Below are 50427 nucleotides of genomic sequence, written 5' to 3'. Positions count from 1 at the left end.
TAAACTCCACTACTGTATTTTGCAGCTATAACTTTTTTACTACCTATCTCTAGCATTACATCTTGTTTGCTCATAGCGGCGATACTTTCTATCTGTACCATTTGCCTTACTATGGCCTGGAATATTATTGTAGATGCTGATACCTGTACTATCTATAGCAATTTCAATATCTTCCATATCGTTCTTATCAACTCTGCGCAGTCGTTGATTTTGATATTAAGCTTTTTAAACCTTCTTGAAGCCTGCGAATAGCTGATAATTTGCAAAATTTTCCCTATTTGCTCAAGATATTTCTCTATAAATCCCACTGTTTGCCTAAGACCAATCCTGAATAGATAGGTTATTATGTGAATTAGAATCACTACTTTTGTCGCTGTAGACATTGTTGCCACCTGCTACTTTTGGACTATTTTCGTACCAATTTTCAATGGCATCGTTGATATAATGAAAAACATTTCCCCTTTCTTGAAGAAATTTGTTATATTCATTGCAGTTACTGACTTTCATTCTTATTGGCATATTTTTCCTTTGTCGGCTAAATATCTATTTATAACAAATTCCATCAGTAACTGCCTGTTCTTTCCTTGAGTGGTGCAACAAAGCCATTCCAGTGTCAAGCACTGATCTTCAATCTCCGTACATCTCTGCGTCACGCACTGAAATGACACCCTGAAGCTTTAGCTATAAATATTAAGCAAGCAAAAAAAGGCAAAAGAAGCCTCATGGAGATAGTTGCTCCACTCTTTTTACTTGATGCTGCTCAAGCAGGTCACTTGGATGTAGTAAAATACTTAGTAGAAATAGCAAACGCAGGTGTTAATTATGTAGTTAGTACTCTTAGTCTACCTCATTTTGACTATGAAAAAAAACTGCTCTTGGAAAAACTGCTCTAATGTTTGCTGCTAAAAGTAGTCATTTTGTATAGTTTTATCCAACTCAGACGTAGTTTAACCTAAAATCCATTACTAATTAATTTATCCTTTGCAGTTGTAATAAGGTCTATAAACTACTGCAAATCCAATTTCTATTTGATCTTACATTCTTATTGTAATAACCTCTATGGATCACACAGCATTAGTCGTGTATCTTAACAGATACTTTTGTACATGGATCAGCTTTATGTGTATCAATTCTGTCTACTTCAAGTTTCCAGCAAAACTACTTTTTAATGTATTGCTTTCAATCAAGTTCTTTGTTAAGCTCACTGTTAGTGGATGTTCAATTATCTTAACATAAAAATCAAGGCAGCTTTAGGTATAAATACGAGTAACTCGTATAAGTAAAGAGGCTATAAGAAGTTTCTTACCATTCTATTCAAACGGGTTTTAAACTTTTGAAATGTCATGACATTGTTGATACGTTTGTCAAGAAACGACAGGGTATCTGCAAAATCTTCTGAATAATCATTGATAAAAAAAAGTATCGTACTTAAGTACACTCCAGCTAATATTGCTCTTTTTGTATAGTAGTTAAAATCTGTTGATTGATCATGAATGCCATACCAAATCGCGCTAACAGTTCTGTACAAGAGTTTACTAGAAAAATATGTATTTTGGGGTAATATAGAGAATGATAAAACATTTTTTAAAAACTCTCTGTAATTTTGTAACTTAGCATAGTTTGAAAGGCGTATTTGGACAGCTAACTTTATCCGCTCTCTTACCTTCATATCTTCTAAATTGGAATTCCAAAGTTCAGTTTCCATTGAGCTATTTAAGTCCTCTGCTATGTACTCCAAAGCACTATATATTCCATTCTGAAATTTACAAAAACTATTGGCTAGGTTAAGGTTCGTGCACACTTTCAATAAGGTTGCATCACTTATTCCTTCAAATGGAATAACCTTAATCAGCTCATCTACTATTAACTTTTGTTCCATACAATATTATACTAAACATCACATATAATTGTACCTGAGATTTGCAAACATTCTGCAAAATGCTTCACCGCGCTCTTCAAAATTTTTCCACTGATCAAAAGAAGAACATGCAGGAGAAAGTAATATCGCTACTTCTTCTTTGCTATTTATGGCCTCTTCAAAAGCCAGTTTAAATGCGTTTTCTAGATTATAGCACTTCATATAATCTATTTTGTTCTCCATAATGTTTGCAAAAACTTCAGTTGATTCTCCAATAAGAAAAGCTTTTCTAATCTTGGTGAAATGCTTGCTTAATGATTCTATTCCGCCTTTTTTGCTTTTTCCGCCAACAATCCAATATATGTTTTTATAAGATAAAATTGCCTTTTCGGTCGATTCTGCATTGGTTGCTTTGCTATCGTTGATAAAAAGTACATTATGTATTTTGCCAAGAAATTCATTTCTGTGTCTTAGCCCTGGAAAGGATTTGATTTCATTGACAATAGTGCTGCTATCTACTCCAAGTAACTTGCACACAGCGTGTGCAGCTACTATATTTTCTACATTGGATACTAGGTTTATTTTCACGTCGCTTACTGATAAGCTATGATTCTCTAGTTTCCCAGTGCCTAGGCACTGGGATGACAAAGAGGGTGACATCGAAGCTGAGATTGGAATTTTGTTCCCAGTGAATTTATTGAATACATCAGAGGTAATTTTGTTATCACATCCTATCACGGCAATCTTGCTACCGTTTATCAATTTTAGTTTAGTTGCTATATAGTTATTCATACTTCCATGTCTATCTATGTGGTCTGGTGTGATGTTAAGCAATACAGAAATATCCACATTAATTTCATTCATTAGCTCCAATTGAAAAGAGGAGAATTCAATTACATAAATTTCTGCATCTCTTTCTAAATCCAAAATAGGCATACCTAAATTCCCACCGATAGCTACTTTTTTCCCTGTGGATTTTAATATGTGCCCTATTAGTGATGTGGTAGTTGATTTGCCATTTGTTCCTGTAATGCCTATAACCTTCTGATTTGTAGTTTTAGTTTCAAGAAATAGCTCAATGTCTGATTTTATTTTGCAGTCAAAGCTTCTTGCAAGTTTTACTACCCAATGCGTTGGTATTGGCACTCCAGGGCTCAAAATTAGTGTGCTTATCTCATGCCAATTATACTCATTGGGATGAGTAAAGTTACACTCTTTATATATCTTTTTTGCATTTGCTATTTGCTCTTTATTATCATCCCATGCATATATTTTTGCACTGCTTTTTGTTAGAGCATTAATAACGGACAAACCAGTTTTACCAAGGCCGAAAACCGCAACACTTTGATTTTTGTATTTGTTTAGTTGCACTTCTAGATAACTTATGCGAACCATTTTATAAAGATATAATACAAATTATAATGACTTCTTCCATAGTTTTTGGCAGTGCTTAACTTTATTGTCACAACCTTAGCCAATAGAAAACTCCTTGACACATTTTGCCAACTCCCTTGCCATGATATGTATAACAATGTTACAAAAAATAATATCATAGAATTCAAGAAGATAATTCCTAGAGGGTTACTCATCTATAAAAGGCCGAATTTTGTTAGCTATTTAGATGTAAAAGGTAAGCTAAATTTTTATAAGGAAAAAACAATAATTAACTAAAAGAGAGCGCTGGACGAAGCAACTTAATTAGTTTGCTATTTCAACCACCATAACTCAATCAACAAATTTTGGAAAAAAACACCGTGTTTTGAGAACCTTATTTATCGACATATAAAATTTTTCTTGCCTCTTTTCAAAGAAAAAAATATCTTAAATTAAGAATATTGATAATTCTTTATAGGGGGTATTATGCACGTAGGAAATTCTAATAGTCAGCAGGTAAGTCAGAATTTGCTGTCTTTTTCAGCTAATTCCTCTGATGAGGAGTACTGTGATGCTAGTGATAAGGTTGAGAGATCTTCTATATCTTGTGAAAGTGATTCTGACCTGGAGTCTATTCCTACTGTATCACATTTTAAGCAGCATACTTGGAAAGACGGCAAATCTAAAAAAGTTGGCCAAAGTAGCTTTAATGAAAATAAGGGAACAAGGAAGTCATTTGGTGAAAATGGATATATAGAGGGACAATGGAAGAACAATCATTTGATAGAACTAGATTCGTGTCAATTTACTCATCCACATAATAATAAAACAGTTTATATTAGGAAGCAAAGTCCAGGTTATTTATTTACTTTTGATCAGGAAAACTTTATTGCAAGAGTAAGCTTCAACAAGATTGAAGAGTTAGATTTTGCTGGCATCCTATAGATATAAAACGAAATTTTCTTGAAAAGCTTAAAATTACTAAAATTATAGAAGATGAATTATTAAATAACAGGGATAAAGCTTATGAACAATTTAAACAGTTTTTGCAGGATAGAAGTGGTAAAACTGCAGATAATCTTGAGTATGCAGAGGATCTTTTTCAGTTTTCTAAAAGATTAGAAGATTGGAGAAAGTTCTCTAGTAATATATCGATATTAGATGATGTAGTTAATAATCAGAACATTTCACGCGAGACAAATAGTAGTAGTCAACAATTGCTTAATAGAGAAAGAGCTCTGAATATAAGAAAGAAAGAGTTTTCTCGAGTTGATCAATTTTATACAAGGGATTTGCTGACAGGATTACAACAAATCTGTAAAGATGGAATAAATAATCACGGAAGTATCTTATATGACAAATATCTTTGGTCTATTTCTGTAATGGCTCCATCTGTTATGGTAGATCATTTATCTGACTTGCATGATAAATCGGTATTTTATATCAGTAATAAAGATATGGAGTTGTTTGCAGATCTTGTTGATATGATGAGTGAGCAACCTTTCCTGGATCTTGTAGGTGATTCATGGAATGCTTTATTTAAAAGGATAAAGGAAATGAGGGGAGAAGCACTAGGGAAACTTGCTTCTTCACAAAGTTTTACACCTTTAACTCATCCTATGTATTTTTATCTTTGTAAGAGCTTTCAGGAGCTAATTTTAGAGATTAGTAGTAAAACAGATATTTCTGTTAATGATCTACTGAAAAAAGACGGTCAAGGAAAATGGGGCTTAATACAAACTATAAATTGGCCATTAACTTCCTCTCTAAACCGCTCTCTCGAACAGCAATATCACTTTATCTTTACACTAATGAAACATTTTGAGCCCGGTTATTATTCTGACAAAAAAGAATTTGAATACAAACTTAAATCGTTACAGGACCCTGGTGATGAAACGTGGTTGCAACGTATAAAAAACTCTGTTTCCAATTTATTTGGCAATAATGAGTTATCATCCATATCTCAAGAGCGCTTAGCATGGATATATATTATTGACAGTGCAATTACTAATCTGCTTTCCGAAAAAGAATTAAAGTTATTTGAACCTCTCATACAAGGCTATATGGATTTTATTAAAAACACAGAAGGTGATCATTATGAGTCATTTCGAATAGCAACACATAATGTTATAAGATTTATAGCACAAACAAGTCCTTATCTTTCAAAAGAGATTTCAGTAATTGATCAAACTATTCTAACAAACAAATAGAATCTATTAAGAAGGCGTTTTTAGATAAACAATCTGGTGATTTTAGAGATTTGGTAGATGTATATAATGAGTATTGGAAGAATAGGGAATCTATTTTAGAAAAAATTCCTGATAAATTTCCTTATGGGAAGTTCAAGCAAGACATGGAAGAAATACGTCAAACATTACTTAATATTGCAAGTACTGTACTTGATCAAAAAGCAAAATCACAAGAGTTAATTAAGTACTTTAGATCATTTAATGAGTTTTTAGAGGATTTAAATAGTATAGAATTCAGTTGGTTTATTAAAGGAACTAATAATGACTTAACTGAAGTAGAAGTAGCCAATAAAGATAAAAATTCATATAAGGTTTTAGATCCTGAAAATTTCATCAAAAAATATAAGGATAATATCCCTAATCACTACTTAATTGAAATCACTCAAGATCTATTAAATAGTGTAAGTAATTTACTTGAGCAAAAAAAATGGTCTGATGACGATAATTTGAGTGCAGCAAGTGAGTTACTGTCAGCAATTAAGAAATCTTTTCTTTATCTAAAGGAGCAACCTAACTACGTGTCTTTCGATATATTCAAAGAAGAAAGTACAAAGCCGTTTATTTCTGTAGTAGAGAATAGCATATCTTATGAGGATTTTAAAAAACGAATTGGTATCATAGGGGAATCTTTTTGGTATTTAAGAAAACAAGATGAGATTGATATAGACAAAGCTTTAGAGCTATATAGAAAAGAAAACAGCAACAGCACAGTAGAAGCACTAAGAGATTGCTATAATAGATACTTAGAAAAATTTAATTCTTATATACAAGAGACTTCCGGCAAAAGCTATCAAGATAAGATCGATTTTATTACTAAAGAAGTAAAGAAGCAATCTAAAGAAATTAAAATCCATGAGTGGGATTTAACATTCAAGAAAGAAACTTTACCTGATCTTCTTGCTGGGCTAGCGGCTATGTGGTCTATACAAGAATCAAAAGATATTGCAAGTACAGGAAAAAGTTTAAAGCCACATTGTATTCAAATATTGTGCATTTTGCGGTTATTAAGTGTTGATAAAGACTCTAAAAGTGTTGATAAGCATCTTGCGCAAGTCTTGACAGGACAAGGCAAATCGCTCGTATTAGGGTTGCTATCTTCACTATTAGCATTGATGGGTCATAAGGTAAGGACTGTTTGTTACAGTGAATACTTAGCAACTCGAGATCAACAAGATTTTGACAGCTTTTTTAGGAAATTTGGTATTCGTCACAAGATAACTTATGGTACATTTGAAGAGATGGCAAATGAAGTGATAAAGCTTGAGGTAAATGGCAAGAAGCAAGGGTTGCGAGAATTAGTTGAAGGCCGTATTTTAAATCATAGCGTGGAGCAATCTGGACAGATAAAGCAAGAGGATATCAGTAATACTACTCTTTTAATAGATGAAGTGGATGTTTTCTTTTCTGATCAATTCTATGGGAATACTTATGGTGCATGTAATACTATAAGAATTCCAGCATTAGATAGTATTCAGGAAAAAATATGGGAAATGGCCAGCAAAAATTATGAAAAAAGTACTATTTTGAAAGAGGTAGAAGAATTCATTAAGAAAAAGATAGGAGAAAGAAATCAAGATTTTAAAGAATTTAATAAATTTTTATTTAAACCTGGAAAATACTATCTTTTGAAAGAAAAAGATAATGTGGTTATTAAAAAAGAATATACTAATCTGTCTCTCTATCAAGAACATCTAGAGGAAATGATTGATGCTGCAATACGTGTTACAAAAGGAAGTGATCAAGACTGGTACATTAACAACTATAAAATTAACGATAAAGGAATCATAAGTTATAGAAGAGACGATGGATTTTATTCCACTTTCACTTATTGCAGCTATTACAACGTATTTAATTACTTTAGGTTAAAGAAAAAAGACTTTGATTGTAAAAATTATGGGTATTTGAATATAGACTGTGGCAAAGTGTCTTATGCAGAATTGCCTGAGAAATATCCTCTTATCTTAGGAGTGAGTGGTACCTTGACTACACTAAATGACCATGAAAAAAAAGCAGTAAGAGAATCTTATAACATCAATGAAAATTCCATCATGCCATCATTTTTTGGTGATTCTCATTTGCAATTTGATTCAAGTCGAGATTTTATATCCCAAGACTCAGAAGAAGAATGGCTCAGTAAAATTTTTAATCGTGCAAACTCTAAGGTTGGTTCAGGACAATCAGTGTTAATATTTTTTGATACAGATGTAGAAATAAGAAAGTTTAAAGAAAAATTCTTCGGTAAATTTGATCGCTTACACATATTAACAGAAAATACGGAAGAGCATACCAAAGAAAAGTACATCGATGAGGCAGGTATTGCAAAAACAATAACGCTAGCAACAAGAGGTATGGGTCGTGGTGTTGATTTTAAGTCTAGTGTTGCTGTAGAAAATAGCGGCGGGGTGCATGTTATACAGACATCCTTTTCACTTGATATAAAAGAAGAAACACAGATTAAGGGTAGAACTGCACGTAAAGATAATAAGGGTAGTTATGAGTTGATACTCTGTAAAGAACATTTGGTAAATGCTGGGTTTCTAAAAGAAGAAGAAAAAGAAATTACTATAAATTATGAAAGCTTGAATAAATCCAGAGAACAAAAAGTAAAAGAAAAAGGCTCAAACAATGAAAAAAGAATTAGAGAGTCAGAAAGTAATCATAAGACAACGATGGATTTTCTTGAATCTTTTTTTCAAAAAGAATGTAGCACTAATATAGATCAGCCATCTGTGGAACCAGCAGTAAGTAGACAACAAAATAGGTAGGAGTTATGTATGTTTAATGTTCAAAATCAACAGATTAGTGACAGTGGAAGAAATGTAAGCTCTGTTTTGAATATTGAGCAAGCTATTCAGTATTTAAATTCTTTGGGGAGTTGGGTAGGAAATGAGCCTTGGCTAGCAAACGTGTCAGAAGAATTAAATAAACGGTATAGAGAGCTAAGGAAGGACATAAGAGAAAATACTAATTCTTGGTCTTATTCACAGTATTATGAGCGTTTAGCTTACCACTATTATAACCTTGCGTGCTACTATAATGATGAGCTGTTTAATAAATATAAGGTTAACTTAGAAAGCGTAAAACAATGTTTAGAAAAATGTTTAGAGAAGCTTGCTGAAGTTTCTGGAGAAGGCTATTCAGACAGGACAAAAGAATTAAAGAATGATGCTAAAAAGTTTTTGACAAAAGTAAAGAAAATACATGAGCAGCAAGAAGATCTGCTGACAAAATATAGCACTTTTAATAAATTCAAAAAGTACACAAAATTATGTATTGTTTTAGGTAGTATAAATCAGGTTCCTTTGCAACAATGCTCTGCTGAGAATAGACAGCGGATTCAAAATATTCAGCTGTTAAAAGTCATTAATATGCTAGAAGATGCAATTACTGTACCTGAGTACAAAAATACTTTCATTACTGCAGAGCAGTCTGACTATTTAGGTCAAGTGTATCAATTGGCTGGCCAACCTGCACTGAGTATACGATATAAGAGAACTAGTGACAATCTCAAAAAAACTGTAAATGCAACGAAGGAACATAGTGATAAGAAACAGGAGATAAAAGATATTATTAGCAAAGAAGTTAAAGAGTATAGAAGTAATTTAGTACAAGTTAAAGATTATATAGAAGAAAGGCTTCATAGATCGCTTAGCACTATTGACAATGCTTATATTGAGAGAAAATATATAAAATATTGCGCAAGGCTTTGGCTACAAGAAACAACAAATTTACTAAAAGAACTGACTGAAAGTAAAAGCCGTACTGTTATTCAAGAAATTTTTAATTCACTAGATGACATACAGGGTTTTAGCCAGATTCCTAATCCTTTAAACCAACTTGAGTATTACACCCTTTTAATGGAGCACTATAAATTGGTTAGGAAAGAAGATGAAAAAGTTTTCATAAGTCGGTTTAAAAAAGAGTGCTTGGAACAAATAGTTGCCTATAGTGATTCTGCTGAAAAAGAATTAGTTTTTCTAGAAACTTTTGTTGACTTTTTAAGTTCCTCTAAAAATCTTCAATCAATTATTGTTGAACTAGAATTAGAAGACTTTTGTCGTGGTGATTTATCGTTTGATAAGTTGATCAATAATATTATGAAGCTTGAAGTAGATACTTATGGTGAAAATCTTATAGTTTTGAAAAAAGTGACAGAAGGCTTAAAGGAGAAAGAAGATCTTTTTTTAATAGACAAGTTTAAGGAAGTTATAGGTGCTTATATAAAACCAGTAGAAGTACAAGAAAGAAGAATAGATGGTCGATTAGTTGTTGAAGTAACAGGTAAGAACATTGTTGTCAGTGAAATTTTATGGCAATTAGAAAATACACTTTCAGAGAATTCAAATATAGAGGAAGTACGCTTTGTTGGCGCTGATGTTATACATATTGATGCAGATTTTAAAAATAAAGTTTGGTACGGAAAGAATGTAGTTGTTTTAACCAAAACAATAAAAGTACATGATAAAGTAACCTGGAATGTATCTGGGAAAGATAACAATCATACCTATTCTGATAATGCAGGTACTGGAAAAGATGGTCATGGTAAACAAGGGACAGATGGTTATCCTGGGGAAAGTGGTGGCAATGTCTTGATTCTAGTAGAGAAAATAGAAAATCCGGAAAATTTTACCATTATTTCAAATGGTGGTAAGGGTAGTAAAGGACAAGATGGTGGAAATGGAAGAGATGGTAAGGATGGAGTAGGTATTACGAAGGCAGAATTTAAAGAAAAATTTCCTCCGGCTGCTAAATTTACCCACGTGGGCAGAGCAAATAATATATTAAAAACTGTTAATAACATTAAAAAAGATTCACAAGTCATAATATCTGAGTGGTATGAAAGCAAACGGGACGCATTCCCTTTTAAACGTGATGTGACTTTTAATGAAGAAATTATTGAAGAAGTTATAAAAGATTCTAAAGAAACAAAAGAACGTCATGGTAGAAGTTATGGAAGGGGGGGCACAGAGAAATGCCCTTTTGAGGGAAATATTTTCATAAATGCAATGACGAATCAAGAAAACGAGATTATCTTTTCTTTTGAACGTGGAGGTAAGACTACAAATTGCCAAGCTTTTCTGCTTTACAAAGGATCATTAGGGCAACCTGGAGGACATGGTGGAGAATATGGATTAGGTGGTCAAGGTGGATATGCTGGAGGAATAACAGTAAAAAACCCAGAAAGCAGCCAGGAATTCAATACTATAAGAGAAGTTAAGCAAGGGAAAGAAGGAGAAAAAGGACAGGGAGGCTTATATGGTAATCATGGAGAAAATGGCTGGGATATGGGTTATATGGACTATTCGGTTTCAGAGTTTTTTACAGAAGAATGGCCTAAATTTCCTGGTGTAAAAGAAAAAAGTAAAGTTGAGTTAAAATACTATAGTGATAATTCATCAAAACGTATACGATGTCCCTATAAAGAACGTAAAGGTGAAGGGGATATATATGCTGAACTGGAACCTTCTAAGATTGAGCATAAAAAGCAAAAAAGGTATGAAGAAAGGAAGAGTACTAGACAGAATAGTGAGCGACAACATCACGCACAAGCTGTAAGGAAAAAAAACATTTCACAAAGCAGCATTTTAGCTAATTATTCTCATCATCTTAGTTCTATGGAAAAAAATACACTGCAGAACTTACGATCTGATTTAGAAAATACTAAACAACAAGCCTTACAAGCGATCACTGAAAATCAAGAACAGCAGGAAAAGCAAACTACAGAATTAGGAATTAGGCGTCATTCTTCTTACCAGAGTAAAAGTAAGCATCATAATAATGTCTTTATTACAACATCTAGTATCACTTACAGAGAGACTATTGATGTTGAAAGTTTTATTGATAAGCTAAAAAAAGAACCATTGCTGCTAGACAATTGGTTTCAGTTAAAAAAGGCAGAACTTAATTTATCTCAGCTTAGTCAGTTATTTTTAGTTTTTGAAACCTTAAAAGGTAGCCCTCCTGAAACGAGTAGCTTACAAAATAATACAGAGCTACAAGACATAGAGAAGCTTTTGATTGATAAGTATAGACTTGCTACATTGCAAGAAATTGTAAAGCAATTACCACCTTATCAGGAGGTTACAAATAATGTAGAATTAACACCTGAAAATGCAGCAAGATATCTCATTGAAGCAAAAGGAAATGATAACAATATTTCTCACCATATTTTAGGAACTCTGAATCAATATCTTTATAAAAATAGTACAGAACAACATGAGAAAATTTCTAAATTCGGTAAAGAAGAATTACAGAATACAGAGAATAAAGCTTTAAAATACTCAATTAGAGCGTTTGTTTTAGAAGTAGGAAAATTAGAAGAGGAACATACAGATGTTAAAAAATATTATAACAAACATAAAAAATTTCTAAAAGATCAAGAACATAGTTTGAATATATTCTTTGAGGCGTTTAAAAGAGAGCTATCCCAGCCAAGACATGCAGAAGTATTTGGTTTATGGATTGAAAGTATTAAAGATAAATCTCTAAGAAGTAAGCTAGAAGAAAAAATACAAAAAGACGATTTTTTGAAGGCTCTTTATAATCGTTTTAATAATCAACTTAGACAAGAATATGATTGGAAAGAGTGTTGCAAAGATCAAGCTGTTCTTCAGAAATACGATGATTATATTCAAGAAAAAGGCTTATTATCAGAAAGCTATAGGGAATTATTAGCCTACATTTTCGATGTTAATATTAGATTATACGCTGAAAATCAAGATAATAAATTGTTTCTGCAAGGTGATCACAATCCTTCATCTAAGCAAATTATCCACATATTATGTAGAGATAATGAATTTATACAATTAAATATAGATGGAAACTACTTAAAGTTAGAGCAAGAGCGTAAGAAAAAAGATAATTTTTACGCAAGGATTCTTATAGAAATTGAACCATTTAAACAAAAACAAGAATTTGATAATTACTTAAAGAATAAAGCTTTTTTATCTAATAACAGTCCTTCAGAAGATGAACAATATTTTAATGAAGAGGAAGATATAGAAAAAATTATAGAATACTTTCCTGAAGGGGAAAAACAACAGTTAAAAGAGCGATTGAACAAAATTACATCTCAATATATTGGGCAGCAAGGAATTTTGCATAACATGTTGAAAAGCTTTTCTAGCGAAGGAAGACATGTATCCTCTCAAGAATTATATTGTTTAGTGAACTCAATTCTAACTTCTGTTATTGAAGATAAAAAAGAATTGAATATCTTTTGTTGGATAGTTGCAGCTTATCCTCAAAAGAGTTGGATAGATGAATTGATGTTATTACAACTCGAAGATTATTTCAAAAAAACATTAATAGAGAAACCTGAATGGAGAAAGTACTTATCGAAAATAGAAAGTAAGGACGTTTTACTGTTATTTAAAGTAAAGTTGGATCAACATAAATCAAGCAATCCTATTTCTGCTCAATGCATTGAAGATATTCTGCATTTATTAAGTAATATTCCAAATGAAACAGTTAGTTTAGAAGGACTAGAGTTATCTGAGTGGCCTTATGCACTGAAAGAAAAATACTGGACATGCAAGCTATCAAAATTAGTAGATTGGCAAAAGGATGACTTACCAACAGCTTCTTACTATCTTTTATCTATAGAGAATATTTTTGGCGCTCTTTTATCGGAGAAATTTATAGAGGCTCTAGAAAAGAAAAAACAAGAATTGTCATCTGATAAGCTTACTAACATTTTATCTAATTTTCATAATGAAAAATGGAACTTAAGTACAGAAGAGTTAAATACCCTTAACAGTTGTAGAATTGATGATTGGGCACAGAAAATGCAGGAGAAGTTTACTGCTAATAAAGAAGAACGGAAGATAACTCAGTTAGTTGAACTAATTAAAAGTAATGCTAATACTTCGAAAGAAATTTTAAACAAATTGCCAAAAATTAAGAATTATATTGAAAGTATTGATAAGTATATAACTGCTGAAAAACCTATAGGTAGTTTTACGGAAGATGATATTAAAAATTGGGTAAAAGAATTTCAGAGCAATATGGGTAAAGGAAAGCAAGATGTAAAAGAGGAAATGCTTGCTGTAATATATAGAGCAATAGAGTTAAAAAAAGAATTAGAACTAAAAAGAGTATTTAAGCTTCGTGATACTCAAAAATTAACTGTATTGGCGTTATTGACAAATGATCGCAGCACCCTAGCACAAGTGTCTACTGGAGAGGGAAAATCATTAATTGTAGTAGCAGCATCAATTATGAAAGCACTTTGTGGAGAGAAAGTAGATGTTATAACTAGTTCTTCTGTATTGGCAAAACGTGATGCTGAGGATAATAGAGATATCTATAGTTTATTTGGTATTAATGTATCACATAACTGTAGTGAAGATATTGAAAAAAGAAAGGAAGCATATTCAGATAATCAAGTGGTATATGGTGATTTATCTAATTTCCAGCGCGATTATTTATTAGATAAATTTTATGGGAAAAATATTTTAGGAGATCGTAATTTTAATAATGTAATTGTTGATGAAGTAGATAGTATGTTGCTCGATAAAGGTAACAATATGTTGTACTTATCTCATGATCTGGCAGGACTAGATAAGCTGGAATCTGTTTACATTTACATTTGGCAGTGGATTAATAGACCAGCTAGAGATAATAAAGAACTTTGCTATGCTTTTGATGCTAAAGCAATTAAAGAAGCAGTGATAAGTGACTTATATGGATTGGTGAAAAAAGAAGATATTGGAAAGCTTGGGTCTGAATTAAGCGAGCAGCAAAAAAATATTATGTGGGAACGTTTAATCAAAACTGAGATATTAGATGATCAGGGCAAATTGTTAAAAGGAAACATTAATGACAATGAACTTAATAAAGTACTTTCACCTGAATTTAATTGTTACAAAGATCGTTTTCTTTACCTTTTAAAAGAGTGCATTGAAAGAGAAAAATTTATACATGTTCCCAATAATCTCAGACCGTTTATTGAACAGCACTTAGAATCTTGGATTAATAATGCTATAACCGCGTTCTTCATGAAAGCAGGAGAGGATTATGTAGTGGATGTAGATAAAACCGGAAGTAGTCCAGATCGCAATCCTAATATTACAATTCTTGATAGAGATACAGGAACAGATCAAGCTAATTCTCAATGGGATGAAGCATTACACCAATTTTTACAACTCAAACATGGATGTAAATTATCTTTACAAAGCTTAAAAGCTGTTTTTATCTCTAATGTTTCTTTCTTTAAATTGTACAGTAACTTATATGGATTAACAGGCACTTTAGGGTCACAGAGAGAAAGAGATTTATTGCAGGAGATACATGAGGTAGACTTTGTAACTATCCCTACAGCCAAGTCTAAGCAATTTCGTGAGGAAAAACCTATTCTTTGTACTGGCAAAGATGAATGGATAAAGCGCATATGTAATGAAACAAAAAGGCTAACTGAGGAAAAAAAACGATCTGTTTTAATCATCTGTGAAACAGTAAATGATGTAGAGACTTTATACAAAGCTTTTGGAGGAAAGGATGCAAAACATGTTCATACATATACAAGAGATTACGAAGAGTTTGATAAAGGGTTTGAAATTGTTCAAGGTAACAAAGAGCTGGGGCAAGGACAGATTATTATTGCAACGAACTTAGCTGGCCGTGGAACTGACATAAAAATTACAGAAGAATTGAGGAAAGCAGAAGGATTACATGTTTGTTTAACTTACCTACCTAGCAATATTCGAGTTGAACAGCAAGCATTTGGGCGAGCAGCAAGAAGTGGAGACCAGGGTTCTGGTCAGTTAATCATCATGGATTCAAAAGGACAAGAATACAGTAACTCAAAAATACTTGATTTAAAGAAAGAGCGTGATGTGGAAGAATTACATCGTATATCTGACATTAAAGCTTACTATGATACTCAGATTACTATGGAAGAAAGCTGTTTTAAAGCATTCAAAGAGCAGTACGAACAATTGAAGAAAGACCTTGATGATAAAAAAGTACCTACTGAAGTTAAAGAAATTGTATTGCAGAGTTGCTTGGACAAATGGGCTTTCTGGTTAGATGAACACACTAAATATGTAAGAAATTTGACAGGTGAACAGGATAAAAGAAATCTTTACAACCTACTGGACAAATTTATCTCACGATTAAAGAATTTAGACACTGGGTATAGCGAAAAGTGGTTACCTTCGTATGAAGGACCTCCAACTCTAATTATTGAATATGATAGCACAAACTGGTTAGCCTGGGTTAAAGAAAATCCAATTCAAATGATTAAACTTGGAAAGTATCTCTCTCAAAATGAGGAACATAAAAATGCTCATAAAAATGCCCTTGAGCTGTTTGATGAGGTGATTAAAAAAGAGCCATATTTTTCTGAAGCAGCACGTTATTACAAGGCATTTGCATTAGTAAAGAAGGTTGATTTAGAACAAAAGCCTTTAAAAGAAGAAGATGAGAAAGTTTTGAAAGAATTTAAGCAAGAATTGCGAGAAGCTGCAAGGCTTTTAGATGAGCATAGTAAATTTGCTATCAATGCAGCAGGTATTATTGGTAAGATTAAGAAGAATAATAACGAAAGTATCATTCAAATCGACGCTTATGAAGAACAGCAAAAGAGCTTGGCTAACCTTTATTATATGTTTTCACGGTCTATAGATGATATTTTTGGACACACTATTACTCCACAATCTTTTGCTAATAATGATATTAAGGAAGAGCTGGCTGAAAGTCTATATAAGGATCTTCTTGAAAAGGGCATGCTAAAAAAGCCGAGAGTAAAAAAGAGCATTTCTGAAGAAGAGCTAAAAGTGATCAGTGCTGGCTATGGAGTATCAGTTGAAACATTAAAAATTTTTCTTTCCAAATATGAAGGGAAGGAAATTAATGAGAAAGAATTTCAAAAAGAATTAAAAAAAGAAGTACAATTGCCTAGCAGAGAAGCATTTTGGAAGTCATTGATTAAACAAAAAATCTTAAATGAAGAAGTTAAGTGTGTTGTAGTTAATAATGAAAAATTGAAAGAAACAGATCCTTCATTATTGGATCATCTGACTGGAAAAATAAACCAAAAAGAGTTAGAAAAGCAAACTCTAGAGCTCAATAATGAACAGATTCTTTTAAATGTAGAATGGGTTACACAACAGAAAAATAAAGGTAATATTTTTAAAAAAGATGATTTTATAAAGATTGTAGGCAAAGACAAATATAAAATATTGAAAGAGAGAGGAGTACTTTCATTTAACAGAAAAGCGCATATAGACCAAAGTAAAATTGAATCTATGACTTTTCCTTGTTACGATTCCATTACTCTGGAAGACTTTACTAAAGTAAATATCACTAAAAGTGAAGCTGAAAAAATTTTAGCAGAACTAGCTAAACAAAAGGTCATTGAAAAAAAGGATGGCTCAGAAAATAATGCTTATGGACTAAAGATCAAATTTGATGAAATCAAACAAGTTCAGCTTTCTTTCTGTCCAGTTTATGAGAATGTCCTAAAAGGACTATTATCTACATGTTTTACCTATAGAATAGCCCTTCAAAAAATTGCAGTGCAGCTAGAAGAAAAAAACTTTCCTGTTCGTCTGCAATTAATAACAAAACCACATCAAAGTTTAGTCTTGGAATTATTAGAACAGAAAATTATCAGAACTACTATGGTAGCAACTAAAGATGAAGGCTTAGAGGAAAAGTTGAAGAGTATATATAGTCAAAAAATGACTAAAGATAATTTTAAATGTATACTTTCTAAAAGTACACTCATTCAAGAAGAGTGTATAGAAAAGCTTTTTGGCTTCTTGGTTGAGAAAGGATGGATTACCAAGTACGATCCAATGCAGTCTATACAAGATGAGGGTATTAGAGCTATTAGCAAGGAAAACATTAAAAATGCTGGCAAATCTTTAGTACAAGATCTTTATTATATTAATAGCCCTGATAAAAGACAAAAACCTTTAAACTTTTTTCCCGAAGGAAGCCATGAAAACGTACCGACCAAATTGCAAAGTATTGATAAAACAGTGGAAAAAGTTTTAGACAATCAATTACAACTAGCGAAAAAAGATACAATTAAAAATATTGTTAGCACCTTGAAAAGATCAAGAAGTTCATTGAAAGCTTTAAAGGTTCCTGATAGTAAACTAAAATCTCTAACTGAGTTTTGTGGTCAAGGTGAATTTGCAAATATAGAGGAAGTGCATGTCTTTTTTCTCAATGGATTAGATCAACTTTTACAATTAGAAGAGAAGAAATGGACACAAGAAATGCTTATCAACACTGTAGCAGTAACTGCTATGGGAGTAAGCCAAATAGCTGTAGGTACTGCTATAGAGTTATATTCAGTGGGTATTATGACCCATGTTGGTGCTGCATTTGTTAGCGAGGGTGTAAATGATCTCTTCTTTGCAGCAGGTGCTTTAAAATCAGGCCATTTTAGTTGGGAAGATTATAGACAACATAAGCTTGAAAGTTTAATGATGACAGCTGTTACTGTTGGTATAGGAGCTTATCTTTCAAGAGGTGCTAAGGTATCACGTTTTGGTCATAAACTAGCTGGACCTAATTTTGAATTTGGTAAGAAAGTAGCAGAAATGTCCGGAACTCAGCTGATTCAAACTGCAGGTTGGAAAGTAGTAGGAAAAGAAGTTGCAAAGCGTATTACATTAAAAACTATAGAAGGGTTAGCGCTTGGCTTAGCTAATGCAGGAGTTGATACACTCGTTGAAAATTACCTTCAAGCACTATGTGAAGGCATAGCCTCTGATATTTTGTCAGATATTGAACGCGAAGTAGAAGAACATAATATCTCTATAAGTTTAGAAAAAGCCTATAAAGTATTAGGAAGAGAAAGAGCAGAAAAAGTTATAGGTGACTTAACTAAGAGTGTCTTTACTAGGCAAAGTTATGTGGAAGAGTTTTTACCTATTGCCAACAAGATAGCTAGTAGTGTAACTCAAGGAATTGCAGAAGCTGTTAAAAAAAGAAGCAAAACAAGTAATAAGCTGGTATTACCTATTCATGCTATTAGTAAGATAATGGTTTGGTCAGAACGTTCTGTTCAGATTGCCAATATAATAGTGATTACTAATAATCTTTTAGGTAACTTAGATCAGGAAATAAAAGGTAGACTAAATAAGCTGGAAAAAGACTTAGAACGCAATCAAAAACAAGAAGTGGAGAAAGATTATGAGAGTTTTAAAAAAGGAGTAATTGATCAGTGGAAATCATTGCTTCGCGAAAAGGCTGGGCAAATTATAGCACGGCATATTGTGAGCCCTGTCCTTAAAGAAGGCGCTAATCATCTGGTTAGATGTATTGGAAAAAAAGTGCAAGAAGCATATCAGTCTTACAAAGAAAGTGGGCATTTTGAGCGCTTTGAAGGATTGAAACAGGAGCACAAGGAAAAGCTACAGAGTGAACAACAATGTGACAATACATCTAAAACAGAAAACCATATTACGGAAAAATATCATAAAGATTTGCGAAAGTTGATGATTAAAACTAGAAATCCTGACTTACTTGCAGATATAGTCCGAGAAAACATTCCAATGGATATGACATGTGTTAACGCGTGTACTCAAGTAGTATATAAGATACTAAAAGAGCAAGGAGTTGTAATTCCAGGGCTAATCGTTATTGTTCAAGGAAATGGTGGTATAAGACAAGAATTTTCATCTATATCAGAAGGAACAGGAAGGATAATTATTCCTCTTGAGCTCAAAGATAATCATTTTGAATTTTGCGGAAGCAGCACATCGGAAAACAGTAGTGAATCAAAAAATAATTGCTTATATGAAGCTTTATCAGAAGCTATACCTGGATTAAGAAATATAATATCACCAGAAGGATTCAGAGATAAGGTAGCTGATTGTATTAAACATGATAAAGGAATACGGTATCACATTCAGCAAGGCTGGCACCGGCTTCCTATATCTCTTGGTGCGTTTGGTGGTGCATCTGCAAGAAAGCGTTCGAAGGTAATACATGATTTTGAATCGTCATCCTTTGATAATGAAGAGTTTCTTGATTACGAAGAATATCAATATAGGGAACGTAACGTATCTGATCACCTAGAAGACCGTTTTACACGCTTTTTTCGTATTGGTGGAATAATACAAAGAGCTTCTGAACAAACAAATATACTAAGGAATCAAGTAGTCAAAAGTGGATCAAGTAAGTCTCAAGATCAGAGTAGCAACAAAGGAAGAGAAATTCATGCAGCGCATGTAGTCAGACTTGGTGAGATTAATCACGAGATGGTAAAACAATCTGAACAGCTTTATAATGAACTCGTAAATTTTCTAGGTCATACACAAAATGTTCCAAAGTATGCAAACGAGTGGCATGGAATAGGTGGAGATATAGATAAGTTTCAATCAAGGAATCTAAAAGAATTAGGTAAGATAAATTTTAGAGAAAGCCTTACCGCAGAAGATGCAAGTATAATAAAAAGCGTAAAGGAGGATTTTATAGCCGTACTAGATACCCGAATTAATGGAGGAAAGCTTAGTGATAGAAAGAAATTAGAGCTAATAAATGTAAAGACAGCTTTAACTAATATTACAATTGAGTCAGTATTTGAAAAAGGAAAAAAAGGTTATTCAGGTGAGGGCATGAATGCTTATCGATAGGCAACTACTTGCCATTGAATTTTAAAGAATATTGCAAGATTAATCGGGGGTTATTTTCTCTACCGTTCTCTACATTTTTATTACGGAAAGTTCAAATTCCAAATTAGGAAGAAATAGAGAAGCAAGTCAGAGAAGTTCCACAATTTTTAATCCACAGCTAAATGAGGAGTTATAGCTTTTTACCCAATAGTGAGAACATTTCATAAAAAAGCAGAATCGACAGCTTGACGAAAAGATTTGAACAGAGTTTCTGGCTCGGGTTTATAGCAAATCAATGATGCTCAGTTTCATTAAAATCTGGAGAATAAGGAGGAAGATACAGAATCTCTGCACCAATACCTTTGGCAAATTCACTTGTTTTCTTGGATTTATGAAAAGTTGCATTATCCAAAATCACTGTTTGCTCAGACTGTAATATTGGTACCAAAAATTGCTCGAATCAGCCATTAAAAACCTCTGTATCACAATACCCTTCAAAGGTCATAGGTGCAAAGATTTTTCCCTTACTTAAAGCTGCAATCATGCTGAGTTTTCTTACCTGATTTTAGTGTATGAAACCTTTCTCCCTTTCTGCAATATCCGTATATTCTGTATTCTCTATACCAGATTCATCAATATATCAAATTTTTAGGGGACTCTGCCGATATGACTTTCAAAAATTCAGCACGTTTTTCTTCATTTCTTTCTTTATATCAATAAGTCTTTTTTTGCGTTTAAATCCACTTTTTTTAGAGCTGTATGAATCGTTTGATGACTATATATTGCCTCAGCACCTCTGATTGTGTTTTACCGCCGTGTTTTTTTATAAATTCTGCAAACGCATTCCAATCGGTGATTTTATGATTATAGCCTCTACTTCTCAGTTTCTTCGATTCCTGTTTCTTTCCGCCTTTTCTCCCATTTGTACAATGTTACTCTACCGATTTTGAACCTCTTTGCTACTGCTGTTTTACTCTCTCCTTCATCTAACGCCTGAATGGCTTTTTTCCTTAAGTCATAACTGTACGCTGCTGGCACTTTTACCTTCTTATTACCCTAAATCTCTATTTTATTCTGTTGCCACTATTATTAGAAGGGCTATAATTCAGTAAAATTTAAGAATTTTAATAGTTTAGCAGCATGAAACACGCAATAAACTGCCACTTTTAAATTTGATCAGACTTAATTAAAAAAGACAAGACTTTCAATAATTTGCCAAAATCTAATCCAGAATTCGGGTTGAAAACATGGCAAAAATTAGATGAAACTGCTTTACAACATAGTATAAGCTTACAATGGGTAATATGTATAATTAGAAAGCAAGCTATAGGAAGGAAACTAAAATACAGAAATCAGAGACACCAAAAAAGAGATATAAATTTTAGACAAAGTAAGTCATGAAGGGTATATTTTACTTTCAATCAAAGCTTCTATGGCAATAATTCTTTTAGATACAAAAATAATAAACCGTATAGCAGCGGGTGAAGTAATCGAAAGGCCAGCAAGTGTAGTAAAGGAATTAGTAGAAAATGCAATAGATGCTGGAAGTTCAGAGATAGAGATCAAAATAGAAAGTGGTGGACGTAACCTTATAACTGTGACAGATGATGGAAATGGAATAGAAAAGGACGACTTAGAACTAGCATTTATGAGGCATGCCACTTCAAAATTAAGCGATAGTGAGTTAATAGAAATCAAACATCTTGGCTTTAGAGGAGAAGCTTTGCCTTCAATTGCAGCAGTAAGTAGAATGAAATTATCGTCTAAGGCAAGTGGAGCAAAGGAAGCATGGTCTATAAGGTATGAGGGAGGAGAAAAAATAAGAGAGATTACCCCTTATTCTTTATTGCAGGGTACATATATTGAAGTTCGTGACTTATTTTTTGCGACTCCAAATAGACTAAAATTTCTAAAAACCGAAAGGGCAGAAACACAAAGTATTGTTGATATTGTGAATAACTTAGCGATGATTAATTATAGTATTGGGTTTACTCTCACTTCTGGTAATAAAAAGCTCTTAAAATATGTTAAGCAAACTTCGCTGTTCAACAGATTATGTGAAATAGAAGAATTTCAAAACAATTCACTGGAAGTTAAAGAGGAAGAAGAAGGCATCAAACTTAAGGGACACATCTGTAAACCAACTATTAGTCGTGGCAATTCAACTCAGATCTATACGTTTGTTAATGGCAGGCCAATAAAAGACAATCTACTTATTGGTGCAATTAGATATGCGTATCAAGATTTTATTCTAAGTGGGAGGTATCCTTTTGCAGTGTTGCACTTAGAGATACCATACGATCAAGTAGATGTAAATGTGCATCCAAATAAATCAGAAGTAAGATTTCAGAATAAAAGGCTAATATATGAAATAGTGAGAAGAGGGATAATAAAAACACTATCAACGAGATTTGCAGTGGGTGATCAAGGTATTGAAGAGGAGCTAATTTTTAATGATAGTAAAAGCCAAGAGCAGGTTGATAGTCAAGAGAAAAAAGATCAAAAAGAGTTTTATGAAAAGAGACCAAGTCTTTTAGAAAATCGTCTAATGAAAGAATTCAATGCACCAGATGAAAGAAGGCAAAGCTTACCAGAAACGTTTAAATATGGAGAATCTCCACCCCAAAAGGGAACGATGGTTTTAGAAAGGAAGCAAATTGATTTAATAGAGGATTATCCTCTGGGATATGCACGCTGTCAGGTCTACAATACTTACATTATTGCTGAGGCTAAAGGCAAATTAATTATAGTAGACCAGCACGCAGCTCATGAGAGGTTGATCTATGAGTGCTTAAAACAAAAATCAAGCATAAAAAGACAAAAACTTCTTCCTGAAACAGTTGAAATTAAAAACCAAGCTGGAATGGGGATGGTTAAAACTTATAAAGATGAGCTTTTTGAAATGGGTTTTGATATTGAAATACAATCAGAAGATAAAGTAACGATAAAAGAAATACCTGCAATCTTGGGAACAATAGATATAAAAGAGATGCTAGTTGATATAGTAGATAAGTTAACGGAAATGGAAGATACGTTGTCAATAGAGGATAAGGTGAATAAAATATCAGCCACAATCGCTTGCCATGGAGCAGGAAGAAAAATGAAATTGGAAGAGATGAATGAGATACTAAGACAAATTGAGAAAACTCCATATTCTGGTCATGAAAGACCAACGTATATAGAAATGAAACTAAGTGATATAGAAAAATTGTTTGAAAGGAGATGAGTTCAGTTTGTCAAAAAGGTTCCCAATTAGGTATACGTGATAGCTCTTCTGGTTATGGAGTATAAAATGTGAAAAAAGAGAATAAATGCTCTAATTTTTTAGATTACAAAGTAATAGGACAGGAAGTAAGAAATCGTAGATTAGCAAAGGGATATACTCAAAAAGATTTAGCAAAAAAAATCGGAACAACATATCAGGTAATACTGCAATATGAAAAAGGAACACGCAGAATTTCAATTAAGAAGTTATATGAATTAGCAGAAGCATTATCAACAACTGCTAGAGATCTAGCTTGCGGACAAGAAGTATCAAATGAGGGAAGGTATGAGGAAGAGGAGGTACTGAATCTAGTAAGAAGACATAAAGAGATTAAGGATCAAGAATTACGTGAAACGTTTTATTTATTAACTAAATTCATCCGTATTAGTGAAGAAGAAAGTGGAAAGGCAGTAAAAATAGAGGTGGCAAAGGGTTTAGTTAAGGAAGGAGTTTCTATCTCTCAAACGACCAGTTTATCTATTGATGAATATGATAATGATGAGAAAAAAATTTCCATTCCGTATAAAGTAGGTCAAAGAATAAAAGAATGGAGGTTGAGAAGAGGATACACTCAAGAAGATTTAGCAAGTAAAGTGGGCATAATAAATCAAAGAATATATGAATATGAACAAGGACGAGCTGCTGTTTCACTTGAAATGTTAGATGAAATAGCAAAGGTACTATTAATTAATATTACAGATCTGCTTCCAGAAACAAGAGAAAATGAGAATAGTGAAGCAGAGCTATCAAAGTTAATAGAAGAATACAAAAAGATCAAGAGCCAAGAACTACGGCATGTACTAATAAAATCTCTGTTTGAAAGCATACAAGTTTGCAAAGAGAAAGTGAAGAGAGTAGAAAAGATGAAAATTGCAAAGAATTTAGTTAAGGAAGGAATTTCTATCAATATTATTTTAAAAACAGTGGGCATCTCTTTAGACGAAATTCAACAAATTTGAAATAAAAAATCAGTATCTATTAATATCTTTACTTTTTGATGAAAAAATAAGTAAAAAAGATTGAGAAATTGATTTGACTTCACTCAAAAGCTATGGCTTTATGCCAATGCTGACAAAAAAACAGCAGTAAATATATAAAAACATTTTGTTATTAGTGAAGGGTAATTTTTATGAATAATAAGAAAGATCGTAGAGAAGAAATAGAGTTCAGAGCATTAGAAAGCAACGGTAAAGCTCTACTTGATCGTGAAGTAATAGAAACGTTTCTAAGTGCAGTGCATGACAGGGAAGAAGCTCAAGTTATTGCTAGAAAGCTAATAGATAGTTTTGGAATAGGAGGAATTTTAGGTCAGGAAATAGATGACTTGAAAACTATAGAAGGGATAACTGACTCTACAGTAGCAGTAATTTTATGTCTAAAGGAAGCTGCAAAGAGAGTACCAAGAGAAGAGTTAAAGAAAGGACCTGTAATGGATAACTTGGAAACCATAGTAAAATATTTAAGGGTGAGTATTGGCTATTCAGAGGAGGAAAAGATGAAAATAATATATTTTGATCAAAAGTGCCGTTTAAAGGGGGAAGAAGTGTTTACTGGTACAGTGGATAAGGTACCTTTTTACATGAGAGAAGTAACAAGAAAAGCATTAATAAGAAAAGCGACGTCAATAATAATATCGCATAACCACCCAGAAGGAAGGTTAAAGCCATCTGATGAGGATGAAGCTGTAACTAAAGACTTGGCTAAAGCTTGTCAGACTATAGGGATTAGGTTGCTGGATCACATTATCATCACAAGTGTTGGGTATTTTAGCTTTAAAGAGCAAGGACTGTTATAAGCAGATGTTTGAAGATTTTCATGAGTTGTTTAACTACTTGAATGAAGAAAGTATTTGCAAGTACATTAATTATTACTTATAATTAATGAAAAAGTATATATTGAATTAATAATCAAGTAATAAAGTCGGTTATAGACTTAGTAAAGTATATTTAATAGCGGAGGCTAATATGAGTAATAAAATAATTGTACCTTTTGATGATCAAGAAGGAGGTACTTACGAGTTAAACATTGATCTTGATAGATTATCAAAAGGTGAGGTGTTAAATGCTATTGTAGGAATAGGTCGTACTAACACCTTTGTAAGCAAAATTAATAAGGCTAAAAAGCCTGAGGAAATAGCACCTTTCCCTGTTAGAGAAGTTCGCGAAAACAAAATCAACTATGGGAAAGGATTTGACTATGTTTATGGCACAAAACCTTTAAACGATCAAGCAGAAGATTTAAATCCATTCACTTCAGCTTTGCAAAAAATAAAGCCAAGTGTAAGCGAAAGTGAAAAGTTGAGCTGGTTTAAGAGTGCTGTGGTAAGAGCAAAAAGTCCAAATGAACTGCACAAGGCTGTAGACGAAGCACTAGCTGCTGGAACAAGGCTAAATGCATGTAATGATGGGGAATGGAGTTTTGCAGAATATCTAGTATTAGGTACACATTTTCATAAATTTGATAAGGCTGATCGTAAAAAGCTAATACGTAAATTAATGTTAAGCGGTGCAGAGTTTCATGATACTTTATTGGAGAATAAACTGATAGGTGAAATCTATAATGAGCTACAGCCAGAAGTTCAGCCACAGATAGATGAGAGACTAGAAGAACTAGAGAAAGCTGGCGAAAGTGCTGTGCAAGAAGGAGAATTAATAGATATCGAGATAGACAATACAACATCGTATATAGAATTTTCCGAAGATAGCAAAATAGAAGTAGCCAAAATACTGAGAGAGTTAGGAAGTAATATTTTAAAAATAGGCAATGATGCAGTTGAAGTTAAAAGTGAGAAGGGAGGTATAAGAAACTATACCGATATTTCAGATGGCAGCTCTGTCATGTTAGAATTTCCTACAAGCATTGGTAAGCTAAATATTATATTGTACCACGATGTAAAAAAATATGATCAAGTACAAGTCAGAGTAGAAAACAAGGAAATGTGGTCTAAATTACAAGAAAGAGGCGAAGAAATAGGAAAAAATTGTCTTTTTGCTGGAGTAAAACTTAAAGAAGCAGTAGAAAAGGGAAGTTTTATGAGATGTGGCATATGGAATAGCAAGCAGCTTATGAAGGAGGTTGATAGCCCAAGTGAAAAATTGTCTTCATGGGTAGATAAAGTACGTGAAAATAGTAAAGAAACTTTTAGGGGGCTTTAATTCATTTATTTTAAGGTTCCAGAGTCTACCATTATATCTGGAGCCTTTGAGCTATAGTAGAAAATATTATATGTATGGTTCTTTGTATGGAAAAAAGTCTAGACTGTGAGGTAGGGCAAAAAGTGAAAAGTTGGAGGTTAGAGAGAGGGTATACTCAGAAGGATTTAGCGGAGAAGGTTGGTGTAAAGTACTGGGCAATACTGCAGTATGAAAAAGGGAGTCGTAAAATTCCAATTAAGAAATTATATGCTATAGCAGAAGCATTATCAGTAAATGTTAAAGGTTTAGTTTGTGGAGAGACGCTACCAAATGAAAAAAGATATTTTGAAGATGAAGAAATATTAAATTTAGTAAAGGGGTATAAGGATAAAGAATTAAGCGAGGTATTTTATTTATTAACCAAATTTATTCGTTTGAGTGAGGAAAGAAGCAGAAAAGCGGTAAAAATGGAAGTAGCAAGGGGTTTGATGAAAGTAGGAGTTTCTGCTCATGTTATCTCTCGAACAACTAACTTATCTATTGGTGAGTATGAGGAGAACAAAATTCCGGTTCCATACAAAGTAGGGCAAAGGATAAAAGAGTGGAGATTGATACGAGGATATACACAAAAAGATTTAGCGAATAAAGTTGGCATAACAAATCAAGGAATATACGAGTATGAACAAGGGAGAGCTGCTGTTTCACTTGAAATGTTAGATGAAATAGCAAAGGTATTATCAATCAGTATCATAGATCTACTTCCCGAATCAGATGAAGATAGTGAAGTGGAAGAAAAGCTATCAAATTTGATAGAAGAATACAAAAAGATTGAGAGTCGGGAATTACGAAATGTGCTAATCAAGTCTTTATTTGAAGGTATACATGTTTGTAGAGAAAAGGTCAGAGAGGAAAAGAAGATTGAAGTTGCAAGGAATTTAGTGAAAGAAGGAATTTCTGTTGATATTATCTTGCAAACGACAGGCTTATCAAATTATATGATTGAGAAATTTTTGTGATTTCATAAAAACTTAGCCAATAGTGGATTTTTTTGTGATAGAATATATGGTTGCTTCTGTAGGAAAAACAGCTTTTAGAGGATTTATCTATGATAATTCAGAGCATGTTGGCTCAGTAAGCTACGAGCTAGGGAAAAAAATAGAAGGTTGTAGGATAGTACAAGGGTATACTCAGGCAAAATTAGCAAGAAAAATTGGTTTAACACATAAGGAAATACATAACTTTGAACTAGGGTGCAAGGCTATTACAATCAAAGAATCGTATATAATAGCAGGAGCATTGTCAGTTAATGTTGTAGATCTACTTCCAGAACCAACAGTACTAAGAGAAAACGGTTGGTACGAAGATGAGGATAAAGAAATAGTCTATCTAACAAAAATACATAGAGAAATTAAGGATCAGGAATTACGCAAGAAGCTGTATCCATTAGTAAGGTTTGTATATATTAGCGAGAAAATTAGCCAAGAAGAAGCAAAAATAGAAGTAGCAAGGAATCTAGTGAAAGAAGGAGTTTCAGTTGATATTATTTCCCAAGTGACTCGCTTATCTACTTACGAATATGATGATATAGAGAAAGAAATTTGTACTGATTCTATACTCTACAAAGTGGGGAAAAGGATAAAAGAGCAGAGATTAATACGGGAATACACTCAGGAGGACTTGGCAAATAAAATCGGTTCAACACCTAAAGAAATACACGACTATGAACGAGGATATACAGACATTCCAATTGAAATATTATATAAGATAGCAAAGACATTATCAGTTAACATTAAAGCTCTTGGACTAACAGAATATGAAAATGAGCCAGTTTTGCGGTTTATAGGTAAATGCGAAAAAATTGAGGATCAAGAATTACTGGATACGGTAGCCAGATCTTTATCTAAAGGAATGCAAACTGGTAAAGAAAAGGTTAAAAAAGCAGAGAAAATCAAGATTGCAAAAGATCTAGTTAAGGAAGGTGTTGCTATTGATATTATTGTGCGAGCAAGTGGCCTAACTGCTGATGAGTGTGAAAATTGAATTGTGTTAAAGATATAAGCAAAAGAGGTTAATGTATTAACTATTCTAAACCCTTGTTAGCTATGCAAAATTTGGCATTTCTGCTTATCAAGATATAGCATCACAGAATTTATCTATCAGTTCCTGATTGTCCTCTATCATTGCCTTTGCCTCTTGTTGAAGAGATTTGATATTTTTTGATGTAATGTTATCCATGTCAGCCGACGCTAGCTTCAATTGCGATTGTATTCTTACGTATCTATTGCCTATTACTTGATTCATCTGATAATTTACGCAGTCCAGTCCAGAGGCAAACATCACATTTAACAAAGGTTTTATCCATCCTATTTTTCCAAATCTCTTTGAATTGGCATACTCTATGCTTCTATCTGTTCTGCCGGTACCTATCGATAACAGTAGAATATCATCATTTGGAAATAACCTCTTACCACTTGCATATGCACAAGCCGCTGGATTATTGGCAAACACCCCGCCATCCACTAATACTCTGTTTATCTGGTCAATTTTTAGATGTTTTGGTATGAAATAAGTAGGTGCAGCCGTTGCAGCTCTGAGTGCATCTTTTAGCCTGATAAAATTTCTATCTTCTCTCCAGCTTTTAAAGAAGAAGGGATAATTGTTCTTAATATCGTAGCTTGTAAGCATTAAATTATTTGTTGCATCTGCAAGAGTAGAATCACCAAAATATCTATTCAGAACGAATTCAATATTTTTGCATGAATACTGTGCACAATTTAGCCAGGAAAATATTGATCTTCTAAAAAATGAAGACTTAAAGATATGTGGCCCGTCTTTCTGATAGAGATCAACTAAGTCGAGAGCAGAGTATTGTTTATTACATAACCCGGCAACGATAATACCACCTGTAGAAGTTCCGACCATTAAGTCAAACATTTGAGAGATTGGCTTTTTTGTTCTATACTCTATTTCAGCTAGAACAATAGCAGGTATAATACCTCTTATGCCTCCACCGTCGACTGAAAGAATATATTTGGCCATGTTTAGATATTTATTGATTTTTTTAACTTATTTGCTTTTATCAGGTTGTGTTTCTTGTCCAAGTACTACTGTATGTTTCACTCCTAGAGAAAATTGCACCAATCTAATAATTGATTCTGTGGGTCATGCTAAAAAATCCGTGTTGGTTCAGGCATACCAATTTACCTCAAAGCCTATTGCTGAATCCTTGGTTCAAGCTAAAAAGCGTGGAGTTGATATTAAGGTTATTCTAGATGAATCACAGGTCAGATCAAAATATAGTGTCATCAATGAATTATTTAGGCAAAAAATACCGATATACATAGACTATAAACCTGCAATTTCACACAGTAAAATTATGATTATTGATGAGCAAAAAATCATAACCGGGTCATTTAATTTCTCTGACTCTGCGCAGAAAAGAAATGCTGAGAATCTACTGATTATAACAGGAGATCCTCAATTAGTTGAGCAATACATCGAAAACTGGAAGGATCGTCAATCTCAATCTGATCCTTATACACCAAAAGTAGAAGAATAATTACTTTAAATCAGCTTTAAGTTGTGTGATTCATAGAGGTTATTACAATAAGAATGTAAGATCAAATAGAAATTTGGATTTGCAGTAGTTTATAGACCTTATTACAATTGCAAAGGATAAATTAGTTAATCTAGGGTTAAACTACGTCTGAGTTGGATAAAACTATACAAAGAGTTGGGTCATGCAGGAAAGGTATGTCAGCATTATGGTATTTCACGTTTTACCTTACGTAAATGGTACAAACGTTATGAAGAGTTAGGTGAAAAAGGATTAGTAGATCTCAGTAGTAAGCCTAAAACTTCACCTTTGCAAAAGATCAATGAATCAGATGAGCAGCTTATTCTTCATCTAAGACAAACTAGAAAGCTAGGGGCAAGGCGTGTTCAAACCGAGTTAAGACGTCTATATGATTTATCCTTGTCATTGGCTACTATACACAAAATTTTCAAAAAACATGGTGTAAGTCTTCTGCATGTTAAACGTCATTATCGCAAACAGGTCAAGCGTTATAACTGTAAAGTACCTGGAGAGCGTGTGCAGATGGATGTGTGCAAAATATCGTCAGGGCTTTATCAATATACTGCTATAGATGATTGTACACGTTATAAAATTGTTGCATTATATTCAAGACGTACTTCAAAAAACACTTTAGATTTCCTAAAACAACTAAGAGAAAGAATACCTTTCCATTGCCAAAGGATTCAAACTGATAGAGGGCAAGAATTTTTTGCTTATGAGGTGCAAGAATGTTTGAAGGAATGGAAAATTAAATTTCGTCCTATTAAGCCGTTTTCCCCACACTTAAATGGTAAAGTGGAAAGAGCACAGCGTACAGACTTAGATGAGTTTTACAGTAGTGTTACCATCAAGAGCTCTGAATTGCAAATTAAACTTAGGGATTGGGAAGAGTATTATAATAAACACCGCCCTCATAGTGCTCTTCAAGGAAAAACTCCTTGGGAAAAATATAAGGAACTGGAAAATACGATTCCTTGCTTAAGTGAAGTGCAAAGAAACTATATCTTATCAAAAGAGTCATTTGTCATGCAAAATTATAAACACAATCAGAGACTACAATCACTTCAAAAATGCAAATCTCTTAACAAGCCAACTAGTTCAGACTCAATCTGACAAGTCAATTGTAATAACCTCTATGAATCACACATTTAAGTTCATCCAATTCCTCAGAAAGATTTTTCACCCTTTCCTCAAGTACTAACACTTTTTCCATTAAACCATATTCAATAAGTTTATCGTGAAATTGTACCCTTGAGTCTAACTTGGATAACCACCATATGATTGCTACTGTTTGGATTAATAACGTGATAATTACTGTAACTGGAACTTTTTGCTTTTTCATGTGAAAGTATTAATCTATTATGAATAGTTTTGGAAGTTTATATACAGATCATAGAAAACTTATAGCTTTAGTGATTACTTTTTGTTGATTCGTATTGATCCTCTGCTTCTGCAAGTAGCTTTATTATTTCTCTGTATTGCTTTCGTTCGTTATGCTTTGATTCCACTACAGCCATATTTCTAGGTCTTCTTCCATCTTTAGCTGTAGCAGTGGGATCTGCACCCTTGTCTAATAAAAACTTAACAACCTCTAAATGTCCTTGATCTGCAGCATGATGCAAGGCTGTCCATCCCATATATCCACCTGTGGCACTTATATCAGCTCCTTCCTCTACAAGGAACTTTACAACTTGCAGACACCCTGAACCAGATGAATAATGCAAAGCTCTCATCATAGGAATTTGTGTATTAATATCTAATAGGTTTTTTACTGAAAATTTCACTACTTCTAGGCTGCAGCTCTTAGAAGCAACTTGCAACATTGTTTTATAATTATCTGTAGCTTTTGTTTTCATATAGCAATAGGTAATAACAACACATATTATCATTGTTATACACCACCGAAAATGTAGCTTATTTCTTGAGTCTCTATTCATATTCAATACTTTTTTCAATATTAAACATTTGTTTTACTGATTTTTCTTTAACGTTGATGCTGATAACACAGTGCGATAACCTGAACTATCTAACACATGTTCTGCTCTGTCGATTACCCATTCACCATCTATGTCTTGATGAAATCCTAACAAGCTAAGTTTTGCCTCTGCAAATAGTTCTGGATTACCAGGCATAGTGACATCCAATACTGCATTATTTCGCTTTAATTGTTTTAACTTAGCATTTGCTGCACTTAATGCTGATTCTACATTAGAGTAAAGCGTCTGTATAGTATAACTTGGACTACCAGAGCCAACTGTTTCTGATATAGTTTCACCTCTTTCATAGCTATGCCATTTTGCAATCACTGAGTTGTACCTGCTTACGGTAAAATGCACTTTCCAATTTATCGTGTCTTGAGGTTTAATAGCTGTTGTTCCTAAAGCTTTTCCAGTTGCCGACTTTGCTTTGCCTTTTGGAATAAAGAGTATGTATCCGCCAGCTAGCTTTGCAATTGCCTCATATTCTATTGCTATTTTTGTTAATAAACTTATATCACTTTCTTCTATTTGATTAATATGTGGAATCAACACATTTTCAAATTCTTCTGCAACTCTGCATCCATATCCGTGCTTTTCTGCTATTTCCTTAACCAAGTTACCTAGAGTAATTTGATGCCATTCTTTAGATACTTTCTCCTTTAATGATAATTTTAAGTTTGTTGCATGAGCTTTTATAAGTAAAGTCTTAGGTGGGTTCTGCACCGTAATCTCATTAACTGTATATATACCCATAGGTATCACTCCGGTTTCTCTGTAACCCAAAGCGATATTTAATTCATTCGGAATATTTAAGTTTTCATCTCTGTAATCAACACACACTTCAACTACATCGTCTATTGTCCCAGATTCATCGGTAAGGCGCAATGATATAATTCTATCTTTAATTGATTCACATTTATCTATTATAAAATCTGGCTGCATTTATTCCCAGACCTTTAATTTTGACTTTTGTACTGTTTTCTTAATAGTAGAAAGCTTTATCTTTAATCCTGCAGGCAAAAAGCTTCCGTATTCTGCAAGTCCAGGGTTTTCTTCTAATACTATTTCTACTGCTCCTGAAGTAAATCCATAGTGCTTCCAGCAAATATAGTCTAGCATATCATTTTCTTTTGCTAAGTAGTATATAGTCATGAATAACGCTTCAAGCTTAAATTAAATTCAACTTTTTTCGGCAATCCACAAGGGAAAAATGATGTTTGCTTTTCTTCTAATTTTGTAATCACAAACTGTCCAAAAACATTTCCCATGTTGTCAACCAAAGTGTGAGGTTCTTCTGCTTCTTTTGCACTATTTAATTGACTTAAATTTCCAGGGTTATGAAGATAAGTTATTCCCTCTAAGTCTATATTTTCCACTCCTTGACCAACATTTTGTAGTGAAGGCATTTTATCGATACATTCAATTACACTCCAACGATTTTCTTTACTGTACTTCAAACTTATCGGAGTAAATTTATATGGACCAAGAGATAACATTTAAAGCACATATTCGTTAACCATAAAATCTAAGCAGTGGTTGCTGTTTGATATAAATTTCTTTCTGTATAAACTAAGATCTTTGTTGCCAAAATACATTTTTCAATTGAATAAAAATACAAAATTATCAACAAATGAGACTAAATTCAAAAAATTTTAAAAAACATAGTTGATCAATAAAACGTCTCTACTGTATCAAATAAAACATCACGTGATTTTTCTCTTATCCTTTTTATTACTTCATCTGCAAGACTACGAACATCTTGATTTGGCTCTGCTTTAATGCTGATAGTGTAATTATTAGTGATGTTCTGAGTTTTATTTTGTTCTTTATTTTCAAATTTACTCCTTCCAAAATCTGCAAATATCTTATCATTATCGCTCTCTGTAAACTTTTTCTCCTCAATAAGGCTTTTGACTCTGAAGCTATTTTTATTTCTCTTGGAAAGTTCTTTAATTATACTGTTACCTAGCAAAGGATTTCCACTGTTGAGAATATTACTCTTTAGGGGACTATGTACTGCTTTTATTTCAGTAACAATACTTTTTCTTTTTTCAAATTCTTTCAGTGGACTATTTTCAGAGATTTTTCCAAATGTGCTACTAACTGTATTTCCCATCCATGAAAAAGCTTCTTCTATGGGTTTTATTATCGATTTCCAAAAGCTAGAGAAAAAGTCTTTCACCTTTTGCCAGTTAGTTATAACAAGAGCTGCACCAGTGACAAGACTTGCTATTAAAAGTCCAACTGGGTTACTCATTACAGCGAGTGTTATTGCTCTTAGCCCTGTTATAACTGCAGGAAAAACTGTAGCTGATAAAAATGAAAATGCTCCAAGTAGGTTTGCTTTCAGACCAAAAATCGTACTTCCTAGCAATGTAAATCCGTATCCTAGTCCTACTGCTACAATTTTTAAACTTATCAAGGCTGCTACAGTACCCATGATCGCCGTGGTTAAAGTTGGATATTTTTCTGCAAACTCTGCTATATATCTAGTTTTTTCTTGTAAAAATTCAGCTATAGATTTTAAAGTAGGCAGCATCACTGAGCCCAGGTTCATACCAACTTCAGCTATTGCATTTCGAAGGAGTCTTAATTTACTGGCTGTGGTGTCTGCACGATTTTTGAATTCTTTCTGCAGGGATCTTTTATACTCTTCTGTTTCAGCCAGTAACTTTATTGCATCTTCGTATTTGTTAAAACTTCCAGCTAATAATGCAATATCATCTTGATATTCCTGACCGAAAAGTTTCATAAGGATTGTAGAACGTTCCTGGTTATCCATTTTCTTTAGAGCTTGAAAAAAGTGAAGTAGTGCTTCTTCCCCGTTTTCACTGATCCTTTGTACCATTTCTTCTGTGGCTATGCCCATTTCTTCTAGTGCTGCCTTGAATTCTTTTCCTTGCCCTTCAGCAGTTTGAAGCTTAGAAAGTAAAGCATTTATAGCAGTTGCAGCTTTCGCTGGTTGTTTGCCTAAGCTAATGAAAGCATTTACTAAGCTACTGGTTTGTTCAAACTTTAATCCAAACTGTTTTGCAGTACCACCAACTATTGCTAGAGCTTCAACCATGTCTTTTGCTTTAGCAGCAGTGTTATCTGACAAGTGGTTGATCACATTACCAACATGTTCCATTTCACTAACATCAATTCCATAAACGTTAGAAAGTTTAGCTATGGAATCGCCTGCTTGCTCTGCAGACATATCAAATGCTGTTGACATTTTTGCTACTGTTTCTGTAAACTTAAAAAGATCTTCTTTCTTGATACCAAGTTGACCACCGCTTGCAGCTATTTGTGCTAATTCTGCAGCTGATAATTGTATAGTATGTGACATCTCCTTTAGTTTCTGCGCAAATTTGTCAACTTCTTTTGTTTCATCATCAAACTTTACTACTTTTTTAACATCAGCCATAGCACTTTCAAAATCAATCGCAACTTTAATTGGCGCTGCAAGCGTTAGCCCTAGCCCAATAGTCTCTATAATTTGTGACTTAAAATGTGCTTTGCTTGCTAAAAAACTTTGGTGACTACGTATTGCAGATCCAAGCTTACCATACTTGCCTTTCAGCGCTTCAATGGACGAGCCAAGTTTATATTGGTCGCTTACTAATGACTTAATATTTCTTCCACTTTTTCTTACTTCTTCATTAAATGAATGCAAAGCATCTCTCTTTTTCAAATATGCTTCTTTTGCTTTTATTGCGGAGGTTTTGGCCTTGTCAAATTCTGCTTTTAAAGTTTTGCTCGGTTTCTCTATTGCTTTCATTTGTTTAGCTAAAGATTTTACCTGATCCTCAAAACCTTTCCATGACCTTCTGCTAGTTAAAACATCACTACCCAACTGCTTAAACTTTGATACTGATTTTAAAGATGAATCAAGCTTTCTTATATTCTCACCAAGATGAGTAAGTTGACTACTGCTTCCCTTTATTACAGTATTAAAACTGCCATCAAGTACCGCACCTATTTTTATCGATAATACTGACATTTGAACTCCCTAGCTAATTTGCTCCATAAAATAAACTCACTAATCTCCATATCAAGAATGTGCTCAACTCCACCACCTATGATAGAGCCAAGCACTAGTATTTCTAATCTCAAGTTTTTTGGATAATCGGTGAAAAAAAATCCTTTAATACCTCTTGCACTTTCACATAATCAGCAATATCTAACTCTTCAATCGCTTCTTTTGCAACTGATGTCAAATTGGCAGTCAAAGTTACTTCCTTACTTAGATCACTACCATTAAGGCGTTCTATTGCTAAATAATCCCTTACTTTTGGACGTCTAATGGTAAGTTCTGAGACAGAAATACCATCAACTGTTATTGGATTATCAAGTTTTACTGTTGTCATACTTTCTCCTAAAAAATAAAATTCCAAAATCTTTTTAAAACTAAACCTAAATACCTAAAACCGTTTGCAGCAAGGCCATTTGATCAACACCATTTATCTTTCTTATCATATTTTCAGCATCGATCTCTATCAGCTCATTGCCACCTATCGTAAGTTTATAATAATGAGCAGCTACAGTGCATTTTAGAGTGGCTTTTTCAGCAGGTTTCCAGCTACCAAAATCAAATTCTTTAAATATTCCTCTGAGGTTGATAATTACTCCTTCAATATCATTGCTACCACTCCCTTGCATTCCACCACGAAGAGTTAAAGATACAGAGTTTCCATTTATCAACCCAAATAGCCGAAAGAGTTCTGTGTCGTATTCAGCAAAAGTAAAGTCTGCTTCAAGCTTTTCCATGCCCATGTCAATATTTATTGGAATATCCATACCACCAGCACGATACTCTTCTGTTTTTATGGTAAGCTTCGGCAAAGTTATTTCATCTATTTTTCCTGCATAACCACGACCATCAACGAATACGTTAAAATTTCTCAGTATTTTCGGTAACATTTTTCTCCCCTTTTTATAATATTGTACCACTCACAAGATGTGACCTGAAAGTAATCCGTTCTGCTGGATATGGTGGCGTGAACTCAAAATCAAAAGACACTTTTCCGCTTGCAATATTTGCCGGTGTATTGAGTTCGGGAGTTGCATAACATTTTCCACTGATAATCGCCCCTTGTGCTTTTAAATTGGCCAAATAAGAATTCACCCCCTCAATCACATCATCTATGTAAGTTTTGGTGATATTGCGATCAACTGCCCATAAATGAGCTCGAAGTAAACTATCGTTAATTAAATCTGCAGTCCTTCTCACTGACAAAAAAGCCCATTTTGAGTCATTTGAACATGTCCTATTTCCCCAAAGCCTATAGCCGTTTTGATGAATTATCGTTGTTACCTCATTTTCATTCAAGTGGTTTGCTCTACAATTTGTATTACCGAGCGTAAAATCAATAGGCCTGCTTGTTCCAACAATACCGTTTATCTCTTTATTTGAAGGTGAGTGCCAAAATCCTTGTTCGCTATCTACTCTCGCTATTAAACCAGCTACAAATGAACTTGGAGGCAAGATTTCTTCTTTTCCTTCAATAAATACCTTAACCCATGGATCAACTACGTAAACTCTTGAGCTGCCTACACTTTTTCTCCACTTTATTGCTTCTTCATCATTAGTATTTGGTCCATCTGCAACAATAATTGCTCTTAATTTTTCTGCTATGGAAATTAAAGCACTCACTACTGAATTTACTCCATCTATTTCAGGTAACTGATGAGTAAACTGAGGTGCAATTAATATTCTTGGAGCAACATGAACTATACTTTCACTACTGAGGAATGCCTCTATCCCTTGATACTCTCCAGTCTCTTTATCAACACCGCCAATTATATTTTTCAGCGTCTCTTCTTCTTTTAATTTTGGATCGCTGTTTTCACTTTCCTCAACTCGAATAACTACTACTGTTGCACCAATCTGGGAAAATATTCCATTTATTGCAGAAGGTAAACTGCCACTCTTTCCGAGCTTTGCTGCTTCCTTTAAGCTTCCTGCAACTAACACTGGTTTATTTAGCGGAAATTTTTGCTCATCTGCTTCAGGTGCAGTACCAATTACACCTATCACTGATGATTTAGCTGTACGTACTGTCTTTGCTCCTGAGGTTACCTCAATAACATTTACGCCATGTAAAAATTCTTCAGCCATTTCTTTGTATTTTTTTCCTGAAATCATCTAGCAAAGTTTGCAGCTCTTCCTTACTTTTAGCTTCACCGATTTCCCTTTCAGCTATATCCACCAATTCTTCGCACTTGATTATTACTTTTTTCGCTCTTTTTGCTTTTTCCTGAATTATTCTTGCCATTTCAATAACCGTAATATCACGGACTTTTGCTAAAGGCTCTATAATTTCTGCATCTTTTTCATCTATCGATTCTGGTGCTGCTAAAATGTTCGCTGTGGCTTTCGCTTGTATTTCGTACGACTTAAGCTTTTGATGAGAATATCCTGCGTATTGGTGAGTATAATGATTAAAATAAACACGGATGCTATCAAGTGCAGAAAGTTTTGCAGTTTCCAGTAATTCCAGCTCAATATCTTCTTGATTCCTCTCAACAATTTTCCCTCCTTCTGTTAACCGATAATTTTTTTGCCAGTCGAAATTTTCTGGTGCTTCATACCAATCATTTTCAGTTGGCTTGCTTTCAAGTGTTGTTGTTTCTACTTGTTTATCATTTTCAAATCTAATGTAGATAGACATTGTTTGTTACCTCCAAATCTCATACGTGTTAGATAATCCTGGACATTGCCAAGCTTTTAGCGTTCTCTCCACATCTACTTCAAGTCCTGTAGTTAGAACATTGCTACGTATGTTATAAATCCCCCACTGAATAAATTGACCATAGTTGTGTACATAATTTGATGCAAGCATACCTTGACTAACTTGTGTTCTAGAATATAGATAAGATGATGTGTAAAGTAATATTGCAACTGTTTTTCCTGCTGGAATCTCTACATTACCAGATCCAGCTAATTTGCTATCAGAACTCGTGTATTGGTAAACATTTTTCCATATTATTCTTGAAATACTTGATTTATTAGAATTAGTGTTATCAGGAGTTCCCACAAATAATCCTGCTCCCCCATACTCCGTACTCGAATACGATGATCCAACAAATTCCATTGTCTTATTTATGTTCACATTGGTTGTATTTTTTACAAATACTACTCCAAGTGCAGCATACGGGTAATAGTATATCTCATCATAACTACCCGAAAAACTTTTTGTGCATAACTCTCCGTAAATAAATGTTCCTTTACTTCCCTCTATAAAACTTAGTTGTCTTGGCCGATAAAAACTAACGTAATCTGTATTGTACGTATGGCTACCTGCTAGTAGTTGTAACATATAGTCAGTTTTTGTTATATCACTACTCCACTTTCCAAGCTCTGTCGTAAAAGTTCCGTGGCCAAAATAATTATTTTTTCTGCCAAGTACACCAAATAAGAAAGGTAATGACCCTGGTTCAACCATGTTGCGCTTTCTTATTTCATTTATAAGAGACGCTTTTAACTGTTCATCCCGAGTTTTTACCTCATTTATCAGGGATGTTTTTAATTGGTTATCACGAGTTTCTATTTCCCTAATAATTGATGAGCCAGATGGTACATTATTAACAGCACGAAAATCTTCTACTAAACCTTTAAGACCATCTTTATGACTATTACTAATGCTATTTATTGCTGCAATATTGGCATTCTTTCTCGTATCAAGTAGCGATAAATTTGTTGTTCCTTTTTCATCAATTCTCTTTAATAACTGCTTCTCTGATTCAGAGATCACTGCTAAAGAACTAGCTTTTTTATTATCCAGATCAGTTAAGTGTTTTTTTGCACTATCAAGAAGTTCTTTTAGCTTACCATCAGTCATCTGTACAATTTCAGAAACTGCACTTTTGTCGACTATTGATTCCAATGCTTTAGCAAGATATGCTAATTGATCTGGTGTACTGTTTTCTGCTAAATCCTTAAGCCTCTTTTGTAGTGCATCAATTATCTCTTTTACCTCAGTCATCTGCACAATGTCAGCAATAGCTTTTTTATCTGCTATCAACTCCAGCGATTTTGCGAGATATGCGAGTTGATCAGGGGTAGCATTTACAGATAGATCTTTCAGTCTCTGATGTAATGCATAAACTACTTCTTTGGCGATAGTCATCTGTTATTACTCCAAAAATTCAAAAAATTCTCAAAATTCAGTCGTTCAAATGCTTTTTGAAGATCGTTGTATTTACTTTCCCTCTCACTCATATCTTCATCTATTTTTTCTACCGCTTTGCGAATACGTACCACATCTTGCACAGCAATATTCTCTGGATGTGGTAAAGGATATCCGCGCCTCGTTTCATTATTTGGCATTTTTTTACGTTATAACAATCCGCAAGTTTTTTACCTTTGGCCGATAGACAACCGTTCCACTTAAAACCAATTTTATCCTTGTCTCATTAGCATTAAAGTTTGTCAGTACATGAGTTCTCTCCACCCAGTTTTCTCCAATTGGTTTTCCTGATGTTAAATTTACTAATTGCCAATCCACGTTTTTTTGTACATATGCTTTAACATCTGCAGTGCCAGGTATCAGCGCATCATATGTTATGGTAATCTTAGTGTTAGCTCCTGCTGTAATGCTCCTAGTTACATAATCTCCTTTTTCCCCTATATTACCCATAACTAGCTGTAACCCAGGATATAGCACTGGACTTTTTTCTCGCCCTCCTTTTAGGCTTGCTTTTACCGTTAATTCCCCATTTATTCTTTCACGCAGTGCGAGCGGTAAGTTATCAGACAAAAAGTTTTCTCTTCCCTCTTCATCTGTTAAGATAAATTCTACATTGGTATCAAATGCTACTTTTTCGACGTTCGTCAAAATAATTAAATCTGAAGTATTGTTTGCTGTAACTTTTCCTAGATCAATAACGTGAGAAACTTCACTAAATTTTGCAGCTAGTAGTCGAAACGTTAAATCTAAATTTTGATGTGGAGTCCAGGTACTTGCATTGCTCGATGAAAGTAATACTCCTACTTGATATGGCTGACTCGTTACCCAGCGGCTATTTACTGCATCATATTTGCCAAGTTCTGCTACTTTGACCGCATTTTCCCCGTCATCGGTAAGTAAAACTATTGCATATTCCTCTCCTGCATGGCAAAACACTGGCGACCATTCTATACGTGTTGCTGTGCCATCTACTTTTATATCTTTCGGCTCAATATAGCTTTCAGCAATAACAGTCTGCGAGGGAATTCCCACTGCTGTTTCCCGAATCTGCACAACAACACATTTTTTGCCTTTATTTATGAACCATAGCTCTACACCTCCTATGTGTCTGCTTTCATTTAGAGTAAATGTTTGCGCTAAAGGATCAACTCGTCTTGCTGCGATAACTCTTCTTCTTTCCTCTATGGTAATAGTTTTTTTACCAGTATAAGTTGCTTCTCCATAACTTCCTTTATCCCCGTAAAACTGTACTAATTTAGTACCTGCTGGAATATTTGCCGGTATCTTCACCTTTCCCTTTAATTTTCCCTGATTGTTAGCTGTTAACATTTGGTTTTCCAGTTTTAAGTTATAGGTTGAATGTTTATTCCATCAAATTTTATCTCTTTAAGCTTCTCACTTGGCTCAAAACCTTCAATTTCAAAATTCTGTACTGCTTCTCTCATAAATTCAGCTTCGTATGAAGTACTTGACAGCAGCTCTGTTGTTTCTTTAACATTAAATACTCTAGTTACTGGACTTTTCCAATTCGTGGTAACCTCCGTCCAGTGGTCTATATTTTTATTTAGAGTAATTTGTGCCGGAACTGGATCAAAAGCTTGATACGGATTAATTTTTTCTCCTTTAGTCTGTAAAAGCTGCTCCAGTATCGGTTCAAGTTCATACGGCAACAAATAAGTTTTTTCTTCCCCATCAATATCAGCAATAGTTACATCTATTGGTAAAATTAGTTCCTTATTTACTATTGCTGCAGACTGTGAAATTCCTTGATCACGCATATCATCATCAAAGAACGGATCTACAAATACTCCTTTTTTGGTGGTAAGTTCTCTTGAATTTGCATCACTGCGTAGACGTTCATAGGCAACCAGCGCATAAAGATCATTTATTCCCTTCTTCATTGCTTCAAGTTCATTCATCGGTACAGCATGAATAGCATTATTCACTATTTTTACCCCTTCGCCTTTTTTCCACGTCTGATGAATGTAGCAGAGCAAAAGTTGTCCAGAGGGCGCTTTAGGCATCGATGGTCGCCAAGGGTGAGAAATTCCTTTTATTCTCCTTACCACTCCTTTGCTATCGATAGTAATTAAATCATAGCGTGGCATCTTCCAGGTGTAATCAATCAGAACCAAGCTGTTATCAACGGCACCTCTTACTTTACATCCCTCTTCACTTATATCTTCAGGGCTTACATGAGTGCGACAGCGATAGGTTATCAGGTAACTACTTCCAGGAGCTGGCTCTTTACCTGGTAATGACCAATCGACGTTTCCTGCGTTTAACTTATAGTCTATACTGTTTTCATAAATAACATTACCTTGTTTAACTTGAATAATCTCAAGTACTGCAGAGTCAGGTATCGGATCAATGGCTCCTGAATATGAACCGTGAGTAACAGTAATGGTTTTCTGAACAGTTATATCTACTTTTTTAATTTCACTTATTGGAAAATCATTAACCTTCAGTTCCATTACTCTTTGGCTATTTGGCTGAAAAGTATGTGGTTCTGATTCAACTGATTTTATATTCGGATCTTCATCAAAAGAAACACGAATACTGTGAGGAAGTTCAATCTCATAGCCATCAACATGAGCTTTGCCCTCATTAATCACAAATATTTTTTTTCCTCCTTCTCCCTCTTCCTTTTGCAGGAACATTACTTCAAGACCATTTACAACATAGGAACCATTGGCTTCTTTGTCATAACGAGCAAGAGCAGTAGTTACTATATTTGCTTGTGGTGGCGGTGAATGTTCTATCAATACTCCATTTTCAATGTTATAAATTGGATAAAATTCTCCTGAAGCATTAGTAGTCACACCCTCAGCTTGATAACTCCAAGTGGTGGAAACTTTAAGCCTTGCAGCCCCTACTTCTTGATAATTACGTGTACCAACAGCAGGATCACGAAGATTTTCATCCTCAAGTTCTGTAATGGTAGATTCTACGTAATAAACACCGATACGAACTATAGTATTAAGAGGAACAACAAACTCTTCTTTTTCGACTTTTCTAACTGCACCACGCAGATAGATTTTTCCTGATTCAAGCGTAACTTTACCAGTTTCTCTATCTATAATACAATTGCTTCCTGTTATAACATCGCCATCACGAAATATTGCATCGCCTATGCCTTTAAGCTTAGAGAGAGCATATTCTTGCGTCTCGTTTAATTCTGCTGACTGTAGACCTCTTCCTGCTAGAAACAAGCTTTTTTCGTATTCTTTGTCAGGATTAAAGCGATTATAATAACTATTTAAGGTCATTTTGTTTCAAAAAGTTACAACAAATGAAAAAGTTTCCCGAGTTGCAGATGTTCTGATAAGTGGTACAGTGTGTTCTAAAACTAACAAAATTCCATGGTCTTCTATATCTTTTGGTTCAAAATACCTCTGTCCTATAGGTAATTCTTCTTTTACTTTAGTACCAACCATAACTCCTAGTTCCCTGATAACTTGATTTGCTGCGTTTGTGAAATCGAAAGTAAATTTGAGATAGAGATTATTAGTTGGTACATTTGAGGGCCTAAACCTTCCAGAAGGAGTTATAAGTTCGCCATTTTCATCACCTGTGCAGAATAGCACTTCATCTGCAGTACGTCTGCCAAGTTCATTCAAGAGCTTTATAGAATTTATAGGTTCAGGTGGTGTGCTTTCAGTATACTGTACAGTAACTTTATCACTTACTGGAATAGAGCTATTTTCCGTACGTTTTATTAGACCAGTACTACTATCAACTGTATAGTCAACACTTGGCTGATAAGTTGTTTGTCCGATAAAAACTTTTACGTCTTTAATGGGATGGTGATCTAGGGCTATTTCATCCTCAACAAAAACTTTTTCGACTTGATGACTACTTTCCCAATTGGCATCACCACTGCCCCAGGCAAGATGTATCGGCTGCTCTTTTATACTTGCTGCTATTGCTGCTCTTCCTGACTGTGTGAGAATTGACATTTCCCTTTTTACGCAGACCTATTACTTAATATATATATTTTTCATAGTTGTATGTTTAAGTGAAAGAAAAATATTTTTATCAATTTGTTTTCTTAAATCTTTGTTATAATTTTTACCGTTGACTAGTTTTTGAATTATGTTAAATGTAGCGTATTATATTACACATAATATATGGTTAATCTTTATCCTAGTAGAGAATTCTGGGAGAGTAGTTTGGAAATGCCAGTAGATCATTGGCTGACTAGCTTTCAAGATGAAGAAATACGTAAAAATTGGCTTTATTCTCTTTCAGGTAGACAACTAAATGTTATTTTTCAGTATTCCTTTACACATAAGCAAAATGGCCAATTGTTTGAATTTCAGAAACATGATGATATTTCAGTTCAAGAACAACGCAAAATGCTTATAGGTTGCTCAGACTCTTTGTTCAGCTATTATCTACTTAGCCACTTCAACCATTCTAAACTTGAGTCTGCTGTTGTTGAAGTAGCAAGGTCTATTTTGACTGAAGAGTTGATCACAAACTTTTTATGTAAAAATAACAAGCATGATAAAAAATCCTTAATTTTTGTTTTATTCCATAGTGACCCAGAATTAATTAAATGTGTTTACCACTTTGATAAAGTACAAAAGAGAGGATTTTCATCTTTTACTTTACAAAATTCACCAAGGCAGATGAAAATTCCATTTAAAAACTTTATATCAAAAGAAGTTACTCACCGATTACTACAAGAATACGATGCTGAAAAAGATGATGGCTTTGAAACTCAACTACAAGGGTTTTTCTATCACCAAAATCGTATATATGTGTTTATACGTCGAGCGAGCGATAAGGACCTACTCTTCAATTCAAATCGTATTATTCATGGATATAGACCAAGTTGGATTATTCTGGATTTTTCACTGCATGGTAATCAAGTAAATCTGTGTGCTAAGAATTTTAATGAAAGCCTAAAAATAGCAAATAGTATCGCAAGTAATTATTTTGAATGTGAATGCTTATTTATCGACATGAAAGACCAGAATTGTACACTTCTTGTTGCAACATTCTTAAAATCTTCCATAGAAGGTACTGATCCTAATATTTGTCTATTTGAGGTAAAATTTCGTTCAACTCAGCTGAAGAAAGATACGTACTTAGTTGTAGTTACCAATCCAGTTAACTCAATTGCTAGGGAACTACAAATACTAAAGCTAACAATTGAGCAAGATAATTCACTTGTTGAATCTATTCGTATTGTATTTAAAGAAAAGAAAGTAACTATGTTCTTTAAAAGAAACCAACACTATACTATTATTTACTACTCAGAGCACATACTCAATAAAAAAGAGCGTGAAGATTTTAAATCATTAATGAGAGAAACCTATGGACTTACAATCCTCCCAAAAGCAAGCTGCTGCAGATATTCTGAGATCTCATGACTCCTGGATTGATCCTAGTAAAGCTTATTTAGAAACTGCATTGTGGTTGTCTGACCTCAGCTTTGTTAAGCTAAAAGAAGTTGATTTTGTTATTTGTTCCCGCATAGAAGACCATCTAGATTGGCCTCACGTATTCTACCCAGATTGTAATAATGAAATTCCTATTAGTCGAGATTTTGATGAAGAGTGTGATGACATGATTTGTGAAGATTGTTGTCGCTACATTTTACCAAATACACACCAAAAACAACGATTTCACCTACTATCAACCAATCTTAACTTAGAAAAAATTGCAAGTTGGTTCGAGGATTTATTAAGTAGCTCAAAATTAATCTGGCGAAGAGCAGCAGAAGGAGTTTACCACATAAGCAGCCAAGGTAGTATAGTAAGCGTAATTATTCTTGACCTTTGCACTGATGCAGTACATTTAACCGTAGATAAACTGAGAATTCAGCCCACTATCCTAATTATCGTAAGAGAAAATATACCAAACTTGCCACTAGTTTTACCTATTGTAAAAATGTCTGATCTTTTTTGTGAGCATAAAACTTTAAATGAAATACTTTGTGAAGCAGCTATACCAGAATTAATTGCTAATGTTTCTACGCAAATATTTCCCATTATTTCACTACCCATTATTTCACTAAAGGAAGTTAAACCTAAATTACCAAAAAAGATTCTACAACTAAAGTTTTCGCATGGTGTAGTTTACATTAATGACATTGAAGTAGTAAATAAACGAGCTACGTTGTGTGTTAGTATTTTTCGCGTTTTATTCAAACAATTCCTTAATGATTTTGAAAATGATGTACCGTTAGAGAAACATATACCCCTTAGCATTGAAAAAATAGCAGACCGTTTAACTTTTCATTCAGAAATCACAGATTTAGAACAACAAATAAGATATCCTCTGAATAAAATGCAAAGAACGATAAAAGAAAAACTAGCCAATCAATTGGGATTAAGCATTAAACGTGATGATGTTATTCAAACCATTGGTTGGCCAGAATTAACTTGTAAAGAACACGGTTATCGTCTTAACCCCTTTACTCTTGTGTTGAAAAAGTAAATTTCTGCTTCACCTCTTGTATTTCCTTTTCTAATTTTCATTTCTACAGTTATAGCTCTTTTTACAATAATCCGAACAGACCGTAATATGCTACTGGCCTGCTATAGCCATCAACACATATCTTATCGCATTCGGACTATTATAAGAAAGGCTATACCTCAGATTTGATGGCATATTTTTATTCTCTATGAGCTTTAGCCTTCCTACAACGACAAAGCTTTTTGAAACCCTATTCTTTTGCATACTAAATACCGCAAACTTGTGAATACCAACTGCCATTAACCTTACTGATAAACCTTGTCGGCAAGGACTGACCATTTTTTGACTCAAACATCAACTGGCGAATATTTTCCTCTTCGATTGGTTTTAACATGAGCATACCAGAAGTATAAACATTTCTTAAACTGCTTGCACCACTTAAACTTTGAAAAGGATTTTCCTTAGGAAGCTTTTTATTAACATTGTGAGTTAAGATAACTCCTGCACTTGGGTTAATTGTAGAACGTAACTTTTCGACTTTTTCCTGCAAAAAGGAATACATAACATTGTTGTCATTTTCATTTCTATAGTTAAAGACATTGCGTAAAGAGTCAATAACGATAACATCTACCTCTGCTGGGTTGAAAAATTGTTTCACGGTATTATAAACTTTACTCTCGTCAAGTAGTAAATTAGTATCAGATGTAATAGCAAAGTTATTGGCAACTAAGTTCAAAAGTTTGCTGTCAATCTTAAGTTGTTGTAGTCTCTCACGCATATAGTGATAGCCAACATCAGTTTGTAGATAAAAGATTTTTAGAGGTTTTGCTGGTACCATATCAAAAAATGGAATACCTGCTGACATATTAGCAAGCCAAGAAATCAAAAAATCAGTTTTTCCCACTTTAGGAGTACCACCAAGTACTAATAATCCACCTGGTATTAAGATTCTTGGGGAAATTATATCTTTTGGTATTGGTGACTTATCGTTTAAATACTGCTTTACAGAAAAAGCTGAGATGTTTTCTTTAACTACTGGATTGGTTGATATTAACAGCTGGTTTATATCTATTTCTTCTACAATAGCATCAAGAGCACTCCATCCACTCTTTTTACCTTCTGGAATGTTTAGAATAGAGCACTTTAGGTTACTCAGCTTATTAGCTATTTTTTCAGCATACTGCTTACCTACTTCATTATTGTCTGGCCAAATGATGATCTGCTTTCCATTAAGAGGTGAAAAGTCTGTCTGATCAATTGAGTCAAACATCACTGTTGTTGCTGTGATACCATGATTTGTTAATTTTTCAGCACATTTTTCGCCTTTTACTATAACTACTCTGTCTGATTTTATGATTTCAGGAATGTTGAAAAGTGGCTTTGAATTACTACTGCGCGTTTTAGTATTCCAAGCATAACAACTGTTATCATTATAAAGATAGACATAAATAATGTCTTTGCCGTTTTCATCACGGTAAATGAATCTTTCAGCATTGAGCCATTTTGATATTAAGCCAATAACGTCAAAAAGTTTAGTTTTACCAGTAACAAATGCCCAAAGACTGATGATATCTCCACTTTTACCGGTAACTAGGCTAGACCAATTTCCTGCCTTCATGTCGACTACGATTTGGTCCTTTTGTAGATCAGCAATACAAAACTTTTTTTTATAGAATTTGCCATTAGGAAAAAGATGAGAAATGCATGCTTTAATATTATGAAGTAGCAGTGATCTAATTCCTAAAACATCTTCAGAATCTTTCCACAAAAAGTTTTCTGTAATACTCCAAAAATCCATATATCCCCCATATTTACTTTTTTACTATTTTTTTACTTTTCAATTTTTTAATTCCAATTAACTGTTGCCTTCATAAAACTTGCGTAACTACTATATTCTGGAGTAATCACTGAGATGATCTTATTTTTTTCACCATATCCACTAGTTTCCGTGCCAATCTTAACTAAACATTCCAGGCCATTTAGTTCTGAAATGGATTTAATTTTACGGGCAAGATTTGCTTCTTCTCGATCATCATGAGGATAGATATTGCGAGCTGACTCCAAAATACTCCTAATCATCGAACGACCCATTTCTCCCCAGACATCTTCTCCATTTTCGTTGAGTTTACTCCCTTGAATACCAAAGATTTGATAGATCTTACGTTTTGAGTATGGTCCTTCTACCACAGTAAATTCGAGATTTAAGTAAATGCTGCCAGTATTTTTACTTTTCGTGAGTAAGCCATTTGGTTCATGGCCTCCAGGACAAATTTTAACCAATACTTTTGCTATGGTACCCGCTTGTATTAAGCTACTTCTTGGTTTTGCAGTATTAAAATCAGTTAAAAAATCTGTTAGCATATTGTTCCCCATAAATTAAGTAAAAAAAAGAATCAGCTGCTCCATTGGTCTACAAGCTCCCAACGGCCATTTATCTTATCGACAAGCTTGCTTGCCACACGTTCACCATTACGCAGTTCAAATACTATCTGACGTACAGTACTTTCTTCATCATGAGAAAACATCACCATGCCAGTACTATAAAATCCCCTCAAAGAACCAGCTCCGCTTAAACCCTGAAATGGATCTTCTTCCAGCATCTTTTTTGATAATTTTTTTGTATGATGAGTGAGTACAATACAAGCATCTGGATTGACAGCACTGCGCAGCTTTTCAAGAGTCTTTTGCAGAAAAAACAGCATAGCACTATTATCATTTTCATTTCCATACTCGCTACTAAAGATGTTACGTAATGGATCTATGGCCAAAACATCAGGTTTAAAGCGTTCATTCACAATTTCCTTCATTTCACTTATTTCATCATGATTAAATGATAAGTGCACCTTTGGTGTAATGATTAAGTTGTTAGCAGCTATATCCAAAAGTTCCTCATCAAGTTGAAGTTGTTGCAAACGTTCTTTCATATATTCATATTCAATTTCAGTTTGCATGTAGAAAATTTTCAAAGGTCTATTTGGTGTCATACCAAGAAATGATCTACCAGCAGCCATGTGGACAAGCCAAGAGATCAAAAAGTCACTCTTGCCAATTTTAGGTGGGCCACCTAGTACTAACAAACCTCTTTTAGTTAGAATTCTAGGGGAAATTATATCTTCTGGTATTGGCGATTGATCATTCAAGTATTCTTTCACACTGAAAAAGGGAATTTTTTGACCGATATTGAAAAAGCTTTGTTCCATAATAATTTCTCCAATTTTTAATTAAATAATAGGAGCCAAAGTTTTGGCTTTAATTTTCGCAAGTAATTTACCTAAATGCGGTTCTTCAACCATATTCAGGCAGCCACTGCGATCTTTAGCGGGATATCCCCAAGAGTTAATAGTCTGACAGACAAATGAGCGAACCTCTGTACCATCATCTTTCTTGATTCCAACCATGCTAATTACTTCATCAACAATACCTGGAATTTCACTAGCAGTTTTAGCCCCTTCACATTGAGGTAGCCAGGTTGAACGATTACAGTCATCGAGATATTGACCTAGTGTGCCAACTATGATGATGTCTTTATCTCTGATGTGTTGAAATTGATTGAGCCAAGCCATCATTTCTTGAGCAAGCATTCCGTAAGCAGCTCTCATGTCTTGCTTTCCACTTCTTTCAGAAAAAGCTTCAGGTTGCATTTTTGCCCATAATAGACATAAACGTGAAGCAACAGTTATACTATCTACAAAGATGCATCGGTATTTAGAAACTTCAGAAAGAAGATCTTTATACTTGCTAGATACATGTTCATGGTGTCTTTGGCTGTATGCTTGATCAGATTTTAGTGCAGGGTTTGGCCCACCAATAAG

At 33.8% G+C, this 50427-nt stretch carries 40 protein-coding genes and 2 pseudogenes (1 of these 42 only partly in view); 15 read left to right on the top strand and 27 right to left on the bottom strand.

Going from position 1 to position 50427, the window contains the following annotated elements; translation table 11 throughout:
* Positions 1 to 39: 39 nt before the first annotated feature.
* Genes CAI20_RS06760 through CAI20_RS06750 form a run of 3 tightly spaced genes read right to left on the bottom strand, consistent with a single transcriptional unit; the run spans position 40 to position 519 of the window.
* Entirely contained in the window at positions 40 to 177 is a 138-nt protein-coding gene (locus CAI20_RS06760) for a hypothetical protein (RefSeq protein ID WP_246111603.1), read from the bottom strand.
* Positions 153 to 383, bottom strand: a complete 231-nt coding sequence (locus CAI20_RS06755; protein ID WP_246111602.1) for a transposase — start codon at positions 381 to 383, stop codon at positions 153 to 155. The genes CAI20_RS06760 and CAI20_RS06755 overlap by 25 nt, the downstream gene beginning before the upstream one ends.
* Positions 316 to 519, bottom strand: a complete 204-nt coding sequence (locus CAI20_RS06750) for a hypothetical protein (protein WP_246111601.1) — start codon at positions 517 to 519, stop codon at positions 316 to 318. Before CAI20_RS06750 ends, CAI20_RS06755 begins: the two co-directional genes overlap by 68 nt.
* Before the next feature lie 203 nt (positions 520 to 722).
* On the opposite strand from CAI20_RS06750, the gene CAI20_RS06505 reads away from it, so the two are divergent.
* Entirely contained in the window at positions 723 to 893 is a 171-nt protein-coding gene (locus tag CAI20_RS06505) for a hypothetical protein (RefSeq protein ID WP_246111600.1), read from the top strand.
* 395 nt (positions 894 to 1288) lie between these two features.
* Here CAI20_RS06505 and CAI20_RS06500 read toward each other — a convergent pair whose 3' ends face one another.
* Positions 1289 to 1879: a COQ9 family protein gene (locus CAI20_RS06500; RefSeq protein ID WP_007301970.1), complete on the bottom strand. Its 591-nt coding sequence runs from the start codon at positions 1877 to 1879 to the stop codon at positions 1289 to 1291.
* An 18-nt stretch (positions 1880 to 1897) separates the two neighbouring features.
* Positions 1898 to 3253: a UDP-N-acetylmuramoyl-L-alanine--D-glutamate ligase gene (gene murD, locus CAI20_RS06495; protein WP_012481852.1), complete on the bottom strand. Its 1356-nt coding sequence runs from the start codon at positions 3251 to 3253 to the stop codon at positions 1898 to 1900.
* A 465-nt stretch (positions 3254 to 3718) separates the two neighbouring features.
* On the opposite strand from murD, the gene CAI20_RS06490 reads away from it, so the two are divergent.
* From CAI20_RS06490 to CAI20_RS06480, 4 genes are all read left to right on the top strand, one after another.
* Complete coding sequence (locus tag CAI20_RS06490) at positions 3719 to 4177, top strand: hypothetical protein (protein ID WP_149168998.1); 459 nt, start codon at positions 3719 to 3721, stop codon at positions 4175 to 4177.
* Between the two features lie 101 nt (positions 4178 to 4278).
* Positions 4279 to 5442 carry a hypothetical protein gene (locus CAI20_RS06745; RefSeq protein ID WP_246111599.1) on the top strand — a complete coding sequence of 388 codons (1164 nt, stop codon included), beginning with the start codon at positions 4279 to 4281 and terminating at the stop codon, positions 5440 to 5442.
* Positions 5443 to 5492: 50 nt separating this feature from the next.
* On the top strand, positions 5493 to 8246 hold the full coding sequence (locus tag CAI20_RS06485; protein ID WP_246111598.1) for a hypothetical protein: 2754 nt from the start codon (positions 5493 to 5495) through the stop codon (positions 8244 to 8246).
* 9 nt (positions 8247 to 8255) lie between these two features.
* The gene (locus CAI20_RS06480) at positions 8256 to 20078 is read left to right on the top strand and encodes a DEAD/DEAH box helicase (RefSeq protein WP_246111597.1); all 11823 of its coding nucleotides are present in this window, start codon (positions 8256 to 8258) and stop codon (positions 20076 to 20078) included.
* A gap of 200 nt (positions 20079 to 20278) precedes the next feature.
* On the opposite strand, the pseudogene CAI20_RS06475 reads toward CAI20_RS06480, so the two are convergent.
* A pseudogene (locus CAI20_RS06475) lies at positions 20279 to 21095 on the bottom strand (IS630 family transposase).
* 394 nt (positions 21096 to 21489) lie between these two features.
* On the opposite strand from CAI20_RS06475, the gene mutL reads away from it, so the two are divergent.
* The 6 genes from mutL to wmk (CAI20_RS06445) all read left to right on the top strand — a co-directional run bounded on the left by mutL (position 21490) and on the right by wmk (CAI20_RS06445) (position 28496).
* On the top strand, positions 21490 to 23283 hold the full coding sequence (mutL, locus tag CAI20_RS06470) for a DNA mismatch repair endonuclease MutL (RefSeq protein ID WP_149168997.1): 1794 nt from the start codon (positions 21490 to 21492) through the stop codon (positions 23281 to 23283).
* Positions 23284 to 23351: 68 nt separating this feature from the next.
* The gene (gene wmk / locus CAI20_RS06465) at positions 23352 to 24281 is read left to right on the top strand and encodes a WO male-killing family protein Wmk (RefSeq protein WP_149168996.1); all 930 of its coding nucleotides are present in this window, start codon (positions 23352 to 23354) and stop codon (positions 24279 to 24281) included.
* A gap of 170 nt (positions 24282 to 24451) precedes the next feature.
* Positions 24452 to 25117 carry a JAB domain-containing protein gene (locus tag CAI20_RS06460; protein ID WP_149168995.1) on the top strand — a complete coding sequence of 222 codons (666 nt, stop codon included), beginning with the start codon at positions 24452 to 24454 and terminating at the stop codon, positions 25115 to 25117.
* Between the two features lie 169 nt (positions 25118 to 25286).
* On the top strand, positions 25287 to 26477 hold the full coding sequence (locus tag CAI20_RS06455) for a hypothetical protein (protein WP_179951425.1): 1191 nt from the start codon (positions 25287 to 25289) through the stop codon (positions 26475 to 26477).
* An 86-nt stretch (positions 26478 to 26563) separates the two neighbouring features.
* Positions 26564 to 27472 carry a WO male-killing family protein Wmk gene (gene wmk / locus CAI20_RS06450; protein WP_149168994.1) on the top strand — a complete coding sequence of 303 codons (909 nt, stop codon included), beginning with the start codon at positions 26564 to 26566 and terminating at the stop codon, positions 27470 to 27472.
* Between the two features lie 46 nt (positions 27473 to 27518).
* Entirely contained in the window at positions 27519 to 28496 is a 978-nt protein-coding gene (gene wmk / locus CAI20_RS06445; RefSeq protein WP_149169018.1) for a WO male-killing family protein Wmk, read from the top strand.
* Positions 28497 to 28583: 87 nt separating this feature from the next.
* Here wmk (CAI20_RS06445) and CAI20_RS06440 read toward each other — a convergent pair whose 3' ends face one another.
* Positions 28584 to 29495 carry a patatin-like phospholipase family protein gene (locus tag CAI20_RS06440; RefSeq protein ID WP_149168993.1) on the bottom strand — a complete coding sequence of 304 codons (912 nt, stop codon included), beginning with the start codon at positions 29493 to 29495 and terminating at the stop codon, positions 28584 to 28586.
* On the opposite strand from CAI20_RS06440, the gene CAI20_RS06435 reads away from it, so the two are divergent.
* Both CAI20_RS06435 and CAI20_RS06430 read left to right on the top strand, forming a co-directional pair.
* Positions 29494 to 30015, top strand: a complete 522-nt coding sequence (locus CAI20_RS06435; RefSeq protein WP_167495311.1) for a phospholipase D family nuclease — start codon at positions 29494 to 29496, stop codon at positions 30013 to 30015. The two genes, CAI20_RS06440 and CAI20_RS06435, sit on opposite strands and share 2 nt — an antisense overlap.
* A 135-nt stretch (positions 30016 to 30150) precedes the next feature.
* Positions 30151 to 31146, top strand: a pseudogene (locus CAI20_RS06430) (IS481 family transposase); the annotation flags it as partial.
* 4 nt (positions 31147 to 31150) lie between these two features.
* On the opposite strand, the gene CAI20_RS06425 reads toward CAI20_RS06430, so the two are convergent.
* The 15 genes from CAI20_RS06425 to CAI20_RS06355 all read right to left on the bottom strand — a co-directional run bounded on the left by CAI20_RS06425 (position 31151) and on the right by CAI20_RS06355 (position 44145).
* The gene (locus CAI20_RS06425) at positions 31151 to 31375 is read right to left on the bottom strand and encodes a hypothetical protein (RefSeq protein WP_149168991.1); all 225 of its coding nucleotides are present in this window, start codon (positions 31373 to 31375) and stop codon (positions 31151 to 31153) included.
* Positions 31376 to 31442: 67 nt separating this feature from the next.
* Positions 31443 to 31922, bottom strand: coding sequence for an ankyrin repeat domain-containing protein (locus CAI20_RS06420; protein WP_246111596.1), 480 nt, complete (start codon positions 31920 to 31922; stop codon positions 31443 to 31445).
* Between the two features lie 81 nt (positions 31923 to 32003).
* Positions 32004 to 32954 carry a contractile injection system protein, VgrG/Pvc8 family gene (locus tag CAI20_RS06415; protein ID WP_149168989.1) on the bottom strand — a complete coding sequence of 317 codons (951 nt, stop codon included), beginning with the start codon at positions 32952 to 32954 and terminating at the stop codon, positions 32004 to 32006.
* Positions 32955 to 33164 (bottom strand): tail protein X, encoded by a 210-nt coding sequence (locus CAI20_RS06410; protein WP_149168988.1) that lies wholly within the window; start codon positions 33162 to 33164, stop codon positions 32955 to 32957.
* Positions 33161 to 33508: a phage tail protein gene (locus CAI20_RS06405; RefSeq protein ID WP_149168987.1), complete on the bottom strand. Its 348-nt coding sequence runs from the start codon at positions 33506 to 33508 to the stop codon at positions 33161 to 33163. The genes CAI20_RS06410 and CAI20_RS06405 overlap by 4 nt, the downstream gene beginning before the upstream one ends.
* 173 nt (positions 33509 to 33681) lie before the next feature.
* On the bottom strand, positions 33682 to 35997 hold the full coding sequence (locus CAI20_RS06400; protein ID WP_149168986.1) for a phage tail tape measure protein: 2316 nt from the start codon (positions 35995 to 35997) through the stop codon (positions 33682 to 33684).
* A gap of 109 nt (positions 35998 to 36106) precedes the next feature.
* Positions 36107 to 36364: a phage tail assembly protein gene (locus CAI20_RS06395; protein WP_149168985.1), complete on the bottom strand. Its 258-nt coding sequence runs from the start codon at positions 36362 to 36364 to the stop codon at positions 36107 to 36109.
* A gap of 46 nt (positions 36365 to 36410) precedes the next feature.
* Positions 36411 to 36917, bottom strand: a complete 507-nt coding sequence (locus CAI20_RS06390) for a phage major tail tube protein (protein ID WP_149168984.1) — start codon at positions 36915 to 36917, stop codon at positions 36411 to 36413.
* 13 nt (positions 36918 to 36930) lie between these two features.
* Entirely contained in the window at positions 36931 to 38115 is a 1185-nt protein-coding gene (locus CAI20_RS06385) for a phage tail sheath subtilisin-like domain-containing protein (protein WP_149169016.1), read from the bottom strand.
* The gene (locus CAI20_RS06380; protein WP_149168983.1) at positions 38108 to 38668 is read right to left on the bottom strand and encodes a hypothetical protein; all 561 of its coding nucleotides are present in this window, start codon (positions 38666 to 38668) and stop codon (positions 38108 to 38110) included. Before CAI20_RS06380 ends, CAI20_RS06385 begins: the two co-directional genes overlap by 8 nt.
* A 6-nt stretch (positions 38669 to 38674) precedes the next feature.
* Positions 38675 to 40126 carry a hypothetical protein gene (locus CAI20_RS06375; protein ID WP_149168982.1) on the bottom strand — a complete coding sequence of 484 codons (1452 nt, stop codon included), beginning with the start codon at positions 40124 to 40126 and terminating at the stop codon, positions 38675 to 38677.
* Positions 40123 to 40326, bottom strand: coding sequence for a hypothetical protein (locus CAI20_RS06370; protein ID WP_149168981.1), 204 nt, complete (start codon positions 40324 to 40326; stop codon positions 40123 to 40125). Before CAI20_RS06370 ends, CAI20_RS06375 begins: the two co-directional genes overlap by 4 nt.
* 4 nt (positions 40327 to 40330) lie before the next feature.
* Entirely contained in the window at positions 40331 to 41515 is a 1185-nt protein-coding gene (locus CAI20_RS06365) for a hypothetical protein (RefSeq protein WP_149168980.1), read from the bottom strand.
* A 14-nt stretch (positions 41516 to 41529) separates the two neighbouring features.
* Positions 41530 to 43455, bottom strand: coding sequence for a DUF4815 domain-containing protein (locus tag CAI20_RS06360; protein ID WP_149168979.1), 1926 nt, complete (start codon positions 43453 to 43455; stop codon positions 41530 to 41532).
* 6 nt (positions 43456 to 43461) lie between these two features.
* Positions 43462 to 44145, bottom strand: coding sequence for a hypothetical protein (locus tag CAI20_RS06355; RefSeq protein ID WP_149168978.1), 684 nt, complete (start codon positions 44143 to 44145; stop codon positions 43462 to 43464).
* 219 nt (positions 44146 to 44364) lie between these two features.
* Here CAI20_RS06355 and CAI20_RS06350 point away from each other — a divergent pair, with 219 nt between their 5' ends.
* Together CAI20_RS06350 and CAI20_RS06345 are read left to right on the top strand one after the other, a co-directional pair.
* On the top strand, positions 44365 to 45567 hold the full coding sequence (locus CAI20_RS06350) for a hypothetical protein (protein WP_246111595.1): 1203 nt from the start codon (positions 44365 to 44367) through the stop codon (positions 45565 to 45567).
* Complete coding sequence (locus tag CAI20_RS06345; RefSeq protein ID WP_149168976.1) at positions 45512 to 46636, top strand: hypothetical protein; 1125 nt, start codon at positions 45512 to 45514, stop codon at positions 46634 to 46636. Before CAI20_RS06350 ends, CAI20_RS06345 begins: the two co-directional genes overlap by 56 nt.
* A gap of 90 nt (positions 46637 to 46726) precedes the next feature.
* Here the strand turns inward: CAI20_RS06345 and CAI20_RS06590 are convergent, their stop codons facing one another.
* The 5 genes in view from CAI20_RS06590 to CAI20_RS06325 are tightly spaced (at most 47 nt apart) and all read right to left on the bottom strand, a layout consistent with a single transcriptional unit that may run on beyond the window.
* Positions 46727 to 46879, bottom strand: coding sequence for a hypothetical protein (locus tag CAI20_RS06590; RefSeq protein WP_167495310.1), 153 nt, complete (start codon positions 46877 to 46879; stop codon positions 46727 to 46729).
* 1 nt (position 46880) lies between these two features.
* Entirely contained in the window at positions 46881 to 48413 is a 1533-nt protein-coding gene (locus tag CAI20_RS06340) for an AAA family ATPase (RefSeq protein WP_149168975.1), read from the bottom strand.
* 47 nt (positions 48414 to 48460) lie between these two features.
* Complete coding sequence (locus CAI20_RS06335; RefSeq protein WP_149169015.1) at positions 48461 to 48976, bottom strand: hypothetical protein; 516 nt, start codon at positions 48974 to 48976, stop codon at positions 48461 to 48463.
* A gap of 32 nt (positions 48977 to 49008) precedes the next feature.
* Positions 49009 to 49815, bottom strand: a complete 807-nt coding sequence (locus CAI20_RS06330; protein WP_149168974.1) for an AAA family ATPase — start codon at positions 49813 to 49815, stop codon at positions 49009 to 49011.
* A 21-nt stretch (positions 49816 to 49836) separates the two neighbouring features.
* Positions 49837 to 50427, bottom strand: partial view of an ATP-binding protein gene (locus tag CAI20_RS06325; protein ID WP_149168973.1) — the 3' portion only. Its footprint extends 222 nt past the window's final position; the window shows 591 of its 813 coding nt (coding positions 223-813); its start codon lies off the right edge, out of view; the stop codon is at positions 49837 to 49839.

Source organism: Wolbachia endosymbiont of Chrysomya megacephala, from assembly GCF_008245065.1.
In the GTDB taxonomy this organism is placed as follows: Bacteria; Pseudomonadota; Alphaproteobacteria; order Rickettsiales; family Anaplasmataceae; genus Wolbachia.
Note: the sequence above shows the minus strand (reverse complement) of the source record. Positions and strands in the feature narration are given on the sequence as shown.

Bases quoted from the DNA above. Each gene is read 5' to 3' on its own strand.
- mutL (WP_149168997.1), top strand. From the start codon at position 21,490: ATGGCAATAATTCTTTTAGATACAAAAATAATAAACCGTATAGCAGCG.
- CAI20_RS06395 (WP_149168985.1), bottom strand. From the start codon at position 36,364: ATGACAACAGTAAAACTTGATAATCCAATAACAGTTGATGGTATTTCT.
- murD (WP_012481852.1), bottom strand. From the start codon at position 3,253: ATGGTTCGCATAAGTTATCTAGAAGTGCAACTAAACAAATACAAAAAT.
- CAI20_RS06435 (WP_167495311.1), top strand. From the start codon at position 29,494: ATGTTTAGATATTTATTGATTTTTTTAACTTATTTGCTTTTATCAGGT.
- CAI20_RS06755 (WP_246111602.1), bottom strand. From the start codon at position 383: ATGTCTACAGCGACAAAAGTAGTGATTCTAATTCACATAATAACCTAT.
- CAI20_RS06455 (WP_179951425.1), top strand. From the start codon at position 25,287: ATGAGTAATAAAATAATTGTACCTTTTGATGATCAAGAAGGAGGTACT.
- CAI20_RS06420 (WP_246111596.1), bottom strand. From the start codon at position 31,922: ATGATAATATGTGTTGTTATTACCTATTGCTATATGAAAACAAAAGCT.
- CAI20_RS06415 (WP_149168989.1), bottom strand. From the start codon at position 32,954: ATGCAGCCAGATTTTATAATAGATAAATGTGAATCAATTAAAGATAGA.
- CAI20_RS06330 (WP_149168974.1), bottom strand. From the start codon at position 49,815: ATGGAACAAAGCTTTTTCAATATCGGTCAAAAAATTCCCTTTTTCAGT.
- CAI20_RS06380 (WP_149168983.1), bottom strand. From the start codon at position 38,668: ATGTCTATCTACATTAGATTTGAAAATGATAAACAAGTAGAAACAACA.
- CAI20_RS06460 (WP_149168995.1), top strand. From the start codon at position 24,452: ATGAATAATAAGAAAGATCGTAGAGAAGAAATAGAGTTCAGAGCATTA.
- CAI20_RS06505 (WP_246111600.1), top strand. From the start codon at position 723: ATGGAGATAGTTGCTCCACTCTTTTTACTTGATGCTGCTCAAGCAGGT.
- CAI20_RS06760 (WP_246111603.1), bottom strand. From the start codon at position 177: ATGGAAGATATTGAAATTGCTATAGATAGTACAGGTATCAGCATCTAC.
- CAI20_RS06490 (WP_149168998.1), top strand. From the start codon at position 3,719: ATGCACGTAGGAAATTCTAATAGTCAGCAGGTAAGTCAGAATTTGCTG.
- CAI20_RS06355 (WP_149168978.1), bottom strand. From the start codon at position 44,145: ATGTCAATTCTCACACAGTCAGGAAGAGCAGCAATAGCAGCAAGTATA.
- CAI20_RS06405 (WP_149168987.1), bottom strand. From the start codon at position 33,508: ATGTTATCTCTTGGTCCATATAAATTTACTCCGATAAGTTTGAAGTAC.
- CAI20_RS06425 (WP_149168991.1), bottom strand. From the start codon at position 31,375: ATGAAAAAGCAAAAAGTTCCAGTTACAGTAATTATCACGTTATTAATC.
- CAI20_RS06410 (WP_149168988.1), bottom strand. From the start codon at position 33,164: ATGACTATATACTACTTAGCAAAAGAAAATGATATGCTAGACTATATT.
- CAI20_RS06750 (WP_246111601.1), bottom strand. From the start codon at position 519: ATGCCAATAAGAATGAAAGTCAGTAACTGCAATGAATATAACAAATTT.
- wmk (WP_149169018.1), top strand. From the start codon at position 27,519: ATGGTTGCTTCTGTAGGAAAAACAGCTTTTAGAGGATTTATCTATGAT.
- CAI20_RS06340 (WP_149168975.1), bottom strand. From the start codon at position 48,413: ATGGATTTTTGGAGTATTACAGAAAACTTTTTGTGGAAAGATTCTGAA.
- CAI20_RS06345 (WP_149168976.1), top strand. From the start codon at position 45,512: ATGGACTTACAATCCTCCCAAAAGCAAGCTGCTGCAGATATTCTGAGA.
- CAI20_RS06400 (WP_149168986.1), bottom strand. From the start codon at position 35,997: ATGTCAGTATTATCGATAAAAATAGGTGCGGTACTTGATGGCAGTTTT.
- CAI20_RS06500 (WP_007301970.1), bottom strand. From the start codon at position 1,879: ATGGAACAAAAGTTAATAGTAGATGAGCTGATTAAGGTTATTCCATTT.
- CAI20_RS06365 (WP_149168980.1), bottom strand. From the start codon at position 41,515: ATGTTAACAGCTAACAATCAGGGAAAATTAAAGGGAAAGGTGAAGATA.
- CAI20_RS06350 (WP_246111595.1), top strand. From the start codon at position 44,365: ATGCCAGTAGATCATTGGCTGACTAGCTTTCAAGATGAAGAAATACGT.
- CAI20_RS06370 (WP_149168981.1), bottom strand. From the start codon at position 40,326: ATGCCAAATAATGAAACGAGGCGCGGATATCCTTTACCACATCCAGAG.
- CAI20_RS06375 (WP_149168982.1), bottom strand. From the start codon at position 40,126: ATGACTATCGCCAAAGAAGTAGTTTATGCATTACATCAGAGACTGAAA.
- CAI20_RS06360 (WP_149168979.1), bottom strand. From the start codon at position 43,455: ATGACCTTAAATAGTTATTATAATCGCTTTAATCCTGACAAAGAATAC.
- CAI20_RS06385 (WP_149169016.1), bottom strand. From the start codon at position 38,115: ATGGCTGAAGAATTTTTACATGGCGTAAATGTTATTGAGGTAACCTCA.
- CAI20_RS06390 (WP_149168984.1), bottom strand. From the start codon at position 36,917: ATGTTACCGAAAATACTGAGAAATTTTAACGTATTCGTTGATGGTCGT.
- CAI20_RS06440 (WP_149168993.1), bottom strand. From the start codon at position 29,495: ATGGCCAAATATATTCTTTCAGTCGACGGTGGAGGCATAAGAGGTATT.
- CAI20_RS06590 (WP_167495310.1), bottom strand. From the start codon at position 46,879: ATGCAAAAGAATAGGGTTTCAAAAAGCTTTGTCGTTGTAGGAAGGCTA.
- CAI20_RS06335 (WP_149169015.1), bottom strand. From the start codon at position 48,976: ATGCTAACAGATTTTTTAACTGATTTTAATACTGCAAAACCAAGAAGT.
- wmk (WP_149168994.1), top strand. From the start codon at position 26,564: ATGGAAAAAAGTCTAGACTGTGAGGTAGGGCAAAAAGTGAAAAGTTGG.
- CAI20_RS06480 (WP_246111597.1), top strand. From the start codon at position 8,256: ATGTTTAATGTTCAAAATCAACAGATTAGTGACAGTGGAAGAAATGTA.